This is a genomic window from Pseudomonas sp. Tn43 (assembly GCF_014192635.1).
GTDB lineage: Bacteria > Pseudomonadota > Gammaproteobacteria > Pseudomonadales > Pseudomonadaceae > Aquipseudomonas.
On sequence record NZ_JACHYG010000003.1, the window covers coordinates 572250 to 629920 of the forward strand.

51 protein-coding genes (2 of these 51 cut by a window edge) are annotated in these 57671 nt (G+C 59.8%); 24 read left to right on the plus strand and 27 right to left on the minus strand.

Annotated features, from left to right (window positions below; all coding sequences use genetic code 11):
- The 8 genes from FHW68_RS11245 to FHW68_RS11280 all read left to right on the plus strand — a co-directional run.
- Positions 1 to 2100: the 3' portion of a [protein-PII] uridylyltransferase gene (locus tag FHW68_RS11245; RefSeq protein ID WP_095631675.1), read on the plus strand. The gene continues 603 nt to the left of window position 1, outside the view; 2100 of the gene's 2703 nt are visible here — the last part of the coding sequence; its start codon lies beyond the left edge, outside the window; it ends in the stop codon at positions 2098 to 2100.
- Positions 2101 to 2225: 125 nt separating this feature from the next.
- The gene (dapC, locus tag FHW68_RS11250; RefSeq protein ID WP_095631676.1) at positions 2226 to 3425 is read left to right on the plus strand and encodes a succinyldiaminopimelate transaminase; all 1200 of its coding nucleotides are present in this window, start codon (positions 2226 to 2228) and stop codon (positions 3423 to 3425) included.
- 167 nt (positions 3426 to 3592) lie between these two features.
- On the plus strand, positions 3593 to 4324 hold the full coding sequence (locus FHW68_RS11255; RefSeq protein WP_183680412.1) for a M12 family metallopeptidase: 732 nt from the start codon (positions 3593 to 3595) through the stop codon (positions 4322 to 4324).
- 106 nt (positions 4325 to 4430) lie between these two features.
- A complete protein-coding gene (locus FHW68_RS11260) occupies positions 4431 to 5156 on the plus strand; it encodes a M12 family metallopeptidase (RefSeq protein ID WP_183680414.1) in 726 nt (241 codons plus the stop codon).
- Between the two features lie 361 nt (positions 5157 to 5517).
- Positions 5518 to 5880, plus strand: a complete 363-nt coding sequence (locus tag FHW68_RS11265) for an ArsC family reductase (protein ID WP_095631678.1) — start codon at positions 5518 to 5520, stop codon at positions 5878 to 5880.
- A 33-nt stretch (positions 5881 to 5913) separates the two neighbouring features.
- Positions 5914 to 6948 (plus strand): 2,3,4,5-tetrahydropyridine-2,6-dicarboxylate N-succinyltransferase, encoded by a 1035-nt coding sequence (gene dapD, locus FHW68_RS11270; RefSeq protein ID WP_095631679.1) that lies wholly within the window; start codon positions 5914 to 5916, stop codon positions 6946 to 6948.
- 170 nt (positions 6949 to 7118) lie between these two features.
- On the plus strand, positions 7119 to 8324 hold the full coding sequence (locus tag FHW68_RS11275; protein WP_095631680.1) for an aminotransferase class V-fold PLP-dependent enzyme: 1206 nt from the start codon (positions 7119 to 7121) through the stop codon (positions 8322 to 8324).
- Positions 8321 to 8731 carry a SufE family protein gene (locus FHW68_RS11280; protein WP_183680416.1) on the plus strand — a complete coding sequence of 137 codons (411 nt, stop codon included), beginning with the start codon at positions 8321 to 8323 and terminating at the stop codon, positions 8729 to 8731. The genes FHW68_RS11275 and FHW68_RS11280 overlap by 4 nt, the downstream gene beginning before the upstream one ends.
- Positions 8732 to 8850: 119 nt before the next feature.
- Here FHW68_RS11280 and tcdA read toward each other — a convergent pair whose 3' ends face one another.
- A complete protein-coding gene (gene tcdA, locus FHW68_RS11285) occupies positions 8851 to 9660 on the minus strand; it encodes a tRNA cyclic N6-threonylcarbamoyladenosine(37) synthase TcdA (protein ID WP_371916203.1) in 810 nt (269 codons plus the stop codon).
- A gap of 288 nt (positions 9661 to 9948) precedes the next feature.
- On the opposite strand from tcdA, the gene FHW68_RS11290 reads away from it, so the two are divergent.
- The 4 genes from FHW68_RS11290 (at position 9949) to FHW68_RS11305 (ending at position 15151) form a co-directional block, all read left to right on the plus strand.
- Positions 9949 to 12540 (plus strand): glycosyltransferase, encoded by a 2592-nt coding sequence (locus tag FHW68_RS11290; RefSeq protein WP_183680418.1) that lies wholly within the window; start codon positions 9949 to 9951, stop codon positions 12538 to 12540.
- A gap of 197 nt (positions 12541 to 12737) precedes the next feature.
- On the plus strand, positions 12738 to 13889 hold the full coding sequence (dapE, locus tag FHW68_RS11295) for a succinyl-diaminopimelate desuccinylase (protein ID WP_095631684.1): 1152 nt from the start codon (positions 12738 to 12740) through the stop codon (positions 13887 to 13889).
- Entirely contained in the window at positions 13889 to 14698 is an 810-nt protein-coding gene (locus FHW68_RS11300) for a putative RNA methyltransferase (RefSeq protein WP_183680420.1), read from the plus strand. The genes dapE and FHW68_RS11300 overlap by 1 nt, the downstream gene beginning before the upstream one ends.
- Positions 14699 to 14773: 75 nt before the next feature.
- The gene (locus tag FHW68_RS11305) at positions 14774 to 15151 is read left to right on the plus strand and encodes a hypothetical protein (protein ID WP_095631686.1); all 378 of its coding nucleotides are present in this window, start codon (positions 14774 to 14776) and stop codon (positions 15149 to 15151) included.
- Positions 15152 to 15267: 116 nt separating this feature from the next.
- On the opposite strand, the gene FHW68_RS11310 is transcribed toward FHW68_RS11305, so the two are convergent.
- On the minus strand, positions 15268 to 15477 hold the full coding sequence (locus FHW68_RS11310; RefSeq protein WP_007964248.1) for a cold-shock protein: 210 nt from the start codon (positions 15475 to 15477) through the stop codon (positions 15268 to 15270).
- Between the two features lie 163 nt (positions 15478 to 15640).
- Here FHW68_RS11310 and plsB point away from each other — a divergent pair, with 163 nt between their 5' ends.
- Both plsB and FHW68_RS11320 read left to right on the plus strand, forming a co-directional pair.
- Positions 15641 to 18145: a glycerol-3-phosphate 1-O-acyltransferase PlsB gene (gene plsB / locus FHW68_RS11315; protein ID WP_183680422.1), complete on the plus strand. Its 2505-nt coding sequence runs from the start codon at positions 15641 to 15643 to the stop codon at positions 18143 to 18145.
- Positions 18146 to 18210: 65 nt separating this feature from the next.
- Positions 18211 to 18900: a DUF4197 domain-containing protein gene (locus tag FHW68_RS11320; RefSeq protein WP_183680425.1), complete on the plus strand. Its 690-nt coding sequence runs from the start codon at positions 18211 to 18213 to the stop codon at positions 18898 to 18900.
- 628 nt (positions 18901 to 19528) lie between these two features.
- Here FHW68_RS11320 and FHW68_RS11325 read toward each other — a convergent pair.
- Together FHW68_RS11325 and FHW68_RS11330 are read right to left on the minus strand one after the other, a co-directional pair.
- On the minus strand, positions 19529 to 22600 hold the full coding sequence (locus FHW68_RS11325) for an efflux RND transporter permease subunit (protein WP_183680427.1): 3072 nt from the start codon (positions 22598 to 22600) through the stop codon (positions 19529 to 19531).
- A 6-nt stretch (positions 22601 to 22606) separates the two neighbouring features.
- Positions 22607 to 23707, minus strand: a complete 1101-nt coding sequence (locus FHW68_RS11330) for an efflux RND transporter periplasmic adaptor subunit (protein WP_095631690.1) — start codon at positions 23705 to 23707, stop codon at positions 22607 to 22609.
- A 93-nt stretch (positions 23708 to 23800) separates the two neighbouring features.
- On the opposite strand from FHW68_RS11330, the gene FHW68_RS11335 reads away from it, so the two are divergent.
- Entirely contained in the window at positions 23801 to 24445 is a 645-nt protein-coding gene (locus FHW68_RS11335) for a TetR/AcrR family transcriptional regulator (RefSeq protein WP_095631691.1), read from the plus strand.
- A gap of 120 nt (positions 24446 to 24565) precedes the next feature.
- Here the strand turns inward: FHW68_RS11335 and FHW68_RS11340 are convergent, their stop codons facing one another.
- The gene (locus FHW68_RS11340) at positions 24566 to 25348 is read right to left on the minus strand and encodes a class I SAM-dependent methyltransferase (protein ID WP_095631693.1); all 783 of its coding nucleotides are present in this window, start codon (positions 25346 to 25348) and stop codon (positions 24566 to 24568) included.
- A 93-nt stretch (positions 25349 to 25441) separates the two neighbouring features.
- On the opposite strand from FHW68_RS11340, the gene FHW68_RS11345 reads away from it, so the two are divergent.
- Entirely contained in the window at positions 25442 to 26062 is a 621-nt protein-coding gene (locus tag FHW68_RS11345) for an energy transducer TonB (RefSeq protein WP_183680429.1), read from the plus strand.
- 3 nt (positions 26063 to 26065) lie between these two features.
- On the opposite strand, the gene FHW68_RS11350 is transcribed toward FHW68_RS11345, so the two are convergent.
- The 7 genes from FHW68_RS11350 to ppc all read right to left on the minus strand — a co-directional run bounded on the left by FHW68_RS11350 (position 26066) and on the right by ppc (position 33366).
- Positions 26066 to 26761 (minus strand): extensin family protein, encoded by a 696-nt coding sequence (locus FHW68_RS11350; RefSeq protein WP_183680431.1) that lies wholly within the window; start codon positions 26759 to 26761, stop codon positions 26066 to 26068.
- A 2-nt stretch (positions 26762 to 26763) separates the two neighbouring features.
- Positions 26764 to 27585: an oxaloacetate decarboxylase gene (locus tag FHW68_RS11355; protein WP_183680433.1), complete on the minus strand. Its 822-nt coding sequence runs from the start codon at positions 27583 to 27585 to the stop codon at positions 26764 to 26766.
- A 32-nt stretch (positions 27586 to 27617) separates the two neighbouring features.
- Entirely contained in the window at positions 27618 to 28478 is an 861-nt protein-coding gene (locus FHW68_RS11360; protein WP_183680493.1) for a DUF72 domain-containing protein, read from the minus strand.
- The gene (locus FHW68_RS11365) at positions 28475 to 28777 is read right to left on the minus strand and encodes a hypothetical protein (protein WP_095631697.1); all 303 of its coding nucleotides are present in this window, start codon (positions 28775 to 28777) and stop codon (positions 28475 to 28477) included. The genes FHW68_RS11360 and FHW68_RS11365 overlap by 4 nt, the downstream gene beginning before the upstream one ends.
- 252 nt (positions 28778 to 29029) lie before the next feature.
- Positions 29030 to 29704 (minus strand): tRNA (adenosine(37)-N6)-threonylcarbamoyltransferase complex dimerization subunit type 1 TsaB, encoded by a 675-nt coding sequence (gene tsaB / locus FHW68_RS11370; protein ID WP_095631698.1) that lies wholly within the window; start codon positions 29702 to 29704, stop codon positions 29030 to 29032.
- Positions 29705 to 29797: 93 nt separating this feature from the next.
- On the minus strand, positions 29798 to 30445 hold the full coding sequence (gene adk / locus FHW68_RS11375) for an adenylate kinase (RefSeq protein ID WP_095631699.1): 648 nt from the start codon (positions 30443 to 30445) through the stop codon (positions 29798 to 29800).
- A gap of 290 nt (positions 30446 to 30735) precedes the next feature.
- Positions 30736 to 33366: a phosphoenolpyruvate carboxylase gene (gene ppc / locus FHW68_RS11380; protein WP_095631700.1), complete on the minus strand. Its 2631-nt coding sequence runs from the start codon at positions 33364 to 33366 to the stop codon at positions 30736 to 30738.
- A gap of 221 nt (positions 33367 to 33587) precedes the next feature.
- Here ppc and FHW68_RS11385 point away from each other — a divergent pair, with 221 nt between their 5' ends.
- From FHW68_RS11385 to FHW68_RS11395, 3 genes are all read left to right on the plus strand, one after another.
- Positions 33588 to 33932, plus strand: a complete 345-nt coding sequence (locus FHW68_RS11385; RefSeq protein WP_095631701.1) for a pilin assembly protein — start codon at positions 33588 to 33590, stop codon at positions 33930 to 33932.
- A 365-nt stretch (positions 33933 to 34297) separates the two neighbouring features.
- Positions 34298 to 34711, plus strand: a complete 414-nt coding sequence (locus tag FHW68_RS11390) for a DUF4398 domain-containing protein (RefSeq protein ID WP_183680435.1) — start codon at positions 34298 to 34300, stop codon at positions 34709 to 34711.
- Between the two features lie 56 nt (positions 34712 to 34767).
- On the plus strand, positions 34768 to 35556 hold the full coding sequence (locus tag FHW68_RS11395) for an OmpA family protein (protein WP_095631703.1): 789 nt from the start codon (positions 34768 to 34770) through the stop codon (positions 35554 to 35556).
- A gap of 124 nt (positions 35557 to 35680) precedes the next feature.
- On the opposite strand, the gene FHW68_RS11400 is transcribed toward FHW68_RS11395, so the two are convergent.
- From FHW68_RS11400 to FHW68_RS11470, 15 genes are all read right to left on the minus strand, one after another.
- Positions 35681 to 36010, minus strand: a complete 330-nt coding sequence (locus FHW68_RS11400; RefSeq protein ID WP_095631704.1) for a hypothetical protein — start codon at positions 36008 to 36010, stop codon at positions 35681 to 35683.
- Positions 36007 to 36921, minus strand: coding sequence for an alpha/beta hydrolase (locus tag FHW68_RS11405; RefSeq protein WP_183680436.1), 915 nt, complete (start codon positions 36919 to 36921; stop codon positions 36007 to 36009). Before FHW68_RS11405 ends, FHW68_RS11400 begins: the two co-directional genes overlap by 4 nt.
- A 140-nt stretch (positions 36922 to 37061) precedes the next feature.
- Positions 37062 to 38339: a flavohemoglobin expression-modulating QEGLA motif protein gene (locus FHW68_RS11410; protein WP_183680438.1), complete on the minus strand. Its 1278-nt coding sequence runs from the start codon at positions 38337 to 38339 to the stop codon at positions 37062 to 37064.
- A 36-nt stretch (positions 38340 to 38375) separates the two neighbouring features.
- Positions 38376 to 38930: a hypothetical protein gene (locus FHW68_RS11415; RefSeq protein ID WP_183680440.1), complete on the minus strand. Its 555-nt coding sequence runs from the start codon at positions 38928 to 38930 to the stop codon at positions 38376 to 38378.
- Between the two features lie 157 nt (positions 38931 to 39087).
- The gene (locus tag FHW68_RS11420) at positions 39088 to 39804 is read right to left on the minus strand and encodes a TetR/AcrR family transcriptional regulator (RefSeq protein ID WP_168185068.1); all 717 of its coding nucleotides are present in this window, start codon (positions 39802 to 39804) and stop codon (positions 39088 to 39090) included.
- Positions 39805 to 39907: 103 nt separating this feature from the next.
- A complete protein-coding gene (gene lysS / locus FHW68_RS11425) occupies positions 39908 to 41410 on the minus strand; it encodes a lysine--tRNA ligase (protein ID WP_007897652.1) in 1503 nt (500 codons plus the stop codon).
- Between the two features lie 102 nt (positions 41411 to 41512).
- A protein-coding gene (prfB, locus tag FHW68_RS11430; protein WP_183680442.1) for a peptide chain release factor 2 occupies positions 41513 to 42608 on the minus strand; the annotation gives its coding sequence in 2 pieces (ribosomal slippage) (positions 41513 to 42535 and positions 42537 to 42608; 1095 coding nt in all).
- Positions 42609 to 42887: 279 nt separating this feature from the next.
- On the minus strand, positions 42888 to 43889 hold the full coding sequence (locus tag FHW68_RS11435) for a PleD family two-component system response regulator (RefSeq protein WP_095631709.1): 1002 nt from the start codon (positions 43887 to 43889) through the stop codon (positions 42888 to 42890).
- 48 nt (positions 43890 to 43937) lie between these two features.
- Complete coding sequence (locus FHW68_RS11440) at positions 43938 to 44948, minus strand: chemotaxis response regulator protein-glutamate methylesterase (protein WP_183680444.1); 1011 nt, start codon at positions 44946 to 44948, stop codon at positions 43938 to 43940.
- The gene (locus tag FHW68_RS11445; RefSeq protein ID WP_095631711.1) at positions 44945 to 47233 is read right to left on the minus strand and encodes a hybrid sensor histidine kinase/response regulator; all 2289 of its coding nucleotides are present in this window, start codon (positions 47231 to 47233) and stop codon (positions 44945 to 44947) included. The genes FHW68_RS11440 and FHW68_RS11445 overlap by 4 nt, the downstream gene beginning before the upstream one ends.
- On the minus strand, positions 47230 to 47913 hold the full coding sequence (locus tag FHW68_RS11450) for a chemotaxis protein CheW (protein ID WP_095631712.1): 684 nt from the start codon (positions 47911 to 47913) through the stop codon (positions 47230 to 47232). Before FHW68_RS11450 ends, FHW68_RS11445 begins: the two co-directional genes overlap by 4 nt.
- A complete protein-coding gene (locus tag FHW68_RS11455) occupies positions 47910 to 49193 on the minus strand; it encodes a protein-glutamate O-methyltransferase CheR (protein ID WP_183680446.1) in 1284 nt (427 codons plus the stop codon). Before FHW68_RS11455 ends, FHW68_RS11450 begins: the two co-directional genes overlap by 4 nt.
- Complete coding sequence (locus tag FHW68_RS11460) at positions 49190 to 49726, minus strand: chemotaxis protein CheW (protein WP_095631714.1); 537 nt, start codon at positions 49724 to 49726, stop codon at positions 49190 to 49192. The genes FHW68_RS11455 and FHW68_RS11460 overlap by 4 nt, the downstream gene beginning before the upstream one ends.
- The gene (locus FHW68_RS11465; protein WP_183680448.1) at positions 49726 to 51348 is read right to left on the minus strand and encodes a methyl-accepting chemotaxis protein; all 1623 of its coding nucleotides are present in this window, start codon (positions 51346 to 51348) and stop codon (positions 49726 to 49728) included. Before FHW68_RS11465 ends, FHW68_RS11460 begins: the two co-directional genes overlap by 1 nt.
- A gap of 270 nt (positions 51349 to 51618) precedes the next feature.
- On the minus strand, positions 51619 to 52341 hold the full coding sequence (locus FHW68_RS11470) for a tellurite resistance TerB family protein (protein WP_183680450.1): 723 nt from the start codon (positions 52339 to 52341) through the stop codon (positions 51619 to 51621).
- Positions 52342 to 52664: 323 nt separating this feature from the next.
- Here FHW68_RS11470 and ydcS point away from each other — a divergent pair, with 323 nt between their 5' ends.
- The 5 genes from ydcS to FHW68_RS11495 all read left to right on the plus strand — a co-directional run.
- Entirely contained in the window at positions 52665 to 53816 is a 1152-nt protein-coding gene (ydcS, locus tag FHW68_RS11475; protein ID WP_183680452.1) for a putative ABC transporter substrate-binding protein YdcS, read from the plus strand.
- A 164-nt stretch (positions 53817 to 53980) separates the two neighbouring features.
- Positions 53981 to 55018 (plus strand): ABC transporter ATP-binding protein, encoded by a 1038-nt coding sequence (locus tag FHW68_RS11480; RefSeq protein ID WP_095631718.1) that lies wholly within the window; start codon positions 53981 to 53983, stop codon positions 55016 to 55018.
- 1 nt (position 55019) lies between these two features.
- Entirely contained in the window at positions 55020 to 55967 is a 948-nt protein-coding gene (locus FHW68_RS11485; RefSeq protein ID WP_095631719.1) for an ABC transporter permease, read from the plus strand.
- A complete protein-coding gene (locus FHW68_RS11490; protein WP_183680454.1) occupies positions 55957 to 56781 on the plus strand; it encodes an ABC transporter permease in 825 nt (274 codons plus the stop codon). Before FHW68_RS11485 ends, FHW68_RS11490 begins: the two co-directional genes overlap by 11 nt.
- Before the next feature lie 173 nt (positions 56782 to 56954).
- Positions 56955 to 57671, plus strand: the 5' portion of a protein-coding gene (locus tag FHW68_RS11495; RefSeq protein ID WP_095631721.1) for a gamma-aminobutyraldehyde dehydrogenase. 708 nt of this gene lie beyond the right edge of the window; 717 of the gene's 1425 nt are visible here — the first part of the coding sequence; the start codon lies at positions 56955 to 56957; the stop codon falls past the right edge of the window.

The window sequence follows — 57671 nt, forward strand, 5'->3', positions numbered from 1 at the left end:
GACACCGAATACAACCTGGAACCCAACGTCAAAGGCTCGCCAGGCGGACTGCGGGATATTCAGACGATTCTCTGGGTCGCCCGGCGTCAATACGGCACCCTGAACCTGCGGGCCCTGGCGGGCGAAGGCTTCCTGGTGGAGAGCGAAAACGCCCTGCTGGCCTCCTCCCAGGAGTTTTTGTGGAAGGTACGGTACGCGCTGCACATGCTCGCCGGCCGTTCCGAAGACCGCCTGCTATTCGACCACCAGCGCTCCATCGCCGGGCTATTGGGGTTCGAAGGCAACGACGCCAAGCAAGCCATCGAAAACTTCATGCAGCAGTATTACCGGGTGGTCATGAGCATTGCCCAGCTCAGCGACTTGATCATCCAGCACTTTGAAGAAGTGATCCTGGCCCCCGAAGACGAAGCACCACCGCAGCCGATCAACTCGCGGTTCCAGCTGCATGACGGCTATATCGAGGCGCGTAGCGACAACGTGTTCCGCCGTACGCCATTCGCCATGCTCGAGATCTTTGTGCTGATGGCACAGCAACCGGAAATCAAAGGTGTACGTGCCGACACCATCCGCCTGCTGCGCGAGAATCGTCATCTGATCGATGACGACTTCCGCAACGATATTCGCAATACCAGCCTGTTCATCGAGCTGTTCAAATGCAAGATCGGCATCCACCGCAATCTGCGGCGGATGAACCGTTACGGCATCCTCGGGCGCTATCTGCCGGAGTTCGGCTTCATTGTCGGGCAGATGCAGCATGACCTGTTTCACATTTATACGGTCGATGCGCACACCCTGAACCTGATCAAGCACTTGCGTAAGTTGCAGTACACCCAGGTGTCGGAAAAATTCCCGTTGGCCAGCAAACTCATGGCCAAACTGCCCAAACCCGAACTGATTTACCTGGCCGGTCTTTATCACGACATCGGCAAGGGCCGGCATGGTGATCATTCGGAAATCGGCGCGGTGGATGCCGAAGCTTTTTGCCAGCGCCACCAGTTGCCGATCTGGGACAGCCGCCTGATCGTTTGGCTGGTGCAGAACCATCTGATGATGTCGACCACGGCCCAGCGCAAGGACCTGTCCGACCCGCACGTGATCCACGATTTCGCGCAAACCGTCGGCGATGAAACCCGTCTCGATTATCTGTATGTGTTGACCGTTGCCGACATCAACGCCACCAACCCGACGCTGTGGAACTCCTGGCGCGCAAGCCTGTTGCGCCAGCTCTACACCGAGACCAAGCGCGCCTTGCGTCGTGGCCTGGAAAACCCGGTGGATCGCGAAGAGCAGATCCGCCAGACCCAGAGCGCGGCGCTGGACATTCTCGTACGCGGCGGCAACGATCCGGACGATGTCGAACAGCTCTGGGCGCAATTGGGCGATGACTATTTCCTGCGGCATACCGCCGGCGATGTGGCCTGGCACACTGACGCGATTCTGCAGCAGCCGGCCGACGGCGGCCCGCTGGTGCTGATCAAGGAAACCACCCAGCGCGAATTCGAGGGCGGCACGCAGATTTTCATCTATGCACCGGACCAGCACGACTTCTTCGCCGTGACCGTAGCGGCGATGGACCAGCTCAACCTGAACATTCACGACGCCCGGGTCATCACCTCCAGCAGCCAGTTCACCCTCGACACCTATATCGTGCTCGACACCGATGGCGACTCGATTGGCGATAATCCGGCGCGGGTCAAGCAGATCCGCGAAGGCCTGACCGAAGCCCTGCGCAACCCGGACAACTACCCGACCATCATCCAGCGTCGGGTGCCGCGCCAGCTCAAGCATTTCGCGTTTGCACCACAGGTGACGATCCACAACGATGCCCAGCGCCCGGTGACTGTGCTGGAGCTCAGCGCGCCCGACCGTCCTGGGTTACTGGCGCGGATCGGCACGATTTTCCTGGAATTCGACCTGTCGCTGCAGAACGCCAAGATCGCCACCTTGGGCGAGCGCGTGGAAGACGTGTTTTTCATTACCGACGCAAACAATCAGCCGCTGTCCGACCCGCTGCTGTGCAGCCGTTTGCAGGATGCCATCGTCAAACAGCTGAGCGTCAGCCAGGAACCCGATATCAAACTGTCGCGCATCAGTATCTGAACCAACAATTTCCCCCTGTGGGAATGGACTTCCTGTGGATGGGAGGGTTGTTGTGGTGAGGGGGCTGCCTCCTCACCACAACAAGCCCCATCCACACTGGCCCTCCCACATTGAACGAGGCCCCCATGAATAACGCTCTGAACCAGTTGCAGCCCTACCCGTTCGAAAAGCTCCGCGCCCTGCTCGGCAGCGTTACGCCCAACCCGCAAAAGCGCGCCATCGCACTGTCCATCGGCGAACCGAAACACCGTTCGCCAAGCTTTGTCGCTGAAGCGTTGGCAAGCAATCTGGATCAGATGGCCGTGTACCCGACTACCCTCGGCATTCCTGCCCTGCGTGAAGCCATTGCCGCCTGGTGCGAACGTCGCTTCAGCGTCCCGAACGGCTGGCTCGACCCGGCGCGCAATGTGCTGCCGGTCAACGGCACGCGCGAAGCGCTGTTCGCGTTCACCCAGACCGTGGTCAACCGTGGTGACGACGCGTTGGTGGTCAGCCCGAACCCGTTCTATCAAATCTACGAAGGCGCGGCATTTCTCGCCGGTGCCAAGCCGCATTACCTGCCGTGCCTGGATGAAAACGGCTTCAACCCGGATTTCGACGCCGTTTCACCAGACATCTGGAAACGCTGCCAGATTCTGTTCCTGTGCTCGCCCGGCAACCCGACCGGCGCGCTGATTCCGGTCGACACGCTGAAGAAGCTGATCGCCCTGGCGGACGAATACGATTTCGTGATCGCCGCAGACGAATGCTACAGCGAACTGTATTTCGACGAGCAAACCCCACCGGCCGGCCTGCTCAGCGCATGCGTGGAGCTGGGACGCAAGGACTTCAAGCGTTGCGTGGTATTTCACAGCCTGTCCAAGCGCTCCAACTTGCCTGGCCTGCGTTCTGGCTTCGTGGCCGGTGATGCGGACATTCTCAAAGGCTTCCTGCTGTACCGCACTTACCACGGCTGTGCGATGCCGGTTCAAACACAGTTGGCCAGCGTTGCCGCATGGAATGACGAAGTGCACGTGCGCGCCAACCGTGCGCTATACCGCGAGAAATATGATGCTGTGCTGGAAATTCTCGGCCCGGTGATGGACGTGCAGCGCCCGGACGGCGGTTTCTACCTCTGGCCGAACGTCGCTGGCGATGACGCAGCATTCTGCCGTGACCTGTTCGAACAGGAACACGTGACCGTGGTACCGGGCTCCTACTTGTCGCGGGACGTCGATGGCGTCAACCCGGGCGCTGGACGTGTGCGCATGGCGTTGGTCGCACCGCTGGCCGAATGCGTAGAAGCGGCAACGAGAATTCGCGAGTTTATTATCCGCAACAAATAAAATATACCTGCCTGCACTGTGCAACGCAGTGCGGGCCCGCTTATTAGCAAGTTACATTTCGTCCACAATTAAATTTCACTACCTTGCAGAGTTCAACTTACTCTCAGCCAGCACATAACGGTGCGCACTAATAAACCTTTACATTCACTTCATGGAAGAAGTAATCAATGAGCTGCCTTGAAAACTGTTCTCTTATCCAATGGCCTGATGACCAGCAATCCTACACTGCTGCAGTCAACGAAAACCCCGCAAACGCAAATTCGTCCAGCCGTACCCGTCGCAAGCGTTCTCTGATCAATTACTCAAAGCTGTGGGCTAACGGGCGAACACTCAAAATCGCCTTTATCGATGGCCCCGATGATGAACACAAACAGAAAATCATCGACGCCGCCAGTCAATGGCTGCCCTATATCAATCTGCACTTCGAATTTGTCGATGGGCTTGAAGGTGATATCCGGATCGCGACAAAAAACAACGTCAACAGCTCAATGCTTGGCACCGATGCGCTGTTAATTCATCCCGATTGGCAAACCATGGATCTGGGTGTCAAACCTGAAGATGCAGACTTCGACGTGATTGTGATTCATGAGTTTGGACATGCCTTGGGCGCCATGCATGAACACCAACATCCTGAAGCCAATATCCCTTGGGATAAACCGAAAGTGTATGCGTTCTATCAGAATCGGGCATTCAATCCGCTGACCAAAGAACAAGTCGATATGAATCTGTTTCAGCCCTTCGATACGATCGAAGCGATTTATACGCCATACGACAGAAAGTCGATCATGCATCATCCAGTGGCGAACAGCCTCACATTGGGCGATTGGGAAATCTCAATCAATCGCAAGATCAGTAAAAAAGACAAGCAACAGATGAAACTGCTCTATCCCAAGCGCTAAACCTTATTCGTTGTAACAACCCTGATAGCGGCATCGTCATTCAAGTTGAATCGACGAGCACTGTCGTTGCCAAACAATTGAAAAACACACTTTAAGCAAACCAATGATGACTATTAATACTCCATGTAAAATGATCCGCCCAATTGATGAACTCGCCTCTTATGACGCAGCCATCCTGGAAAACCCCAACAACGCCCAACGTTCTTCCACAGGCCGACGTTCCAAACGTGCCATTGGCACCTGGAGCAAATTCTGGGGTAATGGCCGCACGTTAAGAATCGCGTTCGTGGATTCGCCAACTCCAACGAAAAGGCTTGCCATCGAAAGTTTGATCAAGCAATGGCTACCTTCCGTGAATTTACAGTTCGAATTCATTGACCAAGGCGAAAGCGAGATCAGGATTTCAACATCCAGCGCAACAAACAATTCCGCAGTAGGGACTGATGCGTTGTTATATGAACAACATCAACCGACGCTGAATTTGAATATTGAAATGGACCACCCGGAATTCGAAGCAACCGTACTGCATGAGTTCGGTCATGCGTTGGGTCTGCTGCACGAGCAACAGCATCCAAAAGCCAACATTCCCTGGGACAAACCCAAGGTTTACGAATTTTATAACACCCACTATGGGTGGACCGAGGAAGACACAGACCTTAACGTCCTGACGCCGCTTGGTGGCAGCGACCATCTTTGGGGCCGTTATGACAAGGATTCGATCATGCACTACCCAATCCCGAACGAGCTGACGACAGAGGATTGGGAAGTGGGCATCAACACCAGAATCAGCATGCTGGACAGGCGAGTCATGCGCAAAGCCTACCCAAAATAATGACCGAACGACGCTGACTCCGGCGAACGCACAGGCTGAACACTGCCTGGTGCCGTCGCCATTCACCCGAAAGGCCTCACTCAAATCCTGTTTTCGCAAGACGTCATCACCCAATCTGTGATGACGGCTGAGGTCATACCACTCCTGGCGCTGCGCCCGCAGCGCCTTCAACCGCAGGCGCCGCTCCAGCCAGTCCATCTGAAATGCCAGCGCCTCGGCCTTTACCCAGACCACCGATGCCGCCTGCAATCGCTGATCGCCATGAGCTACAGACAAACCCGACCACAGCCGACGCGAAACCGTCCGGTCATGGCATAATCCGTCACCTTTAATTTTCAGCACCTGCAAAGGGGGCAATTCCTTGACCGTTTCAAGCAAAACGTTGCACCTTTTCGGCATCAAAGCCTGCGACACCATGAAAAAGGCGCGCACCTGGCTCGATGAACACGCAGTCAGCTATGACTTTCATGATTACAAAACGGCCGGAATCGATCGTGAACACCTGAGCCAATGGTGCGACGAGCACGGCTGGCAAGTCGTGTTAAACCGTGCAGGTACGACCTTTCGCAAGCTCGACGACGAACGCAAAGCCGATCTCGACCAGCGCAAGGCCATCGAACTGATGCTCGCGCAACCCTCGATGATCAAGCGCCCGGTGCTTGATCTCGGTGACCGAACCCTGATTGGCTTCAAGCCAGATATCTACGCGGCCGCACTCAAGTAAGGCAGCCCGTTCCATTTTGTTAGAGGTATCAACATGTCTACTACCCTGTTCAGCCTGGCCTTTGGTGTCGGCACTCAAAACCGTCAAGGCGCATGGCTGGAAGTGTTTTACGCACAGCCACTGCTCAACCCGTCGGCCGAACTGGTCGCTGCCATTGCGCCGGTCCTGGGCTACACCGACGGCAATCAGGCCATCGCCTTCAGCACCGCTCAGGCGTCCCAACTGGCCGAAGCGCTGAAAAGCATCGACGCTGCACAAGCGGCACTGCTGACCCGTCTGGCCGAGAGCCACAAGCCGCTGGTCGCCACTATTTTGGCCGAAGACGCTCAGCTGACTTCCACGCCTGAGGCTTACCTCAAGCTGCACTTGCTGTCCCATCGTCTGGTCAAGCCGCACGGCCTGAACCTGGCCGGGATCTTCCCGCTGCTGCCGAACGTGGCCTGGACCAGCCAGGGCGCGATCGACCTGGCCGAACTGGCCGAGCATCAACTGGAAGCCCGTCTGCGCGGCGAGTTGCTGGAAGTGTTCTCGGTGGACAAGTTCCCGAAAATGACCGACTACGTGGTACCGGCCGGCGTGCGTATCGCTGATGCGGCACGTATTCGTCTGGGCGCTTACGTGGGCGAAGGCACCACGGTGATGCACGAAGGTTTCGTCAACTTCAACGCCGGCACCGAAGGCCCGGGCATGATCGAAGGTCGTGTATCGGCGGGCGTGTTTGTCGGCAAGGGTTCGGATCTGGGCGGCGGTTGCTCGACCATGGGCACCCTGTCGGGTGGCGGCAACATCGTGATCAAGGTTGGCGAAGGTTGCCTGATTGGCGCCAACGCCGGTATCGGTATCCCGTTGGGCGACCGCAACACCGTTGAATCGGGCCTGTACGTGACTGCCGGTACTAAAGTGGCGTTGCTGGACGAGCACAACAAACTGGTCAAAGTCGTTAAGGCTCGCGAATTGGCCGGTCAGCCTGATCTGCTGTTCCGCCGCAACTCGGAGACCGGCGCAGTGGAGTGCAAAACCCACAAATCGGCCATCGAACTGAACGAAGCGCTGCACGCTCACAACTAAGCAGAGCGTCAAATGATCACCTGAACTTGTAGGAGCGAGGCTTGCCCGCGAAGCTTTTGGCGCCAGTAATGACGCCTTCGCGAGCAAGCTTCGCTCCTACACAGGTCCGGCGTAGACCCGACCATCAGGTCAGGCGTTCCATCCGCCCATGTTCACCAGGGCCCGATAACATGCTGATTCCCTCTCCCTGGCGCGGTGATTTCCCGGCCATCGCTGCCCTGCAACGGCAAGACCAGACATATCTGGACAACGCCGCCACTACGCAGAAACCTCAAGCCCTGCTCGATGCCCTGGCGCATTACTACGCCAACGGCGCGGCCAACGTGCACCGGGCGCAACACTTGCCCGGCGCCCACGCCACCCAGGCCTTCGAAGACAGCCGCAGCAAAGTCGCGCAATGGCTCAATGCCGGCGATTGCGGGCAGATCATTTTTACCCACGGCGCGACGTCCGCGCTGAACCTGCTGGCCTATGGCCTGGAGCACGTATTCAATCCGGGCGATGAAATTGTCATCAGTGCTGTGGAGCATCACGCCAACCTGCTGCCATGGCAGCAACTGGCCCACCGTCGCGATTTAAAACTGGTGATTCTGCCACTGGATGCCGACGGTTTGATTGACCTTCAAGCCGCCGCTCGCCTGATCGGCCCGCGTACCCGTTTACTGGCGGTCAGTCAGTTGTCCAACGTGCTCGGCGCCTGGCAGCCGTTGCCCGCGTTACTGGAGCTGGCCAAGGCCCATAGCGCAATGACCGTGGTCGACGGCGCCCAAGGCGTGGTGCATGGCCGGCATGACGTGCAGGCGCTGGGTTGCGACTTCTATGTGTTTTCCAGCCACAAGCTCTACGGCCCGGATGGGCTGGGTGCGCTGTTCGGTCGTCATGCAGCGCTCGAGCAACTGCGCCCCTGGCAGTTCGGCGGCGAAATGGTGCTGGATGCCAACTACCACGATGCCCGTTTTCGTCCCGCACCGCTGGGGTTCGAGGCCGGTACGCCGCCGATTTCCAGCGTAATAGGCCTAGGGGCAACCCTGGATTATCTGGCCGGCCTGGATCAGGACGCCGTCTCTGCCCATGAAGCGGCGCTGCATGACTATTTGCTCAAAGGCCTTGAGGCGCGCAACGGCATTCGTCTGCTGGGCAAGCCACAACTGGCACTGGCCAGTTTTGTCGTCGAGGGTGTGCATAACTCCGATCTGGCGCATTTGCTGACCGAACAGGGAATCGCCGTACGCGCCGGTCATCATTGCGCCATGCCGCTGCTCAAAAGCTTTGAACTGGCCGGAGCGATTCGGGTGTCGTTGGCGTTGTACAACGACTCCGAAGACCTTGAGCGCTTTTTTGCAGCGCTGGATCAGGCCCTGGAGTTGTTGCGATGACCTTGCCCGTCGATGCCGTCCTCGCACTGGATACTTTTCAGCAGGCTGCAGGTTGGGAACAGCGGGCGCGCTTGCTGATGCAATGGGGCGACCGCCTGCCGCCGTTGAGCGATGCGGATAAAGTCGAGGCCAACCGCGTGCATGGCTGTGAAAGTCAGGTGTGGCTGGTCGGTGCGCTGGATGACGGGCACTGGCAGTTTGCCGCGAGCAGCGATGCGCGGTTGATTCGCGGGTTGGTGGCGTTACTGCTGGCGCGGGTCAACGGGTTGTCCGCCGTTGAGTTGCAGCAGGTGGATTTGGCGGACTGGTTTAATCAGTTAGGGCTGGGTCGCCAGTTGTCCCAGTCCCGCAGTAATGGCTTGAATGCCGTGTTACAGCGGATGCGGGAGTTATCTACGCCCCTGTGACCGATCGTTCCCACGCTCTGCGTGGGAATGCCTCAAGGGACGCTCCGCGTTCCAGCTCTAGAAAGGGACGCGAAGCGTCCCGGGCTGCATTCCCACGCTCTGCGTGGGAACGATCAGTATCACGCAGGCTTGATACGATCGGCGGGGCGCCGTACACCCGCCACGATCTTATCCACAGCCTTGGTCGCCGCGACCATGCCGAATGTCGCCGTCACCATCATCACCGCGCCAAAGCCCCCGGCGCAGTCGAGCTTCACGCCATCACCGACAAAACTCTTCTGCAAGCAAATGCTGCCGTCCGGTTTCGGGTAGCGCAGTTGCTCGGTGGAAAACACACACGGCACGCTGTAATGACGGGTTACGGTGCGGGAGAAGCCGTAATCGCGGCGCAGCGTGGAGCGCACTTTCGACGCCAGCGGATCGTTGAACGTGCGGTTCAAGTCGCAGACCTGGATCAGCGTCGGGTCGATCTGCCCGCCCGCGCCGCCGGTGGTGATGATCTGGATCTTGCGTCGCTTGCACCAGGCGATCAGTGCCGCTTTGGCGTTGACGCTGTCGATGCAGTCAATCACGCAGTCGATGTTCGGCGTGATGTATTCGGCCATGGTTTCGCGGGTGACGAAGTCCGCCACCGTATGCACCGTGCAGTCCGGGTTGATCCCGCGCAAGCGCTCGGCCATCACCTCGACCTTGGGTTTGCCGACGGTGCTGTCCAGCGCATGCAGTTGACGGTTGACGTTGCTGACGCAAACGTCGTCCAGGTCGAACAGCGAAATCTCGCCCACGCCACAGCGGGCAACAGCTTCCGCCGCCCAGGAGCCGACGCCACCGACGCCGACGATCGCCACATGGGCCGCGCGCAGACGCTCAAGGCCTTCGATGCCATACAAGCGGGCGATGCCAGCAAACCGCGGATCTTCTGTACTCATGACCATTACCCCAAAAACCGGCGCGCATTATAGGGCCGTCGGCGGCCAAGAACATCTTCGGGCCTATAAACGGCGGTCTTGATTGCCTGAATTGCCTACAAATTTATTGGAATTGGGCTATAGCGCCCCGGTCAAAGAACTTAAGTCGACTTGGATTGCCCAACGTCCGGCATTTCCCTGTCCGCTGTACGGTCAGTGAACGCCCGGTGTAGGATGCGCGCCCCCGCCCCTTGGCAGCCGGCCGCCGACCGTTCCTTCGTTCAGTAGCCCCTGGAACCTGAAATAGCTATGTCATCGCGTAAATTTGGACTCAACCTGGTCGTGGTTCTTGCAATCGCCGCCTTGTTCACCGGTTTCTGGGCGCTGGTCAATCGCCCCGTCACCGCCCCCAACTGGCCTGAACAGATCTCCGGCTTTTCGTACTCGCCGTTTCAACAAGGCCAGTACCCGCAAAAAGCCCAGTACCCGACCGACGATGAAATGCGTCGTGACCTGGAGATCATGAGCAAGCTGACGGACAACATCCGGACTTACTCGGTCGACGGCACGCTGGAGAACATTCCCAAACTGGCGGAAGAATTCGGCCTGCGGGTGACCCTGGGGATCTGGATCAGCCCGGATGAAGAGCGCAATGAGCGCGAGATCACCCGCGCCATCGAAATCGCCAACACCTCGCGCAGCGTGGTTCGCGTGATTGTCGGTAACGAGGCGATCTTCCGTAAGGAAATCACTGCAGCAGAGCTGAGCCTGATCCTGGATCGCGTCCGCGCGGCCGTAAAGGTTCCGGTCACCACCTCCGAACAGTGGCACATATGGGAAGAAAACCCGAGCCTGGCCAAGCACGTCGACCTGATCGCGGCTCACGTACTGCCCTACTGGGAATTCGTTCCGGTGGACAAGGCCGGTCAATTCGTTCTCGACCGCGCCCGTGACCTGAAAAAAATGTTCCCGAAAAAACCGCTGCTGCTCTCTGAGGTCGGCTGGCCGAGCAACGGCCGCATGCGCGGTGGCGCCGATGCGTCACCGGCGGATCAGGCGATTTACCTGCGCACGCTGGTCAACAAGCTCAACCGCCAAGGTTTCAACTACTTCGTGATCGAAGCGTTTGACCAACCGTGGAAAGCCAGTGACGAAGGTTCGGTGGGCGCGTACTGGGGCGTGTTCAACGCCGCACGCCAGCAGAAATTCAACTTCGAAGGCCCGGTCGTTGCGATCCCGCAATGGCGCGTGCTGGCTATCGGCTCGGTAGTATTGGCGTTGCTGTCGTTGACCCTGCTGATGATCGATGGCTCGGCTCTGCGTCAACGTGGCCGCACCTTTCTGACCTTTATCGCGTTCCTGTGCGGTTCGGTGCTGGTATGGATCGGCTATGACTATAGTCAGCAATACAGCACCTGGTTCAGTCTGACGGTGGGGTTCCTGCTCGCTCTCGGCGCACTCGGGGTGTTTATCGTTCTGTTGACCGAGGCCCATGAACTGGCCGAAGCGGTCTGGACCCACAAACGTCGGCGTGAATTCCTGCCGGTGGTGGGCGATTCAGGCTATCGGCCAAAAGTGTCGATTCACGTACCGTGCTACAACGAGCCGCCGGAGATGGTCAAACAGACCCTCAACGCCCTGGCCAACCTCGACTATCCGGACTTCGAAGTCCTGATCATCGATAACAACACCAAAGACCCGGCGGTCTGGGAACCGGTGCGCGATTATTGCGAAACCCTCGGCCCGCGCTTCAAGTTCTTCCACGTGGCGCCATTGGCCGGTTTCAAGGGCGGCGCGCTGAACTACCTGATTCCGCACACCGCCAAAGATGCCGAAGTGATTGCGGTGATCGACTCGGACTACTGCGTCGACCCGAACTGGCTCAAGCACATGGTGCCGCACTTCGCCGACCCGAAAATCGCCGTGGTGCAGTCACCACAGGATTATCGCGACCAGAACGAAAGCACCTTCAAGAAACTCTGCTACGCAGAATACAAAGGCTTCTTCCACATTGGCATGGTTACCCGTAACGACCGTGACGCGATCATCCAGCACGGCACCATGACCATGACCCGGCGCTCGGTGCTCGAGGAACTGGGCTGGGCCGACTGGTGCATCTGTGAAGACGCCGAGTTGGGTCTGCGCGTGTTCGAAAAAGGTCTGTCGGCGGCGTATTACCACGACAGCTACGGCAAAGGCCTGATGCCCGATACCTTCATCGACTTCAAAAAACAGCGTTTCCGCTGGGCCTACGGCGCGATTCAGATCATCAAGCGTCACACCGCCAGCCTGCTGCGCGGCAAAGACACCGAACTGACCCGTGGCCAGCGTTACCACTTCCTCGCGGGCTGGTTGCCGTGGGTGGCGGACGGCATGAACATCTTCTTCACCGTCGGCGCATTGTTGTGGTCGGCGGCGATGATCATCGTGCCGCAACGGGTCGATCCGCCGTTGTTGATTTTCGCGATCCCGCCGTTGGCGCTGTTCGTGTTCAAGGTCGGCAAGATCATCTTCCTGTATCGCCGTGCCGTTGGGGTCAACCTCAAGGATGCATTCTGTGCGGCATTGGCAGGCCTTGCGTTGTCGCACACCATCGCCAAAGCGGTGCTGTACGGTTTCTTCACCAGCAGCATTCCGTTTTTCCGCACGCCGAAAAACGCCGATAACCACGGCTTTTGGGTAGCGATTTCGGAGGCTCGCGAAGAGGTGTTCATCATGCTGCTGCTGTGGGGCGCGGCGCTGGGGATCTTCCTGGTGCAGGGCCTGCCGAGCAACGACATGCGCTTCTGGGTAACCATGTTGCTGGTGCAGTCGCTGCCGTACCTGGCGGCGCTGATCATGGCGTTCCTGTCGTCGCTGCCAAAACCTTCGGCCCAAGCCGCGACCGCACCGGCTGTCTAAATCAGTACAGATGCACTAAACGGCGGCCAATGGCCGCCGTTTTGCTTTAAGATAACCGCCATTTTGCAGGCCTTGCCCCAATCCCTGCAGGAGCGAGGCTTGCCCGCGAAGAACGATGATGATGTGTATCTGTTGTACCGAGTCGCGTTCTTCGCGGGCAAGCCTCGCTCCTGCAAATAAAAGCTCCGGAGTTTTCCATGACGGCCCACGCCGACCTTTCGCCGACCCTCCAACTCGCAATCGATCTGATCCGCCGTCCGTCCGTGACGCCGGTCGACGCCGATTGCCAGAAGCAGATGATGCAGCGCCTGGGCGATGCCGGCTTCAAACTCGAACCGATGCGCATCGAAGAGGTGGATAACTTCTGGGCCACTCACGGTAAACACGAAGGCCCGGTGCTGTGCTTCGCCGGCCACACCGACGTGGTTCCGACCGGTCCGGTCACCGCCTGGCAGATCGATCCGTTCAACGCGGTGATCGACGAACACGGCATGCTCTGTGGCCGTGGCGCGGCGGACATGAAAGGCAGCCTGGCCTCCATGACCGTGGCAGCCGAGCGTTTCGTCGCCGATTACCCGGACCACAAAGGCAAGGTCGCGTTCCTGATCACCAGCGATGAAGAAGGCCCGGCGCATCACGGCACCAAAGCTGTGATCGAACGCCTCGCCGCCCGTAAGGAACGTCTGGACTGGTGCATCGTCGGCGAACCGTCGAGCACGACCCTGGTGGGTGACGTGGTCAAGAATGGCCGTCGCGGCTCCCTCGGCGCCAAATTGACCGTGCGCGGTGTGCAGGGTCACGTGGCGTATCCGCACCTGGCGAAGAACCCGATCCACCTCGCCGCCCCGGCGCTGGCCGAACTGGCCGCCGAGCACTGGGACCACGGTAACGATTTCTTCCCGCCGACCAGTTTCCAGATTTCCAACGTCAATTCCGGCACCGGCGCGACCAACGTGATCCCGGGTGATCTGGTGGCGGTGTTCAACTTCCGCTTCTCCACCGAATCCACCGTCGAAGGCCTGCAAAAGCGCGTTGCCGATATTCTCGACAAGCATGGCCTGGACTGGCACATCGACTGGGCGCTGTCCGGCCTGCCGTTCCTCACCGAACCGGGCGCCCTGCTCGACGCGGTATCGGCGAGCATCAAAGACATCACCGGTCGCGAGACCGAGGCGTCCACCAGCGGCGGCACTTCCGACGGGCGCTTCATCGCGACCATGGGCACACAGGTTGTCGAACTGGGCCCGGTCAACGCGACGATCCACCAGGTCAATGAGCGCGTGCTGGCGGCCGATCTCGATGTACTGACCGAAATCTACTACCAGACCCTGATCAAGTTGCTCGCCTGATGCTTGCGTGTCCGATCTGCAGCGAACCGCTGAACGCGGTGGACAACGGCGTGGCTTGCCCCGCCGGGCATCGTTTCGACCGTGCGCGGCAGGGTTACCTGAACCTGTTGCCGGTGCAGCATAAAAACAGCCGCGACCCTGGGGATAACCTGGCGATGGTCGAAGCCCGTCGCGACTTCTTGAACGCCGGCCATTACGCGCCAGTGGCCAAGCGTCTGGCCGAACTGGCGGCGCAATACGCGCCCCAGCGCTGGCTGGACATCGGTTGTGGCGAGGGTTACTACACCGCGCAAATCGCCGAAGCGTTGCCCAATGCCGATGGCTATGCGCTGGACATTTCCCGGGAAGCGGTCAAACGCGCCTGCAAACGCAACCCTGCCCTGACCTGGTTGATCGCCAGCATGGCGCGGGTGCCGCTGGCGTCAGGCAGCTGCCAGTTTCTCGCCAGCGTGTTCAGCCCGCTGGACTGGCAAGAAGCCAAACGCCTGCTCAGCCCCGGTGGCGGGCTGATGAAAGTCGGGCCGACCAGCGGCCATCTGATGGAACTGCGCGAGCGGCTGTACGACGAAGTGCGCGAGTACACCGATGACAAGCATTTGGCGTTGGTGCCGCAAGGCATGGCGCTGCAGCACAGCGAAACCCTGGAATTCAAACTGACGTTGATCAGTGGTCAGGATCGGGCGAACCTGTTGGCCATGACACCCCACGGCTGGCGCGCCAGCGCCGAACGCCGGGCGGCGGTTATCGAACAGGCCGAGCCGTTCGAGGTCACTGTTTCGATGCGCTACGATTACTTCGTACTTCAATAATTTTTGGTCCCGAGCAACAGCTTGAGGCCGGCTAAATCCGCGAATGGATTTTTCAAGACCGCAATGAGGACATCCATGCGCCAACCCGATATCGAGATTTACCTGAAAGACGCCGACGTCGACCACAAGGCCATCGCCGCCTGGCTCGGCGCCGCTTTAGGGCCGTGCACCGACTGGGTTCAGAAAGGTCAGACCTACAAGTGCAAGGCCGGCAACGTGCCGGTCACCTGGCTGCCCAAAGCCGTCGGCAAATGGAATAGCCTGTACCTGGAAAGCGACCAGACCCCATGGGAAGACGACATCGCCTGCGCCCGCGCAGCCTTTGCCGCGCTGAACGTCGAAGTGCGTTGCGCACCGGGCAGCTGGGTCGAGGAAGAAGGCGAAGAAACGGCCGATCGCTGGATACGCATCAGCGCCGATGGTGAAGAAGAGATCACCTGGAAAACCGCCTGACATTGATCGTTCCCGCGCTCTGCGTGGGAATGCCTCAACGGATGCTCCGCGTTCGGCTTTTGATGGGACGCGGAGCGTCCCGGGCTGCATTCCCACGCAGAGCGTGGGAACGATCTTCAGAGGCCTACAACGTCTTCAGCCTGCAAGCCCTTCTCGCCGGTCACTACTGCGTACTCAACCTGCTGACCTTCAGTCAGCGAGCGATGCCCTTCGCCGCGGATCGCGCGGTAGTGCACGAACACGTCCACCCCGTCCTCGCGCTGAATGAAGCCATAACCCTTGGCGTCGTTGAACCACTTCACATTGCCGGTTTCGCGCGTAGCCATTTCAGTACCCCTTGTTTTTATTTTGAACGGCCGAGTATATGACAGTCGTCAAAACTCTCAACTCAACTTTACTTAGCTGCTTTTTTGCCGATTTTCGACGAATACGGCACACTATCGGTCGCCCAAGCAATTGCTTGGTTTTGTCCACTCACGCAGAAGCCGTATGACCCGTTCCCCGCTCCGCCGTCTTGTGTTTGGTACCCTGCGCCGATTGCTGTACCTCTGGGTTCGCTCGGAGACGATCAACCAGTCGTCGTTCCCCCTTAACCTCGACCGCAGCCGGCCGGTGTTCTACGTCCTGCAAAATCCTTCACTGACCGACCTCGCCGTGGTCGATACCGAATGCAGCAAGGCCGGCCTGCCCCGCCCGGTGTTGCCAGTATCGGTGGGCGCGTTGATAGAACCCGCTGCATTCTTTTACCTGACGCCGGACCCGGACTGGCTTGGCCGCCAGGACAAACGCGGCGCGCCACCGACCCTGACCCGCCTGGTCAGCGCCCTGAGCCAGAACGCCGCCGAAGACGCGCAGATCATTCCGGTCAGCGTGTTCTGGGGCCAGTCGCCGGACAGCGAATCGAGCCCGTGGAAACTGTTGTTCGCCGACAGCTGGGCGGTCACCGGGCGTTTGCGTCGACTGCTGAGCATCATCGTGCTGGGGCGCAAGACCCGGGTGCAGTTCTCGGCGCCGATTCATTTGCGTGAATTGATCGAGCACAACAAAGGCCACGAGCGCACCGTGCGCATGGCCCAGCGGATTCTGCGGGTGCATTTTCGCAACCTGAAAGCCGCGGTGATCGGCCCGGACATTTCCCATCGCCGTAACCTGGTCAAAGGCCTGCTCAATCAGCCGTCGGTCAAACAGGCGATCCTCGACGAAGCCGAGCGCGAGAACATCTCGCCGGAAAAAGCCAAGGCCCAGGCCTTGCGTTATGGCAACGAGATCGCCTCGGACTATACCTACACCGCGATCCGTTTTCTGGAAGTGGTGCTGAGCTGGTTCTGGAACAAGATCTACGACGGCATCAAGGTCAACCACCTCGAAGGTGTGCAAAAGGTCGCCCAAGGTCACGAAGTGATCTACGTGCCGTGCCACCGCAGCCACATCGACTATTTGCTGCTCTCTTATCTTCTATTTCGCAACGGCCTGACCCCGCCGCACATTGCTGCCGGGATCAACCTCAACATGCCGGTGATTGGTAGTTTGCTACGGCGTGGCGGCGCGTTCTTCATGCGCCGCACCTTCAAGGGCAACCCGCTCTACACCTCGGTATTCAACGAGTACCTGCATACCTTGTTCACCAAGGGTTTCCCGGTCGAGTACTTCGTCGAGGGCGGCCGTTCGCGCACCGGGCGCATGCTGCAACCGAAAACCGGAATGCTCGCGATCACCCTGCGCAGCTTCCTGCGTTCGTCACGCATGCCGATCGTCTTCGTGCCGGTGTACATCGGCTATGAGCGCGTGCTGGAAGGCCGCACCTACCTCGGCGAATTGCGTGGCGCGAGCAAAAAGAAAGAATCGATCTTCGACATTTTCAAAGTCATCGGCGCGCTCAAACAACGCTTCGGTCAGGTCGCAGTCAACTTCGGCGAGCCGATCAAACTGGCGGAATTCCTCGACAGCGAACAGCCAGACTGGCGCCAACAGGCGCTTGGCCCGCAATTCAAACCGGCCTGGCTCAACGAAACCACCAACCGCCTCGGCGAGAAAGTCGCCCAGCATTTGAATGAAGCGGCGGCGATCAACCCGGTGAATCTGGTGGCACTGGCGTTGCTGTCCACCAGCCGTCTGGCCCTGGACGATCGCGCCATGGCGCGGGTACTCGATCTGTATCTGGCGCTGTTGCGCAAGGTGCCTTATTCCTCGCACACCACCCTGCCGGACGGTGACGGCCGGGCGTTGATCGAGCACGTGAAGGACATGGACCTGCTGTCCGAGCAGAGCGATGCGCTGGGCAAGATTCTGTACCTGGACGAACAGAACGCCGTCCTGATGACCTACTACCGCAACAACGTTTTGCACATCTTCGCGTTGCCGTCGTTGCTGGCAAGTTTCTTCCAGAGCACCTCGCGCATGAGCCGCGAGCAGATCCTGCGCTACACCCGCGCGCTGTATCCGTACCTGCAATCGGAGCTGTTCATTCGCTGGTCGCTGGACGAACTCGACGGCGTGGTCGATCAATGGCTCGAAGCCTTCGTCGAGCAAGGCGTGCTGCGTTTCGAGAACGACGTGTACCTGCGTCCGGCACCGAGCTCACGGCATTTCGTGCTGCTGACTCTGCTATCAAAAAGCATCGCCCAGACCTTGCAGCGCTTCTACATGACCGTTTCCTTGCTGCTCAACAGCGGTCAGAACAGCATCAGCGCCGAAGAACTCGAAGACCTGTGCACGGTCATGGCCCAGCGCCTGTCGATCCTCCATGGCCTGAACGCCCCGGAATTCTTCGACAAGAGCCTGTTCCGTCACTTCATCCAGACAATGCTGGACCTGGACGTGCTGCGCCGCGGCGAAGCCGGCAAGCTGAGCTATCACACACTGCTCGGCGAACTGGCTGAAGGCGCGGCCAAACGGGTATTGCCGGCGGAGATTCGCTTGTCGATCCGTCAGGTGGCGCTGCATCGCAATGAAGATGCAGCCGATCAAGTCGCCGCTCCAGTGCAGACCGTCTAAATTCCTACAGGCGCCAGGCTTCTTCTGGCGCCGCAGCCACTGAAAATCCGAACAAGGAAGCCGCCATGCTCCGCCCTACTCTTCGCTTCACCAGCCTGTGCGCAGGTTTGATGATCTGCGCCAACGCCCTGGCCCTGTCGCTCAATGACCTGTCGCAACAAGACGCCACCGGCGGCCTCAAGGACGCCCTGACTCAAGGTGCGCAACTGGCCGTTAAACAACTTGGCGCACCTGGTGGCTTCAGCAACAATCCGGAGGTGAAAATCGAGCTGCCGGGCAAGCTGGGCAAGGTCGCCAAGAAAATGAAACAGTTCGGCATGGGCGATCAGGTCGATCAACTGGAAATCAGCATGAACAAAGCGGCTGAAGCGGCGGTGACACAGGCTCAACCGATTCTGGTGGATGCGGTGAAGAAGATGACCGTGGAGGATGCCAAGGGGATTCTCGGCGGCGGCAAGGACTCGGCGACTCAATACCTGAGCAAAACCAGCCGCGAGCAGATCCGCATCAAATTCCTGCCAATCGTCAAACAGGCTACCGACCAGGTCGGCCTGGCCCAGCAATACAACTCGTTCGCCGGGCAAGCGGCGACTCTGGGCGTGCTGGATGCGAAAAACGCCAACATCGAAGGCTACGTCACCGAGCAGGCGTTGAACGGTTTGTTCGAGATGATTAGCAAGCAGGAAGAAACCATTCGCCAAAACCCTGCGGCGGCGGCGACCAGTCTGGCGAAGAAGGTGTTTGGTACGTTGTAATTTTCCAAGTGCAACTCATCACGAAAAGCCCGCTGACCTTTGAAGGTTCAGCGGGCTTTTTTTGCGCTACTGTTACGGATCCAGATTATCCAGCACGCGATTTACCGGGCTGCGAAACCCGGTCGCTGCTTTTTGCAGCGAAGGCTAGAGGGCGCACTTCCGACGGACAACCTGAAAATCAGGTGGGAAGGTTCTGATGATTTGATTGCCCAATAAACATCGTCGACTTTCAGGACGCCACATCGCGAGCAGGCTCGCTCCCACAATTGAACCGTGTGGATCTGCGAAGTATTGGTTGGTTGTCAGGCCGCCAAGATCAAAAGATCGCAGCCTTCGGCAGCTCCTACGTGGGGTTGTGTACACCCGCGATAGATTGATCGGCTGTCAGGCCGCCTTCGCGGGCAAGCCTCGCTCCTACAAAAAGCCATCGGCGTACACCCGCCCCTCACCACTCAACAGGCCGAGCGTTAGCTCGCCTGCAGCTTTTGATCTGGCTTTTGATCTTGATCCACCCGCCCCTTCGGGAGGCTGAGCGCAGGTGTTCATCTGGCCGCCGTTACCGCAGCAACGGATATGTACCGCACCAACCAAGAGCATGGTCGGCCCGAAGGCCGCCAAGACCAAACAATCACACAGACTCTTTACGGACCCTGAACCAAGCCGCATACAACGCCGGCAAAAACAGCAACGTCAACGCCGTCGCCACAATCAGCCCGCCCATGATCGCCACCGCCATCGGCCCGAAAAACACACTGCGTGACAATGGAATCATCGCCAGCACCGCCGCCAACGCCGTCAGCACAATCGGTCGGAACCGCCGCACTGTCGCCTCGATAATCGCTTGCCAAGGCTTAAGCCCGGCAGCGATGTCCTGCTCGATCTGATCCACCAGAATCACTGAGTTACGCATGATCATCCCGGACAAGGCGATGGTCCCGAGCATTGCCACAAAACCAAACGGTTGACGGAACACCAGCAGAAAAAGGGTCACACCGATCAGCCCCAGTGGCGCCGTCAGAAACACCATCACCGTGCGTGAGAAACTGCGCAGTTGCAGCATCAGCAACGTCAGCACCACCACAATGAACAACGGCACGCCAGCATTCACCGAGCTCTGCCCACGGGCCGAGTCTTCCACCGTACCGCCGACGTCCAGCAAATAGCCGTCCGGCAGTTCGGCGCGAATCGGATCCAGGGTCGGCATGATTTGCTGCACCAGTGTCACCGGTTGTTCCTTGCCGTAGATGTCGGCGCGAACCGTCACGTTGGGCAGGCGGTTACGGTGCCAGATGATGCCTTCCTCGAAGCCGTATTCCAGCGTCGCGATCTGCGACAGCGCCACGCTGCGACCATTGTCGGTCGGCACGGCCAGGCTTGGCAGCAACGCCAGTTCGGTGCGCTCATGTACCGTGCCGCGCAGCAAGATCTCGATCAACTCGTTGTCTTCGCGGTACTGGCTGACGCTGGCACCGGTCAGCGAGCTGCGCAGGAAAGCCGAGAGGTTCGCCGTGCTCACACCCAGCGCTCGCGCGCGGTCCTGGTCGACGTTCAGGTAAACGACTTTGCTCGGCTCTTCCCAGTCCAGATGCACGTTGACCACGTGAGGATTCTCACGAACCTTGGCCGCGACTTTACGGGCCAATGCGCGGACTTCCTCGATGTGCTCACCGGTGACCCGGAACTGCACCGGATAACCAACAGGCGGGCCATTCTCCAGCCGCGTGACCCGCGTGCGCAGGGCCGGGAATTGTTCATTGAGGGTTCCAATCAACCAGGTGCGCAGGGTTTCACGGTCTTCAATGGTTTTGGCCAGCACGACAAATTGCGCAAAGCTCGCCGCCGGAAGTTGCTGATCCAGCGGCAGGTAGAAACGCGGCGAACCGGTGCCGACGTAAGCCACGTAATTGTCGATCCCGGGCTGATCCTTGAGCAGGTTTTCGAGGCGTTTGACCTCTTCGGCGGTGTTGCTCAAAGACGCCCCTTCGGCCAGTTTCAGATCGACCATCAACTCCAGCCGCCCCGAAGCCGGGAAGAACTGTTGCGGCACGAAACGGAACAACACCAGTGAGGCGACGAACATCAAGACCGTCAGCATGATCACCGTTTTGCGCCGACGCACGCACCACTCCACCAGCCGCCTGACGCGCTGATAGAACGGCGTGCCATAAGGGTCGGGTTGACCGTCGCCGGTGCCATGTTTGGCGGCGTGAATTTTCGCCAGGTCCGGCAGGAGTTTTTCCCCCAGATAAGGCACAAAGACCACGGCGGCAACCCACGACGCCACCAGCGCGATGGTCACCACCTGGAAGATCGAGCGGGTGTATTCACCGGTGCCCGATTGCGCAGTGGCAATCGGCAGGAAACCGGCAGCGGTGATCAACGTACCGGTGAGCATCGGGAACGCAGTGCTGGTCCAGGCGTAGCTGGCGGCTTTGACCCGGTCGAAGCCCTGCTCCATTTTGATCGCCATCATTTCCACGGCGATGATCGCGTCGTCCACCAGCAATCCCAGCGCCAGCACCAGCGCGCCCAGGGAAATCTTGTGCAGGCCGATGCCAAGGTAATACATGCAAGCGAAGGTCATCGCCAACACCAGCGGAATCGCCAGCGCCACCACCATGCCGGTGCGCACACCGAGGGAGAAGAAGCTCACCAGCAATACAATCGCCAGCGCCTCCACCAGCACCTGAACAAACTCGCCGACACCGGTTTTCACCGCGGCCGGTTGATCGGAGACCTTGCGCAGTTGCATGCCGGCCGGAAGATTCTTCTGGATCCGGGCGAATTCGGCTTCCAGCGCCTTGCCCAGAATCAGAATGTCGCCACCGCTCTTCATGGCCACCGCCAGGCCGATGGCGTCTTCAGCCATGAAGCGCATGCGCGGCGCCGGTGGATCGTTGAAGCCACGACGAACGTTCGCCACATCGCCGATGCGGAACGTGCGATCACCGACGCGGATCGGGAAGTTGCTGATCTCGTCGACCGTCTGAAAATTCCCCGAAACCCGTAGCTGCAAACGCTCGCTGGTGGTTTCGAAGAAACCTGCGTTGGACATCGCGTTCTGCTCTTCAAGCGCCTGCTGCACCGTCGCCAACGGCAATCCGAGGGTGGCCAGTTTGACGTTGGAGAGCTCGATCCAGATCTTTTCGTCCTGCAGCCCGAGCAAGTCGACCTTGCCCACATCCTTGACCCGTTGCAGCTGAATCTGGACGCGGTCGGCGTAGTCCTTGAGCACCGCGTAATCAAAACCTTCGCCGGTCAGGGCGTAGATATTGCCGAAGGTGGTGCCGAACTCATCATTGAAGAAAGGCCCCTGGATGCCCGGCGGCAACGTGTGGCGAATGTCGCTGATCTTTTTGCGAGCCTGATACCAGAGCTCCGGGATCTCCACCGAGTGCATCGAATCTCGAGCAATGAACGTGACCTGGGACTCGCCCGGGCGGGAGAACGAAGCGATCCGGTCGTACTCGCCGGTTTCCATCAGTTTCTTTTCAATACGCTCGGTCACCTGGCGCGACACTTCCTCGGCCGTAGCTCCCGGCCAGTTGGTGCGAATCACCATGGCCTTGAAGGTGAACGGCGGGTCTTCGCTTTGGCCCAGCTTGGTGTAGGACAACGCGCCGACGAGGGCCAGCAAAAGCATCAGGAACAGTACGATCTGGCGGTTGCGCAGCGCCCATTCGGAAAGATTGAAACCCATCGGGGATTACTCCTTGTGCGCCAGATTGACCACGCGATTGGAGCGATCCACCGGGCGTACTTGCTGCCCGTCGTGAAGCACATGAACCCCGGCCGCCACCACCCAGTCACTGGCGTTCAGGCCTTCAAGCACCGGCACGGTTTTCTCGCCGAATGCACCGACCCGCACCGGGGCTTTTTTCAAGGTGTTGTTGGCGCCGACCACCCATACATAAGTGGCCCCGTTTTCCGCCGTGACTGCCGACAGCGGCACTGACAACGACACCACATCGGCGGTCTGGATGAACACCCGGGCGCTCTGGCCCAGTTCGGCGGGAACCTTGCCGGCGGAAAAAGCGATACGGGCGGCAAAGGTGCGGGATTTCGGATCGGCGGCCGGCGACAACTCACGAATGCGTCCCGGGAAACGTTGATCGGGTTGGGTCCAGAGTTCCACCGAGACCGGCTGGCCGACCTTGAAGCGACCAAAACTCTGCTCCGGCAGGCTGATCAACACTTCGCGTTCGCCGTCGGTGGCAAGGGTAAACACCGTTTGCCCGGCCGCCACCACTTGCCCGACTTCAACCGCACGCTTGGCCACCACGCCATCCTGCGGTGCACGCAGCACCGCGTAACTGGCCTGGTTGGTCGATACGTTGAATTCGGCTTTGATTTGCTTGAGACGTGCTTCACCGGAGCGGTAGAGGTTTTCCGCATTGTCGTACTGCGAACGGCTGACCATTTGCCGCTCCATCAGGGTCTTGTAGCGATCGCGCTCGGCGCGCACCAGGTTCAGATTGGCTTCGGCGGCGGCGACCTGGGCGCGGGTGGCTTCCAGTTGCAGGCGCACATCCTGAGGATCGAGTTCCGCCAGAGGCTGGTCGGCCTTGACCCGCTGGCCTTCCTCGACCAGTCGTCGGCTGACTTTACCGCCAATGCGGAAGGCCAGATCTGGCTCATAGCGCGCACGGACTTCACCGGGATAACTTTCCATGGCCTGGGCCGAAGGCTCTGGCTGAACGACCATGGCCGGGCGGACAGTGACTTGAGGCGTCTCTTCATGGCCACACGCAGACAGTAAAAAAGCCAGGCTGACCGGCAATGCGAGGGGCAGGGCATAGCGGAACATGGTGAAGGACCTTTCGCTAATAGTGCTTTGAATAATTATACTGACCAGTATGTTATTAATAGCAAACTCACCAGTCCAGTATTAAAGCGAAGAATGTCTGACAATCTTTCAACCTCCAGCGGTCCGGGCCGTCCCAAAGATCTGGCCAAGCGCCAGGCCATCCTCGATGCGGCGAAAATCCTGTTTCTGAGCAAGGGCTATGCGAACACCAGCATGGATGCCGTGGCGGCCGAGGCCGGCGTGTCGAAGCTGACGGTCTACAGCCATTTCAACGACAAGGAAACGCTGTTCTCCGCCGCAGTGATGGCCAAGTGCGAAGAGCAATTGCCGCCACTTTTCTTCGAATTGCCGGAGGGCATTGCGGTGGAAACCGTGCTGCTGAACATCGCACGCGGCTTTCATCAGCTGATCAACAGCGATGAATCGGTGAACCTGCATCGGCTGATGATGACGCTGGGTAGCCAGGACCCGAAGCTCTCGCTGATTTTCTTCCAGGCCGGGCCAGAACGCGTGCTCCACGGAATGGAGGGGTTGCTGAACAAGGTCAATCAGAGCGGTGCATTGAGTATCGATAAACCGCGCAATGCCGCCGAGCATTTCTTTTGCCTGCTCAAGGGCGCGGGCAATTTCCGGTTGCTGTATGGCTGCGGCGAGCCGGTGACCGGGGATGCGGCCGAAGCCCATGTGCAGGACGTGGTGGGGTTGTTTATGCGGGCTTATCGGCCGCAGTCGGCCTGATGATCGTTCCCACGCTGTGCGTGGGAATGCAGCCCGGGACGCTCCGCGTCCCTTTCGAAGCGGACGCAGAGCGTCCATTGAGACATTCCCACGCAGAGCGTGGGAACGATCAGTATCGAATCAGGGTTTGAGCGCTTTCTTCGGATAAATGTCGTATCGGCTGGATTTGCCATCCAGCGCATGGCTCGGTTTCGGCCCCTCGATGCACGGCGCCTTGCGCGGGCGCTTGACCACCACCCGGTGGCTGGCCAGGGCCAACGCCGCTTCGAGCAATGCAGGCGCATCCGGGTCATCGCCGACCAGCGGCCGGAACAGGCGCATTTCCTTCTTCACCAACGCCGTTTTCTCGCGATGGGGGAACATCGGATCGAGGTAGATCACCTGCGGTGGCTCGCCTTCCCAGTTGCGCATCACCTCGATCGAATTGCCCTTGAGCAAACGCATCCGCGCCACGATCGGCGCCACGTCGAAATCTTCCGCGCCGCGCGCCAGGCCATCTTCAAGCAATGCGCCGATCAGCGGCTGGCGCTCGATCAGGCTCATCTCACAGCCCAGGCTGGCCAGCACGAACGCGTCCTTGCCCAACCCTGCCGTTGCGTCTAGCACACGCGGGCGCACGCCTTGGGCGATGCCGACCGCTTTGGCGATCATCTGACCGCTGCCGCCGCCGTACAACCGACGATGAGCCGCGCCGCCTTCGACAAAATCCACCCGAACCGGTCCCGGAGCATCGGGCCCCAATTGTTGCAGCTGCAACCCCTGCTCGCCCACCTGCAAGGCGAACTCGCCATCATCCACCTGTAACGGCAACCCCAGGCGCTCGGCCCATTGCTCGGCCTGTGGCTGAAAGGTCGTGCCCAAGGCCTCGACATGGATGCGGCAGGCCGCAGGTTGCTCAATCATGGGAAAACACGCTCAAAAAATTAATGATCGGCAAAAATGGCCGATAACCAAACTATCGAGCATTTTGCCAGAGCTGAGCGTCGACCGAGAGAAATGTCAGACATTCAACGCACATCGATAGGTTATATCTCGCCCCACGGCGATTTTGGCCTGCGAAACTCCCAAGCACTGAGCGGCGTCAGTCACCTGTGGCAGGATTTTTTTGCCCAGGCGCTGGCCGATCAGTCGGGCGATGTCGTGCCGGAGTCTCTCAACTTTCCGCCGGTGGATCTCGACAGCCCGGTCGAACCGACCGTTGGCAGTGAGTTGCTGGCGCACATCATTTCCCAGCGCGAATGTGATGTGATCGAAACACCCGTTCGCCCGCCAGAGCCGCTGTTTCTGCCGATTGCCGAATTCGAAATGGACCTGGCCGACAAACCCTTCCCGCCATTCCCGCCGGAAGAAATCGTCGCGCAACAGAAACAGCAGGACTTCGACAGCGGCTGGGTACGCCCTATCGTGCTCACCGCCGGCCAAGCGTTGCGACAGCCAGGCGCCGCACCGCAACCGCGCCCGCTGCACTTGCCGATCGCCGAGTTCGAACTTGAGCTGCTGGACAAACCGTTCCCGCCGTTCTCGCCCGAAGAGCTGGTGGAACAACAGAAACAACTGGATTTCGATAACGGCTGGGCACGCCCGATCGTTCTGCAGAACCTGCGTATCGCCGCCTGACCCTCAGCGGCAGCGCCACCACGGCCCGACATCCACATGAAAGTGGTTGCGATGGGCGGCGTTGTAATCCGGGCTCAATACCACACTGAACATATCGCAGGCACCATCGCGCACCTGACGCAGAAATCGCGCGTCCTGGTTATCCTTCGGCCAATCCCTGAGCACGCTGATCGATCGGCCACCCGCCAGGCGGAATCCGCTGATATCCAGCGCATCGGCCGTGGCATGCTGGCTGCGTCTGCCGTTTTCGCGGTTGTAGACGTTGCGACAGGCGAAGCTGCCAAGATGGTCGACCCGTTTCACCGCTTGCCCGTAGACAGCCTGAGCCGCAGGTTGCAGGGCGTGGCGTTCAAACAAGGCGAACGCCACTGCCAAGCGGCAACTAGCGAGAAAACTGCTGCTCAGTGCCACCTCGCCACCTTGCACACGCAAGGCGTCGGTCAATGGGCAAGTCGCGTCCGGGCTGTCGGCCTGACGGGTCACCCGCAAACCTGAGCCGCTCAGGACCTGGTCGCATAACTGCGGATCATTGCGCAGACGCATCAGTTTGTAGCGGGTCAGCAGGTTCGGTTCGGCCTTCACGTCCAGCGGCGCCCAGGGGTTCCATTGCGGGGGAATGGACACCCAGCCGCGCCAGACACTTAACCCGGCAGCGCCGATGATCAACAGCACCAGCAACAGCCCCCACCGAAACCGCATCGTCAGCCTTTGAACAATTGATTGGCCTTCTGGAATGGCATCGAGCGGGAGGTAAAGCCGAAGGTCCCGTGTTGCTGGATTTCCTCGGCGGCGCGGAAGAACTCGCCATACGCCGCCAGGGCCAGGGCTGAACCAACGCTGATGCGTCTGACGCCCATTTCACTCAACTGCTCGACCGTCAGCTTGAGCCCGCCGGACATCAATACATTGACCGGCTTGGGCGCCACGGCACGGACCACCGCCAAAACCTCTTCAGCACTGCGCAAGCCTGGTGCGTAAAGCACGTCAGCTCCCGCTTCGGCGAATGCCTGCAAACGGCGAACGGTATCGTCGAGGTCAGGATTGCCGTGCAGATAGTTTTCGGCACGCGCCGTCAGCACGAAGGGAAAAGACAAACTGCGAGCCGCCGCGACAGCCGCTTCGATACGCGCCACCGCATGTTCGAAGCAGTAGATCGGACCGTCCTCACGCCCGGTGGCATCTTCGATCGAACCGCCAACGGCACCGGCCTTGGCTGCCCGCAGAATACTTTGGGCGCAATCAGCGGGGGCGTCGGCAAAACCGTTTTCGAGATCCACCGCCACCGGCAGATCGGTGGCCGCGACAATCGCTTCAACGTTCGCCAGGGTTTCATCGAGCGTCAACCCACCATCGGGACGGCCTCGGGAAAAGGCGTAACCGGCACTGGTGGTTGCCAGTGCCTCGAAACCAAGGCTGGCGAGCATTTTCGCCGAGCCGGCGTCCCAAGGGTTGGGAATGACAAAAGCGCCCTCGCGTTCATGCAGTGCTTTGAACGCCTGGGCTCGAAGGATTTGCGCATCCATTGGCAGGCTCCTGAAAAGGGAAAGAAACCGCTTCAGAGCAAGCCAAATTGCTCGGCAGCGGGCTCTCTGTATAGCTCAGGCAGCGGCGGCAAGCCAGGCAAACGCAGCATCAGCTGTGCGTGAAAACGTTGGGCGAGTTTTGCCGCCAACAGATTATCGGCGGTGTGCAGGAAGATATACGGCGCGCGGCCCTCTTCGATCCAGGCAGCGATTTTTTCGACCCACGGCACCAGGAATGAATCGTTGGCTTCAAGCACAGGATGGCCGATGAAACGCACCTGTGGGCATTGAGTAAACGCCGCAGGACGAGGCGGTACCCGGGGTTTTTTCGATTGGGCGTGAAGCACCGAAGGTTCAGTCGAGGTGCAGCTGAACAGCGCTCGCGGATCGAGGCAGATACGCTCGACACCGCGCTCGAGCAACAGGCGATTGAGCATTCGCTCGGCATCGCCCTTGGCAAAGAACTCATCGTGTCGCACTTCAACCGCCAGGGGCCGGTCGATCGCATCGATAAAACCGGCCAGCTCGGACAAGCGTTGCGGGGTGAAGCTTTTGGATAATTGCAACCACAGGGGAGAAACCCGCTCACCCAGGGGGCTGAGCAATTGCAGGAAGGTTTCGGCGGCGGTCAATTGTTCGCGCAGATCGCCGCTGTGACTGATGTCGCCAGGAAACTTGGCGGTGAAGCGAAAGTGTTCGGGCATGATCTGGGCCCAGCGCTGCACCGTGGCGGCAGACGGGCTGGCGTAGAAGGTCGTATTGCCTTCCACGGCGTTGAACACTTGAGCATAAAGACTGAGAAACTCGGCAGGCCTGGCGTCTTGCGGATACAAATAATCGCGCCAGGCATTTTCACTCCAGGACGGGCAACCGAGATAGTAAGGCAGCATCAGATGTAAAGGTCGAGACCCAGAACATCCGCATCCCAATCGACAAAAGTGGCGGTGCTCAGGTAACTGGCCAAAGCCATTGCCACGCTTTTGCTCATGGCGCGGTGATAAATCATGTCTTGTTGACGAGCGGGCAGATTGCTCAGGCGTTGCGCCGAGGCTTTGGCACGGGCGGCCAATTGCTCTTCGGTAGGGAATTCCAGCTCGCCGTCGATATCGACGGAGTCACCCTCGTAGACATGGCCTTTGCGAGGCTTGCGCTTGATGGGGTAGGACTGAGAGGAAACGCCGTCTATACGCATAAGGGCATGCTCGGTATCGATGATGGCAGTTTAGTGGCGCATATCCCACTTCGCAAACCGCCGAGTGATAACTAGAACACAGAAAAGCGAAAAGGTTTAAAAGCGGCGGGTAGAAATTGATGATTTGGCTATAACCGGAAAGATTGCCTTCGCGGGCAAGCCTCGCTCCTACAGGTATCGCCGATATTTCGACGGCTACAAAACTTGTAGGAGCGAGGCTTGCCCGCGAAGGGATCAACCCGAGAACAAGGATTAACGCGCTTTCGGGGTCGCGACTTTATCGCGCAGATACACCGGTTGCGCCTGATCGGCCACGATCGCTTCACCGCGCTCCCAGGCAAAACGTGCCAGGGTCAGCAGGTCTTCGGCGTGGGGCAGCATGCCCGCGTCCTGCCCGCTCAGGTTGACGGCAATGCGCTCGGCATACCCCCAACCGGTGCCAGCACCAAACCACTCGCCGCTGGCATCGGCTGGCAACGCAGCGGCTTGCGGTGGCAGTACCGCTTCATTGCCCACCAGCCGCATCTCCCCCGCCGTTTCGCGGTAGCAACCCCAATACACCTCATCCATGCGCGCATCGATGGCCGCCGCGACCTGGCTGACGCCGTGCTCGCGATAGGCCCGCTGGGCGAGTACGGCGAGATTGGAGACCGGCAATACCGGACGATCCAGCGCAAACGCCAGCCCCTGCACCACGCCGATGGCGATGCGCACACCGGTGAACGCGCCCGGCCCACGGCCGAACGCAATGGCATCGACCGCTTGCAGGGTAGTCCCGGCATCGGCCAGCAGTTGCTGAATCATCGGCAGCAGCTTTTGCGCATGCAGGCGCGGGATCACCTCGTAATGGCTCGTGACTTTGCCGTCATGCAGCAAGGCAACGGAGCAAGCTTCAGTCGCGGTGTCCAGGGCCAGCAAGGTGCTCATCGATGTTTCCGTAAGAGAAGTCAAAAAAAGTGCGCCAGTATAAACAACTACGGCCCGCAAGCGGGCCGTAGAAGATGAAGCCGATCAGACTTTTCAGCTCAGTGCTTCAAGCACCTTGCCGGTGATCGATTCAACCGAGCCAACACCTTCGATGTGGCTGTACTTCGGCTTGCCCTGATCAGCGGCCAGGTTCTGGTAGAACTCTATCAGTGGCTTGGTCTGGGAGTGGTAGACCGACAGGCGATGACGCACGGTTTCTTCGGTGTCGTCCTTGCGCTGTACCAGTTCTTCGCCAGTGATGTCGTCTTTGCCGGCGATTTTCGGCGGGTTGTAAACGGTGTGGTACACGCGGCCGCTGGCCTCGTGAACGCGACGACCGGCAATCCGCTGCACGATTTCTTCGTCATCGACGGCGATTTCGACCACGTGGTCCAGCTCCACGTCAGCCTCTACCAGCGCTTCAGCTTGCGGAATGGTGCGCGGGAAACCGTCGAACAGGAAACCTTTGGCACAGTCAGGCTGCGCGATACGGTCCTTGACCAGGGCGATGATCAGGTCGTCGGAAACCAGGCCACCGGCATCCATGATGCTTTTGGCTTTAACGCCCAGCTCGGTGCCGGCTTTTACCGCAGCACGCAGCATGTCGCCGGTAGAAATTTGCGGAATACCGAATTTCTCGGTGATGAACTTAGCCTGAGTACCTTTACCGGCCCCGGGAGCTCCCAGCAGAATGACGCGCATTAGATGTGCTCCTCAATTTTTTATATAGATAACGTCAGATTCGCCTCTTGGGGCCAATCTCAAAAATAGGATCGCGACCGCCCAAACGGCCAAAGGCTGATCAAGATACACAGCAGGCCCTGCCCACACAAGCCGCCGAAAGTCGGAGAAACCCGCCCCTTGCGAGACCCTGCGAAGGGGTAACCCAAGTCGCAACCCCATCATTAACTGTCGCGTGGCAGACCTTTTTGACCGCTCGCCAGCAGGCACTCGACGCTCGCGCCGGGTGCCTGTTCCCCACGACGAAAACCTTAGCCGGTATTTCGCAAACCGGCGGCAATCCCCGCCACAGACACCAGTAACGCCTGTTCTACCGGGCTGCCCTGGGCCACATCCTGTTGCCGCGAACGTGCCAACAGTTCGGCTTGCAATAGATGCAGCGGGTCGAGGTAAGTGTTGCGCAGACGGATGAATTCAAGGGTGGCTGGGCTATGTGCCAGTAGCTGCGACTGACCGGTCAACCCCAGGACCACCGCACACGCCTGCGACAATAGGTCGCGTAAATGCGCGCCCAAAGGGAGCAGATCCGGCTCGACCAGACGCTCATCGTAAGACTGGGCGATATCGGCGTCGGCCTTGGCCAGCACCATTTCCAGCATATCGATGCGGGTACGGAAGAATGGCCACTGCTCGCGCATCTGCCCTAACAGCTCACCTTCGCCGCGCTCCAGCGCCTTGCTCAGCGCCGCTTCCCAGCCGAGCCAGGCCGGCAGCATCAGACGCGTCTGGGTCCAGCCGAAGATCCACGGAATGGCACGCAGGCTTTCAATGCCGCCAGCACGGCGTTTGGCCGGGCGGCTGCCCAACGGCAAACGCCCCAACTCCTGCTCCGGGGTCGATTGGCGGAAGTACTCGACGAACTGCGGGTTCTCCCGTACCACGGCGCGGTAGGCCTTGACGCCATCGGCGGCCAATTCGTCCATCAAATGGCGCCAGGCAGGCTCAGGCGGTGGTGGCGGCAACAAGGTGGCTTCCAGCACCGCCGCCAGGTACAGATTGAGGTTTTGCTCGGCGATGTCCGGCAGGCCGAATTTGAAACGAATCATTTCCCCCTGCTCGGTGGTGCGGAAACGCCCCGCCACCGACCCCGGCGGCTGCGACAGAATCGCCGCGTGTGCCGGACCACCTCCACGGCCCACGGTGCCACCGCGACCGTGGAACAACAACAGCTCAACTTGCTGCTCGCGGCAAATATCCACCAGCCGCTCCTGAGCCCGATACTGCGCCCAGGCGGCTGCAGTGGTGCCAGCGTCCTTGGCTGAGTCGGAATAACCGATCATCACTTCCTGCGGCCCTTGCAGGCGCGAGCGATAGCCCGGCAACAGCAACAGTTTTTCGATCACCGGGCCCGCGTTGTCGAGGTCGGCGAGGGTTTCGAACAGCGGCACCACGCGCATCGGCCGCAATACGCCGGATTCTTTGAGCAGCAGTTGCACAGCCAGCACGTCGGAAGCGGCACCGGCCATGGAAATCACATACGAACCAAGGGAGGCCCCTGGTGCCGCGGCGATTTCCCGGCACGTCGCCAGAACCTCGGCGGTGTCGGCAGACGGCTTGAAGTACGCTGGCAGCAACGGGCGACGATTGTTCAGTTCACGCATCAGGAAGGCGATGCGTTCCTCTTCGCTCCAGTCCTCATAACGGCCCAGGCCGAGGTAATCGGTGATTTCGGTCATGGCCGCCGTGTGGCGTGACGAGTCCTGCCGCACATCGAGGCGCACCAGAAACAACCCGAATGTCACCGCGCGACGCAGGCAATCGAGCAACGGACCATCGGCGATGACGCCCATGCCGCATTCATGCAGCGAGTGGTAGCACAGCTCCAGCGGGTCCAGCAGGTCACGATTGTTTTGCAGCACATCGGCCGACGCTGGAGTGGCTGCCGTCAGGGAGGCGTGGGCCCAGTTACGGGTCGCGCGCAGGCGTTCACGCAATTGTTTGAGCACTGCGCGGTAAGGTTCGGCGCTGTCGCCGGCCTTGGCCTTCAGCTCGTCACTGGCCCGCTGCATCGACAACTCGGCGGCGAGATGATCAACGTCGCGCAGGTACAAATCGGCGGCCATCCAGCGCGCCAGCAGCAACACTTCGCGGGTTACGGCGGCAGTGACGTTGGGGTTGCCGTCGCGGTCGCCGCCCATCCAGGAGGCAAAGCGAATCGGTGCCGCTTCCAGTGGCAAGTGCAGGCCGGTGGCGGCATGCAGCGCCTGATCGGCCTTGCGCAAATAATTGGGAATCGCCTGCCACAGCGAATGCTCGATCACCGCAAAGCCCCACTTGGCTTCATCCACCGGTGTGGGACGGGTACGGCGAATTTCTTCGGTGTGCCAGGCTTCGGCGATCAGGCGCTGCAACTTCGTCTTGATCTGCTCGCGCTCGGCGGTGGTCAGGTCGCGATGGTCTTGTGCGGCCAGTTGCGCGGCGATCGCGTCGTACTTCTGGATCAGGGTGCGGCGCGCCACTTCGGTGGGGTGCGCGGTCAATACCAACTCGATTTCCAGACGCCCCAATTGCCGGGCCAGGGACTCGGGGTCATGACCCGCAGTCAGCAGGCGAGCGAGCAGTTCCGGCAACACCCGTGCCTCGAATGGTTCGGGTTGCGACTCTTCGCGGCGGTGAATCAGCTGATATTGCTCAGCGATATTGGCCAGGTTGAGAAACTGGTTGAACGCTCGCGCCACCGGCAGCAGCTCGTCTTCGCTCAACTGGTTGAGGCTGGCACTAAGCTCAGCGTCCATCGAACCGCGACGGTCAGCCTTGGCGCCTTTGCGGATTTGCTCGATCTTGTCGAGAAAGTCATCCCCGTACTGTTCACGAATGGTGTTGCCCAACAGTTCACCCAACAGGTGAACGTCCTCGCGCAAGCGTGCATCAATATCGGTCATCAGCAGTTCTCCAGCGAAAATCCGGGCGGCTATGCTTGGTTATCAGAGGCTCTGCTACAGAGAGTGCCGCCGTAAAGCGCTTCTTACAAGCAGACCACGCCAAGGGCTTCAAACACCGGGCAATGCAGCTAATCTCAACCATGAGCCGTACAACGGCGTATCACCGGCTACCGCCGGACACTCACCCGGCCTGCCACGAGCAGGTGCGCAATGAGGTCATCATGAAAATCCGCGAGCTCGCCAAGCACTGGGAAGAAAACGCCAAGGGTCGCCTGACCGACACGGGCTACACGATTCGTCTGGACGTGGAAGCGGCCGCACGGCTGGCGGCGATTATTGAAATGTACCCCAAGCGGCACCCCGAAGAACTGCTCGGCGAGCTGATCGGCGCCGCCCTTGAAGAACTCGAAGCGAGCTTTCCGTACGTGAAAGGGTCAACGGTGGTGGCCACCGACGAGGAAGGCGATCCACTGTACGAAGACGTCGGCCCTACTCCGCGTTTTCTCGCCTTGTCCCGGCGCCATTTGCATGATTTGTCGGGCGATAACGACAAGCAGAAACACTGATTCCTGTGGGTGCGAGCCTGCTCGCGATAGGGTTTAACAGTCAACGTTGATGTTGAATGATATGGCCCCATCGCGAGCAGGCTCGCTCCCACAATTTGATCGCATTCTTCCTGCTGAACAGTGCACTTGCGGGTCACTTAAAGCCCCGTGGATACCCCTGTGCTGCCTGAAAGTTCCCGATTTAGAGCCCTGTCCGCTCGATCAGTTTTTTCGGTCGATAAGCCATCTTCTCTGAACTTTTGAAAAACGCCACGGGTCACACCCAGTAACCACGCCTGGGACGGCCGTTTCAAAAAGCACTCTGGAAATCGTAGGTTGCGGCTCCTTGCCCAGGATGGATTCAGATGTTTTTCAGGAGTTATCCAATGGAGTTGAAGACTATGAAGGCCAGCACTGCATCCTCCTCGTATTCCCCTCTGCGCGGTCTCAAACTGGCGGCCCTGGCCATTGGCAGCAGCCTGGTTCTGGCCGGTTGCGCCGGTAACCCGCCGAGCGAGCAATACGCCGTGACCCAATCGGCTGTGAACAGTGCCGTCAGCGCCGGCGGAACCGAATTCGCCGCCGTGGAAATGAAGGCCGCTCAGGACAAGCTCAAACAAGCCGAAATCGCCATGCACGACAAAAAGTATGACGAAGCCAGAATGCTGGCCGAGCAAGCCGAGTGGGACGCCCGCGTCGCCGAGCGCAAGGCCCAGGCGATGAAGGCCGAACAATCTGTGAAGGATTCCCAGAAAGGTGTTCAGGAACTGCGTCAGGAAAGTCAGCGCACCGTGCAGTAGGCGCCCCTTCCGATGTTCAGACCTCAAACGCTTATCGATAGAAAGGACGAACTATTATGCGCAATCAATTGATAATCCCCGCCCTCCTGGCCGCAAGTGTTGCACTGGCTGCCTGCTCCACACCGCCCAACGCGAACCTGGAGCAAGCCCGTACCAACTACACCGGCCTGCAAGCCAACCCGCAAGCGAGCAAAGTCGCGGCGCTGGAAACCAAAGACGCCAGCGAATACCTGGACAAGGCCGACAAGGCTTATCTGGACAGGGAAGACCAGGCCACGGTCGACCAACTGGCTTACCTGACCAATCAGCGTGTTGAAGTGGCCAAGCAGACCATCGCTCTGCGCACCGCTGAAAACAACTTGAAAAATGCCGCAGCACAACGGGCCCAGGCTCGTCTGGATGCCCGCGACCAGCAGATCAAACAGCTGCAGGACAGTCTGAACGCCAGACAGACCGATCGTGGCACGCTGGTGACGTTTGGTGATGTGCTGTTCGCCACCAACAAGGCGGACCTGAAGTCCAACGGCTTGGTGAATATCAACAAACTGGCGCAATTCCTTCAGGAAAACCCGGACCGCAAAGTGATTGTCGAAGGTTACACCGACAGCACCGGCTCGGCGTCGTACAACCAATCACTGTCCGAGCGTCGCGCGACCTCGGTGCAAGTGGCCCTGATCAAGATGGGTGTAGACCCGGCGCGCATCGTGGCCCAGGGTTATGGCAAGGAATACCCGGTTGCGGAGAACTCCAGCGTCTCGGGCCGTGCGATGAACCGTCGGGTGGAAGTGACCATTTCCAATGATAACCAGCCCGTCATTCCGCGTTCGGCGATCAGCTCGAACTAGATTGAACCTGCGGTAATGCAAAAGCCCTGTAGGAGCGAGGCTTGCCCGCGAAGAACGATGACTCGGTTTATCTGTTAGACCGCATCATCGTTCTTGGCGGGCAAGCCTCGCCCCTACGGGATGTTTATTGCTCGAGTTTTTGCGGCGTTGCCTCGCCCATGCAGCGCACAGCTTTTTTCTTGCTGTTGACCAGCACACCGGTCAGGCCTTTCTGTTCGGTGTCGAACAGCACCAGCACGCCATCAATGCACTGGGCCACTTGCGGGGCCGGTTGCAGGGAGACTTTATAGTCTTCGCCCGGCACGGTCTTGAGCATGGTGAAGTCGCTGAGCAGCAACGCATCTTCGGGTTTGGCGAAGTGCAGGTAGCCGTACCACCACAGGGCGCCGACAGTGCCGAGGATGCTACAGATACCGGTGATGATCAGCGGGATGGCGTTACGTTCTTCACTCATTGCGGACTCTCTGGTGGTTCATCTTCAGAATTCGGGGGTGCCGGGTAATTCGGGACCTCACCCAGGCGACGCAGGCCGTCGAAATGCTGCGGGTCTTCGAGGTAACGCAGCATGACCTTTCGCCAGACCGGGTCGGCGAAGGTTTGCACATGTCCGCCACGGGTCATTTGCAGCACTCGCGGCGGCGGCGCAGCTTGATACAGTCGGATGCCGTTGGAAAGGGGTACCAGCTGATCATCGATGCTGTGATAGATCAGTTTCGGTACGCCATTGAGCTGCTTCATGGAATGGATCGCACTGTCACCGTCCGGCACCAACCAGGATAACGGCACCTGGAACGGCCAGGTCATCCATGACGTGCTCAGGGCGAAACGCCCGACATCACGGTAACTGGCAGGCACGCCATCGAGCACAAAAGCCTTGAGTTGCCGCTGGCGCTCGGGGTGCCGGGCCAGGAAATGCACGGCCATCGAACCGCCAAGGCTCTGACCGAGAAGGATCAGCGGTTTACCCTTGACCTCCGGGGCCTGGTCGAGCCATTTGAACGCGGCGTCGATGTCTTGATAGATCGCCGGCAACGCTGGTTTACCTTCGGACCAACCGTACCCACGATAGTCCACCAGCAACACTTGATAACCCTGCTCCGGCAACCACCAGCTGCCACCCAAATGCCACGCCAGGTTGCCGCCGTTGCCATGCAGATGCAGCACGGTGCCTTTGACCTCGACATCTTTTTTCGCCGGCAGCCACCAGCCATGCAGTTTGAGGCCGTCAGCGGTGACCAGGGTGACGTCGCGAAATTCGAGTTTGGCTTTTGCCGGAGTGAACGGCTGGCCGGGCTCGGGATAGAACAGCAAAGAGCTGCAACCGCCAAGCACCAGGAGCAGGTAAAAGATGCCGAGGATTCTCATCCGGTGAAGCCTCGCATTAACGATTGATAGCAGGTCCGTAGGAGCGAGGCTTGCCCGCGAAGAACGATGACGCGGTAGATCTGATAAAGCGCGTTATCGTTCTTCGCGGGCAAGCCTCGCTCCTACAGGGTGTGTTGTGCTCACAGGATATTGGAATAATCCGCTTCGATCCGGTCCAGGCTCAGGTGGTTGAGGAAGTTGGAGAAGCACATCCAGGCCGATAGCGCGTTCATGTCGCGAAATTGATCGGGCAGGTACTTGGGCGGCACGATCAGGCCTTCGTCCACCAGTTGGCGCAAGGTCCGCATGTCTTCCAGCGTGGTCTTGCCGCAAAACAATAGCGGTATCTGCTCCAGCTTGCCTTTACGCACGGCCAACTGAATGTAGTTGTAAACCATGATAAAGCCCTTGAGATAGGACAAGTCTTTGGTAAACGGTAGACCGGTCGGCACCGAGCCGCGGAAAACCCGACTGGCGTTGCCGTAGCTTTCGGCCATTTCGAAGCCTTGCTCACAGAAAAATTCGTAAATCTGCAAGAAGTCCGCGCCCTCCTCCACCATATGAATGGCGCGGGTGCGGTTGGTCAGTTTGCGCAGGCGGCTGGGGTAGGAGGCGAAGGTGATGATTTCCATCAGGATCGCCAGGCCTTCCTGGGTCACGGTGGACGACGGCGGGCCTTTGGACAGGAAGGTGCAGATCGGCTGATTCAGGCCGTTGAGCGTTGTGCCCACATGCACCAGCCCTTCGTGGACTTCCAGCGCACGCACGTCGCGGTCGTTGAACATCGCGTCGGCGCGGATCTTGATGTAGTCGGCACCGGCCGCCGCATCGGCGACGATCCCGTCGGACTCGAACACCCGAATGGTTTCTTCGTTTTCGCCAAACACCCGGTTCAGCCGGTGTTGCAGCAAGTTGACGGCTTCCTTGGCCGTGAGGAGTTTCGGTTCGTCCTTGAGGTCGCCACGGCCAGCGATGTTGTTCAGGTAATCGGAGAGCATCAGGCCCAGGTCGGCCAGGGTCGGGTCGCCGGCGTGAAATGCATCGGACGCCGCGCCATACAATTCCTGGGAAATCAGCCCGAAATCCTCGGTGCCGCGCGCTTCAAGCATGCGCACCACCATCCGGTATTCCTTGCACATACGGCGCATGATCTGGCCGACTGGATTGAACTGGCCGAGTTGGCGGGTGATGTCGCGCTCGATGTTCTGGAATTCCAGCTTCACTTTGCTGGAATCGAATGCCAGCGGTCGATTGAAGTAGTAGTCGCGGTCCACGGCCGGCATTTCCTTGCCCTTGCCTTTGAAGAACCCCTTGCGAATGCTGTCGTCCCATTTGACCGCATCCAGAACGCGAATCGGCGTCTGCGCCAGCACTATGCGATCAGACAAAATGCGTATCGTCTGCTGGTATTCGTCCACCCGAAACTCCTGTAGTAAAACCGTTACGTGCTGGGTTTATTTGGTGCTGGCCAGGCGCTGGTAGCGCACTGCTTCGACGAAAACATCGGAATTGGCCGGGTCATCAAGGTAGGCAAACACCTGGTCCAGGCTGTTGTTGATCAACACCCCGTCGCCGTCGTCGGTCTGGAAGCCTTGGCCACTGAGGGCTTCCTGGCCCATGGCCTGCTTGATCTGCTCGAGGTCGAGGTTGTAGACCACCAGTTCGTCTTTATCGTTGAGCTCGAAACCGGTGATGGTAAAGTTGCCGCCGAACTGCGCCGGCACTTTCGCCGACAAGTACCAGCGATTGCCATGGCGCGACACCGTGAAGGGGTAGGCTTCACGCTCATGGGGCTTGGCCTTGAAATAGCTGACTGCCTGATAGCGATTGTCGCCGATGCGCGTCAGTTCCAGGTTCATCGGCTCGCCCCAGGCATTGGTGCTGGTCCATTTGCCGAGCAATCCTTTGGGCGCCGGCTCGCTGGCGGGCAGCGGCTCCTTGAAGGTCACCAGACAGCCACTGAGCAGCAGGATCGACAGGGCGATCACAACGACGCGCCAGGCTTTCATTCAACACTCCCTATGAACACACGGCCCCGAATGGTCACCGAACCTGTGGGAGCGAGGCTTGCCCGCGAAGGCGTTGTGTCAGTCAACACACATTTGAATGTTATACCGCCTTCGCGGGCAAGCCTCGCTCCTACAGGGTCGAGTTGTCCTGCGGGATTTACACCGACGCCAGCACCAGATGCATGTAGCGGTTGAGGATGCCGAGCATTTCCTCTTCGGCAACAGGCTCGGCGTCGTTGAGCAGGCCCTGATATTCCATCCGTCCGATAATCGCCGTCAACACCTTGGCATCCTGTTGTGGCTCACGGGAACCCAATACTTCGAAAAGCTGGCAGGTGCCGTGCAGGAGAATTTGCTGATGGGAGCGTACCAACAACGCCAGGCGCGGGTTAAGCAACGCTTCCTGGCGGAAAGCTTGCTCGGCCATCAAATGCTCTCGGCGATTGATCAATTGCCGGTGCACATAGTCAGCCATCAGCCGGGCGATATCGTCCGCCAGCTGTGAGCGGGACTCGGCGGTGCCATCGCCGCTGACGACCATCTCGCGCAACAAGCCTTCGTTGTTGGCCCACAAACGAGCCATGAACGCCGCGCTGCGTTCCACATATTGGGCGAAGGTATCGGTGAGCAGGTCATCGATGTCTTTGAAATAGTAGGTGGTGGCCGACAGCGGCACACCCGCTTCAGCAGCCACCGCACGGTGGCGTACGGCCCGCACGCCATCGCGCACGACAATGCGCATCGCTGCGTCGAGAATGTCCTGTCGACGCTGTTCGCTGCCCTGTCGGCTGGCCTTGCGGCCCTGGTACTGAACACTTTCAGCGACCGCAGTGGCGATACCCGCTGCACCTTCTTGAGCCATTGCACGATTCACGACAGGTCTTCCTCTCTAAACGTCAAAAGTAACCAATTGATACGTTTGTACCAGACAGGCAATAAAAAGCCGCCTGTTATAGGCGGCTTTTTAATTGAAACACTTACGCTTGTGGCCGCATGTGCGGGAACAGGATCACGTCGCGAATCGACGGTGAGTTGGTCAGCAACATCACCAGACGGTCGATACCGATCCCTTCACCGGCGGTTGGCGGCATGCCGTACTCCAGCGCGCGAACGAAGTCGGCGTCATAGTGCATGGCTTCGTCATCGCCGGCGTCCTTGTCGGCCACCTGCGCCATGAAACGCTCGGCCTGATCTTCGGCGTCGTTCAACTCGGAATAGGCGTTGGCGATTTCGCGGCCGCCGATGAACAGTTCGAAACGGTCAGTGACGTTCGGGTTCTCGTCGTTACGACGGGCCAGCGGCGACACTTCGAATGGGTACTGGGTGATGAAGTGCGGCTGTTCCAGCTTGTGCTCGACCAGTTCTTCGAAAATCATCACCTGCAATTTGCCCAAACCTTCGAAACCCAGCACCTTGGCGCCGGCCTTCTTGGCGATGGTACGGGCTTTGTCGATGTCATTCAGGTCGTCAGCGGTCAGCTCAGGGTTGTACTTGAGGATCGAATCGAACACCGACAGACGCACGAACGGCTCGCCGAAGTGGAACACTTTGTCGCCGTACGGCACATCGGTGCTGCCCAGAACCAGTTGAGCCAGTTCGCGGAACAGTTCCTCGGTCAGGTCCATGTTGTCTTCGTAGTCGGCGTAAGCCTGATAGAACTCCAACATGGTGAATTCAGGGTTGTGGCGCGTCGAAACGCCTTCGTTACGGAAGTTGCGGTTGATCTCGAAGACTTTCTCGAAACCACCGACAACCAGGCGCTTGAGGTACAGCTCAGGCGCGATACGCAGGAACATTTCCATGTCCAGCGCGTTGTGGTGAGTCTCGAACGGTTTGGCCGCCGCGCCGCCTGGAATGGTTTGCAGCATCGGCGTTTCCACTTCCAGGAAGTCACGCTTCATCAGGAAGCTGCGGATGTGCGCAATCACTTGCGAGCGCACGCGGAAGGTCTGGCGCACCTCTTCGTTGACGATCAGGTCAACGTAACGCTGACGGTAGCGCTGTTCGGTGTCGGTCAGGCCGTGGTGCTTGTCCGGCAGCGGGCGCAGGGATTTGGTCAGCAGGCGCACGCTGGTCATTTCAACGTACAGGTCGCCTTTGCCGGAACGCGCCAGGGTGCCTTCGGCTGCAATGATATCGCCCATGTCCCAGGTTTTCACCGCGGCCAGGGTGTCTTCGGACAGGGTTTTACGGTTGACGTAGACCTGGATGCGACCGGTCATGTCCTGAATCACCATGAACGAGCCACGGTTGAGCATGATGCGACCCGCCACCTTGACCGGGATTGCAGCTTCTGCCAGCTCTTCCTTGGTCTTGTCCGCGTACTGTTTCTGCAAATCTTCGCAGTAATTGTCGCGGCGGAAGTCGTTGGGGAAGGCATTGCCCTTGGCGCGCTCGGCAGCAAGCTTTTCCTTGCGCAGGGCGATCAGGGAGTTTTCTTCCTGTTGCAGGGCTTGCGGGTCGAGTTGTAGGTCGCTCATGTCTTTAAATATTCCATCACAGGTTCGTTGCCCCCGGCATTCGCCGGGGTTCGCGGGCAAGCCTCGCTCCTACAGGGTGGTGACAACCCTGCAGCGCGGGCCTTAGAGCCCTTGTTTCAAGCTGGCCACCAGGTATTCGTCGATGTCGCCATCGAGCACCTTGTCGCAGTCGCTGCGTTCGATGTTGGTACGCAGATCCTTGATCCGCGAGGCATCGAGCACGTACGAACGGATCTGATGACCCCAGCCGATATCCGACTTGGTGTCTTCCAGGGCCTGGGAAGCGGCGTTGCGCTTCTGCACTTCCTGTTCGTACAAGCGCGCCCGCAACATTTTCATCGCGGTGTCTTTGTTCGCATGCTGGGAGCGTTCGTTCTGGCAGCTGACCACGGTGTTGGTCGGTACGTGAGTAATCCGTACGGCCGAGTCGGTGGTGTTAACGTGCTGACCACCGGCACCGGAGGAGCGGTAGGTGTCGATGCGCAGGTCCGAGGGGTTGATGTCGATTTCGATGTTGTCATCGATTTCCGGCGACACGAACACGGCCGAGAACGAGGTGTGACGACGGTTACCGGAGTCGAACGGGCTCTTGCGCACCAGACGGTGCACGCCGATTTCGGTACGCAACCAGCCAAAGGCGTATTCGCCCTTGATGTGTACGGTTGCGCCTTTGATACCGGCGACTTCACCGGCCGACAGTTCCATGATGGTCGCGTCGAAACCGCGTTTATCCGCCCAACGCAGGTACATGCGCAGCAGGATGTTGGCCCAGTCCTGAGCCTCGGTACCGCCGGAGCCGGCCTGGATGTCCAGGTAGGCATTGTTGGCGTCCATCTCACCGCTGAACATGCGACGGAATTCAAGTTTTTCCAGGGATTCGCGCAGGCGCTCGACTTCGGCAGCGACGTCATCGACGGCGGCCTGGTCTTCTTCTTCGGCGGACATCAGCAGCAGGTCTTTGGCATCGGCCAGACCGCTGTGCATTTCGTCGAGGGTTTCGACGATCTGAGCCAGCTGCGACCGCTCGCGGCCCAGCTCCTGAGCGTACGACGGGTTATTCCAGACACTCGGATCTTCAAGCTCGCGATTGACTTCAGTCAGACGCTCATGCTTTTGATCGTAGTCAAAGATACCCCCGAATAGTTTCGGAGCGCTCGGACAGGTCCTTGATACTGTTAAGGATCGGGTTGATTTCCATGGCGGGCAGCACTCGTTGGCGAACTTTTGAAAGCCGGCGAGTATAACGTAATCAAGCTGTCACGGCAGCCCGCCCGGCGGCTTTAGCGGCGAATGGTTTTCGAAGAGAAACACAGGATATCGCCTATAGCCCTGTAGCAGCTGCCGAGCCCGCGAGGCTGCGTTCGGCGGCGCAGCCGTCGTAAAACCGGACACCCCGGTATTTCTGGCAAACCGTGTGTGCAGGTTTGGCGAGGACTTCGTCCTCGAACGCAGCCTCGCGGGCTCGGCAGCTGCAGGACTACTCGATCCCCACCTGATTGCGCCCATTGTTCTTCGCCAGGTACAACCCTTTGTCTGCCGCCGAGATCAATTGCCGGCAATCGCTGCCCGGCTGCGGAATCATGGTCGACAGGCCGATGCTGATGGTCAGGCTCGAGCCCTCGGTCGGGAAAATGTGCGGGATCTTCAACCCGGCCACGGTCTGGCGCAGTTTTTCCGCCACCATTCGCGCACCGCCCGGCGAGGTGTTGGGTAAAACCAGCACGAACTCTTCGCCGCCGTAACGGGCCGGCAAGTCCGAAGGTCTGGAGCTGGCGTCGCGAATCGCCGTAGCCACTTTGCGCAAGGCTTCATCGCCTTCGAGGTGGCCAAAGCTGTCGTTGTAGGACTTGAAGTAGTCGACGTCGATCATCAGCAGTGACAATTGAGTCTGGTCCCGTAGCGAGCGCCGCCATTCCAGCTCCAGGTATTCGTCGAAATGCCGGCGGTTCGACAGTCCGGTCAGGCCGTCGGAGTTCATCAGGCGTTGCAGCACCAGGTTGGTGTCGAGCAATTGCTGCTGGCTGACCCGCAGCGCGCGGTACGCCGCATCACGTTGCAGCAAAGTCATGTAGGAACGCGAGTGATAACGGATGCGCGCCACCAGCTCGATGTTGTCCGGCAGTTTGACCAGGTAATCATTGGCGCCGGCGGCAAACGCGGCGCTCTTGATCAGTGGGTCTTCCTTGGTCGACAGAACAATGATCGGAATGTCCCTGGTCGCCGGGTGATTACGGTATTCGCGCACCAGGCTCAGGCCGTCGAGGCCAGGCATCACCAGATCCTGAAGGATCACGGTCGGCTTGATACGGATCGCCTGAGCAATGGCCTGGTGCGGGTCGGCACAGAAATGGAAGTCGATGTTTTCTTCGTTCGACAAACCACGCCGCACCGCCTCGCCGATCATCGCCTGATCGTCCACCAACAACACCATGGCGGCGTTTTCATCGGTTTTGAAGTCGTCGAGCTGTAAATCATTCATGTGCGGTCACCTGAGTACTGCTTTGGCCACGATTGCTGCTAATGATAGTCATTTTGAGAAGATTTCCAGCAATCGTGGCGCTATCTTGTCCAGCGAGCGAACTTCCACTGCCGCCTCAATGTTCGCGGCCGCCTTCGGCATGCCGTACACCGCGCTGCTTTGCTGGTCCTGAGCGATGGTCAGGTAGCCCTGCTGGCGCATGAGTTTAAGTCCTTGCGCGCCATCGCGTCCCATACCGGTCAGCAGAACGCCCACCGCGTCACCGCTCCAGTAACTGGCCACACTCTCGAAAAAAACATCGATCGACGGCCGATAGATCTCGTTGACCGGTTCGGCGGTATAGGCGAGCGTGCCGTTTTTCAACAATCGAATGTGATGATTGGTGCCGGCCAGCAGAACCACGCCGCTTTGCGGCCGTTCACCTTCCCGGGCCAGGCGCACGTCCAGGCCACTGGCGCTGGCAAGCCATTCGGCCATGCCGGCGGCGAATACCTGATCCACATGCTGGACCAGCACGATGGCCGCAGAAAAATCTCGCGGCAGGCCTTTGAGCAGTACTTCCAGCGCCGCCGGCCCGCCGGCGGAAGAACCGATGGCCACCAAATGCTGGCGCGAAGAGGAGTGGCGGTGCGAACTCGGTGCCGATCGCACCCGATTGCTCTTGTCGCCGATCAGCCAGCCAATGTTCATGATCTTGCGCAGCAACGGTGCGGCGGCTTCCTGAGGATTGTCGCCGCCGATAGCCGGGGTATCGACCACATCCAGCGCGCCGTAGCCCATGGCCTCGAACACCCGGTGCACGTTTTGCTCGCGGTCGACGGTAACAATGACAATCGCGCATGGGGTCTGGGCCATGATTCGCCGGGTCGCTTCCACCCCGTCCATCAACGGCATGATCAAATCCATCAGGATCAGATCCGGGGTGTATTCGGCGCAACGTTGCACCGCCTCGCCTCCATTGCCGGCGACCCAGACCACCTCGTGCGCCGGATCGAACGCCAACGCGCGGCGCAAGGCCTCCACCGCCATGGGCATGTCGTTGACGATGGCGATTTTCATGCCCGCGCACCTCCAATAAGTTCAACCACTGCATCCAGCAACGCGTCGTCATGAAAACTGGCTTTGGCCAGATAATAGTCGGCTCCGGCGTCCAGTCCACGGCGACGGTCTTCTTCGCGGTCCTTGTAGGACACCACCATCACTGGCAGGGATTGCAGACGGTTGTCGCGACGCACCAAGGACACCAGTTCGATGCCGTCCATGCGCGGCATGTCGATGTCGGTGATCAGCAGATCGAAGTCCTCTGAACGCAGGGCATTCCAGCCATCCATGCCGTCCACCGCCACCGCGACGTCATAGCCGCGATTGAGCAGCAATTTGCGCTGCAACTCACGAACGGTCAGCGAGTCGTCCACCACCAGAATCCGTTTACGCGCCGCTTCGACGGCCTGATTGGCTTGCCGGGCAATGCGCTCCAGACGCCCGGTATTGAGCAGTTTGTCCACCGAACGCAGCATGTCCTCGACGTCGACGATCAGCACCACCGAGCCGTCGTCGAGCAAGGCCCCGGCGGAAATGTCCTGCACCTTGCCCAGGCGCTCGTCCAGCGGCAGCACCACCAATGTGCGCTCGCCGATAAAGCGCTCGACGGCCACACCGTAGATCGCTTCGCGCTCGCGGATGACCACGACTTTGAGGGTTTGCGCGTTGTTCTGGCTCGCCGGGCGATGCAACAGCTGGCTGGCGGCGACCAGCCCGACATGCCGGCCTTCGTACCAGAAGTGCTGCCGGCCTTCGACCTGCACGATATCTTCCGGCGCCAGGTCGCACATGCGCTCGATGTGCACCAGCGGGAAGGCATACGCCTCGTCACCGACTTCCACCACCAGGCTGCGCACCACCGACAGCGTCAGCGGCACTTCCAGATGAAAACGACTGCCCACGCCTGCCGTCTGCTCCAGCACCACGGCACCGCGCAACTGGCGAACCATGTGCTGAACCGCATCCAGCCCGACGCCGCGCCCGGAAACTTCAGTGACAGAGTCGCGCAGGCTGAACCCCGGCAGAAACAGGAACGTCAGCAGCTCCTCTTCGCTCAACTGAGCGGCGGTCTCGGCTGGGGATAACTGCCGTTCGACGATGTTGCGCCGAAGCTTTTCCAGGTCGACGCCGTTGCCATCATCGCTCAGTTCCAATACCAGCAAACCGGCCTGATGGGACGCTCGCAACCGGATCAGGCCTTCCTCCGGTTTACCGGCCAATAGTCGTTGTTCCCGGGTTTCGATGCCGTGATCGACCGCATTGCGCAGCAGGTGCGTCAACGGCGCTTCAAGTTTTTCCAGTACGTCGCGGTCGACCTGGGTCTTATCGCCCTCAATCTCCAGTCGCACCTGTTTGCCCAGGCTACGGCCGAGGTCGCGGACCATGCGCACTTGCCCGCTCAGCACGTCGGCGAAGGGCCGCATGCGACAGGCCAGCGCGGTGTCGTACAACACCTGCGCACGCTGGCTGGCGTGCCAGGCGAACTCGTCCAGCTCGGCGTTTTTTTCCACCAGCAATTGCTGACACTCGGCCAACAATCGGCGGGCATCGCCCAAGGCTTCCTGGGCTTCGAGACTCAAGGCATGGTCCTTGAGATGGACGTTGAGGTTTTCCAGCGCCCGCAGGCCGTTGCTCTGCATGCGTTTGAGGCGCTGCATGGTGGCCAGGTGCGGCTTGAGCCGCTGGGTTTCCACCAGGGATTTACTCGACAGGTCGAGCAGGCTGTTCAAGCGCTCGGCCGTGACGCGCAATACGCGCTCGCCACTTTCGGTGGTGCGTTTAGTCGTGGGCGCTGGCTCGGCGGGCGCTGCCGGCGAGGCTTGGGCGGCAGCCAGCATGGGTGCCTCAACCTTGGGCGTCGGCGGCTCCATCTGCAGCTCTGCCATCGGCGGCGCGATAGACGCAGTGGCCGCCATGTGATCTAGCAAACGTCCCATCAAGAGGACGTAAGCGTCGATATCCGCAGGTGCCGGAGCGTTGCCCGGCGTCGCAATCCGCATCAGCAGATCGGTGCCTTGCAACAGCGCATCAATGTGTTCAGGCCGCAGGTACAGGCGCCCTTCCTGGGCGCTTACCAGGTAATCTTCCATCACATGGGCAACGCTGACTCCGGCATCGACACCGACGATCCGCGCTGCGCCCTTGAGCGAATGGGCCGCGCGCATGCACGACTCCAGGTAATCGGCTTGGGTCGGATCGCGCTCAAGCGCCAAAAGACCTGCGCTCAGCACCAGGGTCTGGGCCTCGGCTTCGAGGCTGAACAGTTCCAGCAAAGAGGCATCACGCATTTGCTCGGGGGTCATGTGAGGCTCCGGGTCACGGCGGACAGCAGCTGTTCTTCATCCAGCCAACGCAGGCTGCGACCTTTGAATTGCAAGACGCCACGGGTGTATCTGGCGCTGGCCTGAGCGCCGGACCTGGATGCCGCATCGAGAATGCGCTCGTCGATGGCGTGAATCCCGTCCACCTCATCCACCGGCACTACCACCGGCCCGCCGTGAGCAGCGATGATCAGCATCCGCGGCATCACCCGCGCGCCCGACGCCACGCCACTGGTGGCATCAAGCCCCAGCAACTCCACCAGCGACAGGCACGCCACCAAGGCCCCGCGCACATTCGCCACGCCGAGCAACGCCCCGGAGCGCTGGTGCGGCAACGAGTGAATCGCTTGCAGCGGCGCCACTTCGACCAGGCTGCGAGTGGCCAGGCCCAACCATTCTTCGCCGAGACGAAACATCAGCAGCGAGCGGGTTTTCACATCGATCCCGGCCACTGTGCAGACTTGCTCGCGATCGTCCTGCTGCAACGCATAGCGGTCGAGCAAACCTGTGGCGGCAGCCGAATACACCGAGCAATTGCGGCAATGAATGTGCTCGCTCAGCAACGGGCAGGACTTGTCGCCGTGGATACCGATGCGGTTCCAGCAGTCGTCGATGGCCTGGGCATCTTCATGGGTGACGCTCAAGGTGTCGACGACGTTCATCGTTTACGCTCACTGTCAGCGGCGCGCTCGCTGCGGGCGGCGCGGGCCTGTAATCGTCTGGCACCGGCCGTATCGCCCTGGGACTGCAGCAAAGCGGCCAGGTGCATCAGTGCATCGGGGTGTTGCGGCTCGAGGTACAACGCCTTGCGATAAAAACCCTGAGCCTCGAGGGTGCTGCCGGCAACATCGCTGAGCAGCCCCAACCAATAGAACACTTGGGCCACCGGCTCGTGACTGCGCAAAAAACTGTCGCACGCGGCGCGGGCCTCGGCACTTTTCCCCTCGTTGGCCAGCGCGGCGATGTTCGCCAGCAGCGTGGCGGCGTCCGAAGGGGTTTGCGAAGGGATGGTTTTCGAAGGGTTGGCGGCGAACTGAGGCGTCGGCACCACGAAAGGCCGACTGCGCACGGGCGGCGGTGTCACGTTACGCACCGGTTGTTGCACCGGCAGCGGCGTCGGCATGAAGGTCGCGAGCGGTTCGGGCGCACTTTGACGGCTGAAGGCAAACGACTGCGGGATACCAATCGAGCGCATGCCGAAACGGCCCAGCAGACTGCCCTCCGCCGGGCCGATAAACAGCACGCCGTCGACGTGGGTCAGGCGCTTGAGCACTTCGAACACTTGCTGCTGGGTTGGCTGATCGAAATAGATCAGCAAATTGCGGCAGAACACGAAGTCATAAGGTGGCTCATTGACCAGCAAGGCCGGATCCAGCAGATTGCCGACCTGCAAGCGCACCTGTTCAAGCACGCGCCCGCTGAGACGGTAGTTGTCGTTTTCGGCAATGAAGTGCCGCTCGCGGAAGTCGATGTCCTGGCCGCGAAAAGAATTCTTGCCGTACAGCGCGAGCCTGGCCTTTTCCACCGACAACGGGCTGACGTCCATGCCGTCGACCTTGAACTGGTGCGGCGCCAGCCCGGCATCGAGCAATGCCATGGCGATGGAATACGGTTCTTCGCCGGTGGAACACGGCAGGCTGAGAATGCGCAATGCGCGCATATTGTTGATCGCCGCCAGTCGCTTGGTCGCCAGTTTCGCCAGCGTGGCGAAGGATTCCGGGTAACGGAAAAACCAGGTCTCGGGGACGATTACCGCTTCGATCAGTGCCTGTTGTTCGTCGCGCGAGCCGAGCAAGGTGTGCCAATACTCATCGGCCGTCCGCGCCCGAGCCGCCGTGATGCGCTGGCGCACCGCGCGTTCGATGATCGCCGGGCCGACCGACCCCACATCGAGGCCAATACGTTCTTTGAGGAAATCGAAAAACCTTTGATCGCTGCTCATCCCTGCTCCTCAAACTGCGCCAGCTCCAGCGGCGGCGAGGGAAACAACAAGGCGCGGACCTGTTCGTCCAGCAAATCGGCAACCCGCACCCATTGCAACAAACCCTGGGCATCTTCGCGCACCGGCCCCAGGTACGGCGCCTGGCGATTATCCAGGCCATAAGGCTGAAAATCCGCCGGGTTGCAGCGCAACGTGTCGGTGACCTGCTCCAGAATCAGCCCGAGCAATTGCGCAGGCATCGCCTCATCCGGACGATAGTGCACCAGCACCAGCCGCGTGCTGGTGCGCGCCTGCGCCGGTTGGCCGAACGTCAGGGCGCTGAGATCGATCACCGGCACCACCGCGCTGCGATAGGCAAACACTCCCGCCACCCAGTGCGGTGCCTGGGGAATCGCTTTCAATGGCAGCTGCGGCAGCACTTCGGCCACCTCGATGGCCTGCAACGCGTAACGCTCGTTGCCGATGCAGAACACCAGAAACAACGATTGTTTCGCCGGTAGCACCGCGCCGCGCTTGACCGCGAGCTCGCTCATCAGACTTTGAATCGCGAAACGCCGCCACGCAGCCCGACGGCCACCTGACTCAGTTCATCGATGGCAAAACTGGCCTGACGCAGCGATTCGACCGTCTGGCTGCTGGCATCGCCCAACTGCACCAACGCATGGTTGATCTGCTCGGCGCCGGTGGCCTGGGCCTGCATGCCTTCGTTGACCATCAACACCCGTGGCGCCAGTGCCTGAACCTGATGGATGATCTGCGACAGTTGCTCGCCCACCTGCTGCACCTCGGACATGCCACGGCGCACTTCTTCGGAAAACTTGTCCATGCCCATGACCCCGGCCGACACCGCCGACTGAATTTCGCGCACCATCTGCTCGATGTCGTAGGTGGCCACAGCGGTCTGGTCCGCCAGGCGCCGAACTTCGGTGGCGACCACGGCAAACCCGCGACCATATTCACCGGCCTTCTCGGCTTCGATCGCGGCATTCAGGGACAACAGGTTGGTCTGGTCGGCGACTTTGACGATGGTCACTACCACCTGATTGATGTTGCCGGCCTTCTCATTGAGGATCGCCAGTTTGGCGTTGACCAGATCGGCCGCGCCCATTACCGAGTGCATGGTTTCCTCCATGCGGGCCAGGCCTTGCTGACCGGAACCGGCCAGCACTGATGCCTGATCGGCCGCGGTGGAGACTTCGGTCATGGTGCGCACCAGGTCCCGCGAAGTGGCGGCAATTTCCCGCGATGTCGCGCCGATTTCCGTGGTGGTGGCCGCCGTTTCGGTGGCGGTGGCCTGTTGCTGCTTGGACGTCGCGGCGATTTCCGTGACCGACGTGGTGACCTGCACCGATGAGCGTTGTGCCTGGGACACCAGCGAAGTGAGCTCGGTCATCATATCGTTGAAGCCGGTCTCCACCGCGCCGAACTCGTCCTTGCGATCAAGATTCAAACGGCTGCTGAGATCGCCACTGCGCATGATGTCGAGGATATTCACGATGCGACTCATCGGCGCCATGATCGCGCGCATCAGCAATAGACCGCAGAGGCCGGCGACGATGACAGCCACCAGCAGGGAGACGCCCATGGTGATTTTGGCGGCGGTCACCGCGTCGCCGATGGCCAGCGTGGCTCTGTCAGCCGCGTCGTGATTCACCTCGATAAGGGTGTTCAACTGCTTGCGCCCATTGACCCAGGCCGGCGTGAGCTTCTGTTCAAGGGCAAGACGCGCGGGCTCGTACTCTTTACGCTGATAGAGGTCGAGGACGTTGGTCAGCTCTTGATTGAACAGCTGATGACGCGCTTCGAATTCATCGAACGCGGCCTGATCCTGGGGAGTGAAAATGGTCTTGCGGTAATTGACCATCTGCTCGCTCAAGCGCTCTTCAAAGCCCTTGAACATGGCGTGGTCGGCGGGTGTTATTTCGCGACGTCCGGAAAGACCGACAATTTGCTGGGTCAGGTTATAACTGTCGACCCAGGCACCGCGCATCATCGAACTGAAATACACCCCGGGAACCGTATCGGTACGGACCTTTTCTGCACTGGCGTCGATCTTCATCAGCCGAGAAAAGGACACCACAACCATCAACAGCATGATCGCGATAATCACCGCAAAGCTCGCCAAAATGCGTTGGCGCAACGTCCAGTTCTTCACAGTCAGTCCTCGGTGCGGTTCGAATTGCGGAGGAGTATAGCCGAGGCTGGTGTTTCATTTATCAAACGCTGAGCGCAGCTTTTCATGCCGCCGACAAAAAGCCGGGGTTCGGCAGATATGGACTGTGGGTTGGGTCATTGGGAGATGCGGTGTGGCTGAAAATGCCTTCGCGGGCAAGCCTCGCTCCTACAGAGACCGCGTCGAATGACAATTGCATATTCGACCATTCACTGTAGGAGCGAGGCTTGCCCGCGAAGACGGTCTGAAGACTTACACCGAAGCCTGCCGCACCTGCTTCTCCAGCTCTGCCTTCAACCCCGGCTCCAGCTTCAATTGCCGCGCCAGCTCATCGAGATAGGACTTCTCCATGAAGTTCTCCTCATCCACCAGCATCACACTGGCGATGTACATCTCAGCCGCCATTTCCGGGGTGCTGGCGGCGCGGGCGACGTCGGTGGGGTCCAGCGGTTTGTTGAGTTCGGCGTGCAGCCAGTGCTGCAGTTCCTGATCGCTGTCGAGTTTGCGGAACTCGCCTTCGATCAATTCACGTTCACGTTCATCGACATGCCCGTCAGCCTTGGCCGCGGCCACCAGTGCCTTGAGAATCGCCTGACTGTGTTGCTCGACCTGGGCCGCCGGCAAGCGGTCGATCGTTTGCGGCTCCGTTGTGGCTGCGGCGCCCTGCTGGGCCTGCCAGTTGCCATAAGCCTTGTAGGCAATCACGCCCAATGCCGCAAGACCGCCGTAAATAGCCACTTTGCCGCCGACCTTGCGCACCTTCTTGTTGCCGAGCAACAGGCCCATGGCGCCAGCCGCCAGCGCACCGCCGCCGGCGCCGGAGAGCACACTGCCGAGGCCACTCGAACCACTGGAGCCTCCCAGCAAATCGCCCAAACCACCGCTGGACGCTTTGTTCCGGGTACCGCCGGCCTTGTTCTGCAACAGATCCTGACCGGATTTGAGTAGTTGATCGAGCAATCCACGAGTGTTCATTTTGCTGCCTCCACGAATTCGGGTTAACCGGATCTTAAGGCCCTCAGCCTAGATCGAAAGTGCCCGACATCCCTCCATGAGAGTGCTTCCAGATGTTGCTCATATTTAGACGATCCGGCTGCAGCCCCCCTCGCGAAACTATTTCATCGAATGCAGCCGTTGAGATTTGTCGACCGTGGAACCGCGCACTAGGCTGGATAAATCCATAAGAGGGCCTGGCCAATCTGCCTCTCACAAAGCGCACTAAGCTAATAACAGGCCACTGCCGGCCCATCACCCCGTTCAACACTGCCCCGACCATAATTTAAAGAAGAGGGTCCACCATGCTTGTGCACAAGACCGCACTGCTCAGTGCAATCACCACAGCACTGCTGGCCAGCGCCAGCCTGCAGGCCGCCGAACCGCTGAAAGCGGTCGGTGCCGGCGAAGGTCAGTTGGATATCATCGCCTGGCCTGGCTATATCGAACGGGGCGAAACCGACAAGGCCTACGACTGGGTGACCGGTTTCGAGAAAGAAACCGGCTGTAAGGTCAACGTCAAGACGGCCGGCACGTCCGATGAGATGGTCAGCCTGATGGCCAAGGGCGGTTACGACCTGGTGACGGCATCCGGCGACGCGTCCTTGCGCCTGATCGCCGGCAAACGTGTGCAGCCGATCAACACCGCGTTGATTCCCAACTGGAAAAATCTCGATCCGCGCCTCAAGGATGCGCCGTGGTATGTGGTCGACAACCAGACTTACGGCGCTCCCTATCAATGGGGCCCGAACGTGCTGATGTACAACACCAAGGTGTTCACGCAGCCACCTGGCAGTTGGGGGGTACTGTTCGAAGAGCAGACGCTGCCCGATGGCAAAACCAACAAGGGCCGCGTGCAAGCGTATGACGGCCCGATCTACATCGCCGACGCGGCGCTGTACCTGAAAACCGCCAAGCCGGAATTGGGCATCACGGATCCATACCTGCTTGACGAAAAACAGTACAAGGCCGTTCTCGACCTGCTGCGCACCCAGCAAAAGTTGATCCATCGCTATTGGCACGACACCACCGTGCAGATGAGTGACTTCAAGAACGAAGGCGTGGTGGCCTCCAGTTCCTGGCCCTATCAGGTCAATGGCCTGATGAACGAGAAGCAGCCCGTCGCATCGACCGTCCCGAAAGAAGGCGCCACCGGGTGGGCCGACACCACCATGCTGCATGCCGAGGCCAAGCACCCGAACTGCGCGTACAAGTGGATGGACTGGTCGCTCACGCCGAAGGTCCAGGGCGATGTGTCTGCCTGGTTCGGCTCATTGCCGGCGGTTCCGGCGGCGTGCAAGGCCAGTGAACTGCTGGGCGCCGAGGGTTGCAAGACCAACGGTTTTGACCAGTTCGACAAAATCGCCTTCTGGAAAACTCCGCAGGCTGAAGGTGGCAAGTACGTGCCTTATAGCCGCTGGACCCAAGATTACATTGCGATTATGGGGGGTCGCTAACACCAACTGATCATTCCCACGCTCTGCGTGGGAATGCATCAATGGACGCTCCGCGTCCATTCGCGCAGAGCTGACGCAGAGCGTCACGGGCTGCATCCCCATGCGGAGCGTGGGAATGATCATCATCTTTTAACGCAAAGCGCGCCTTCTCGGAGCACCGCACCATGACGCTTGCAGTCCAGTTCACCAACGTTTCCCGGCTGTTCGGCGAGGTGAAGGCCGTTGACCGGGTGTCTATCGATATCCAGGACGGCGAGTTCTTTTCCATGCTGGGCCCCTCCGGCTCGGGCAAAACCACTTGCCTGCGCCTGATCGCCGGTTTCGAGCAGCCGAGCACGGGCTCCATCCGTATTCACGGTGCCGAAGCTGCGGGCTTACCGCCGTATCAGCGTGACGTGAACACTGTGTTCCAGGACTACGCACTGTTCCCGCACATGAACGTGCTCGACAACGTCGCCTACGGTTTGAAAGTCAAAGGTGTCGGCAAGTCCGAACGTCAGAAACGTGCCGAAGAAGCCCTCGACATGGTCGCCCTCGGCGGCTACGGCGAGCGCAAACCGGTGCAACTCTCTGGCGGTCAGCGCCAGCGAGTGGCCCTGGCCCGTGCGTTGGTCAATCGCCCACGGGTGTTGTTGCTCGACGAGCCCTTGGGCGCCCTCGACCTGAAACTGCGCGAGCAAATGCAAGGCGAGCTGAAGAAGCTGCAACGCCAGCTCGGTATCACCTTCATCTTCGTTACCCACGACCAGACCGAAGCGCTGTCGATGTCCGACCGCGTGGCGGTGTTCAACAAGGGCCGCATCGAACAGGTCGACACGCCGCGCCATCTCTACATGAAGCCGGCGACTACCTTTGTCGCCGAATTCGTTGGCACTTCCAATGTGATTCGCGGCGATCTGGCCCGGCAGTTGAGCGGCAATCCACAGCCGTTTTCGATCCGCCCCGAACACGTGCGTTTTGCCGAAGGCCCGCTGGCCAGCCATGAAATCGAAGTCAGTGGCCTGCTGCACGACATCCAGTACCAGGGCAGCGCCACCCGCTATGAACTGAAACTGGAAAACGGCCAGACGTTGAACATCAGCCAGGCCAACGTTCAGTGGCTGGATGTCAGCACGCACCATCAGACCGGGCAACGCATCAGTGCTCGTTGGGCACGCGAGGCGATGATTCCGCTGCACGACCATATTGTGGGCGGGGGGTGAGATGAACAGCGTGGCCGCACCTCAAACCACCGCCAGCGGCTCACCATTGCGCCGGTTTTCGAACGTGTTGTACCGCCGGCCGAACCTGTATCTATCACTGCTGCTGGTGCCGCCGTTGCTGTGGTTCGGCGCGATCTATCTTGGTTCGCTGTTGACGTTGTTGTGGCAAGGCTTCTACACCTTCGATGACTTCACCATGACGGTCACCCCCGACCTGACCCTGGCGAATTTCACCGCACTGTTCCAGCCGTCGAACTTCGACATCATCCTGCGCACCCTGAGCATGGCCATTGTCGTGTCGATCGCCAGTGCAATCGTGGCATTCCCGATTGCCTACTACATGGCGCGTTACACCAGCGGCAAGACCAAGGCGTTTTTTTACATCGCGGTGATGATGCCAATGTGGGCCAGTTACATCGTCAAGGCTTACGCCTGGACCTTGTTGCTGGCCAAGGGCGGTGTGGCCCAGTGGTTCGTTCAGCACCTGGGACTGGAACCGGTCTTGCAATGGGTGCTGGGGATTCCGGGCGTCGGCGGCAGCACCTTGTCAACCTCGCATCTGGGGCGGTTCATGGTGTTTGTCTACATCTGGCTGCCGTTCATGATCTTGCCGATCCAGGCCTCACTGGAACGCCTGCCGCCGTCCTTGCTGCAAGCCTCGGCGGACCTTGGTGCCAAGCCGCGTCAGACGTTCATGCAAGTGATTCTGCCGCTGTCGATTCCGGGGATCGCCGCCGGTTCGATCTTCACGTTTTCATTGACCCTGGGCGACTTCATCGTGCCGCAACTGGTGGGCCCGCCGGGTTACTTCATCGGCAGCATGGTCTACGCCCAGCAAGGAGCGATCGGCAATATGCCGATGGCAGCGGCCTTCACTTTGGTACCGATCGTGCTGATCGCCATTTATCTGTCCATCGTCAAACGCCTGGGGGCTTTCGATGCGCTCTGATGCTTCATCTCAAGACCGGGCATCCCTGGGCCTGCGCATTGCCGCTTGGGGCGGCTTGGTGTTTTTGCACTTCCCGATCCTGATCATCTTCCTCTACGCCTTCAACACCGAAGACGCGGCGTTCAGCTTTCCGCCCAAGGGCTTTACCCTGAAATGGATCGGCGTGGCGTTCTCCCGGCCCGACGTGCTGGAAGCGATCAAGTTGTCATTACAAATCGCCGCCGTCGCCACATTGATTGCGCTGGTCCTGGGCACTCTTGCGTCAGCGGCGTTGTACCGGCGGGATTTCTTCGGCAAGCAAAGCATCTCGCTGATGCTGATCCTGCCGATTGCCCTGCCCGGGATCATCACCGGGATCGCACTGCTGGCGACGTTCAAGACGTTTGGGATCGAGCCGGGGATGTTCACCATTATCGTCGGGCACGCGACTTTCTGCGTAGTGATCGTCTACAACAATGTCATCGCTCGTTTGCGCCGCACTTCATACAGTTTGATTGAGGCCTCGATGGACCTCGGCGCCGATGGCTGGCAGACCTTCCGCTACATCGTCCTGCCGAATCTTGGCTCGGCGATGCTGGCCGGTGGCATGCTGGCGTTTGCGTTGTCGTTCGATGAAATCATTGTCACCACTTTCACCGCCGGCCATGAACGCACCTTGCCGCTGTGGCTGCTCAACCAGCTCAGCCGCCCACGGGATGTGCCGGTCACCAACGTCGTCGCGATGCTGGTGATGATCGTGACCATGTTGCCGATCCTCGGCGCTTATTACCTGACCCGAGGCGGGGAAAGCGTTGCGGGCAGTGGCGGCAAATAAGAGAGAACTCATTCCCAAGGTGGAAGCCAAACCCTGTAGGAGCGAGGCTTGCCCGCGAAGGCGGTGTGTCAGTCGACATTAATGTTGAATGTAAAATCGCCTTCGCGGGCAAGCCTCGCTCCTACAGGGTTCGGTTCCGACAGAAATACAATCGCTTCGATGAGGGCATAGCCATGCAAACCAAACTCTTGATCAACGGCCAACTCGTCAACGGCGACGGCCCTGCCCAAGCCGTGTTCAATCCGGTCCTCGGCCGTGTACTGGTAGAAGTCAATGAAGCCAGCGAAGCCCAGATCGATGCGGCGGTGCGGGCCGCCGACAACGCCTTCCAGGCCTGGTCGCAAACCACGCCGAAAGAACGTTCGTTGCTGCTGCTCAAACTCGCCGACATCATCGAAACCCACGGCGACGAGTTGGCCAGACTGGAGTCGGACAACTGCGGCAAACCTTACAGCGCTGCGCTGAACGATGAGATCCCGGCGATTGCCGACGTGTTCCGTTTCTTCGCTGGCGCCAGTCGTTGCATGAGCGGCGCGCTGGGGGGTGAATATTTGCCCGGCCACACCTCGATGATCCGCCGCGACCCGGTGGGCGTGATTGCCTCCATCGCGCCGTGGAACTACCCGCTGATGATGCTCGCCTGGAAAATCGCCCCGGCCCTGGCCGCCGGTAATACCGTGGTGCTCAAGCCGTCGGAGCAAACCCCGCTGACCGCCCTGCGCCTGGCAGAACTGGCGTTGGACATCTTCCCGGCCGGTGTCCTTAATCTGGTATACGGCCGTGGTTCCGCGGTCGGTACCGCACTGGTCAATCACCCGAAAGTGCGCATGGTGTCGCTGACCGGTTCCATCGCTACCGGCTCGAACATCATTTCCAGCACCGCCGGCAAC

What these genes read in the sequence shown, in the direction of transcription:
- FHW68_RS11280 (WP_183680416.1), top strand. Translation starts at nt 8,321, where the DNA reads ATGACCTTGCCCGTCGATGCCGTCCTCGCACTGGATACTTTTCAGCAG.
- plsB (WP_183680422.1), top strand. Translation starts at nt 15,641, where the DNA reads ATGACCCGTTCCCCGCTCCGCCGTCTTGTGTTTGGTACCCTGCGCCGA.
- FHW68_RS11260 (WP_183680414.1), top strand. Translation starts at nt 4,431, where the DNA reads ATGACTATTAATACTCCATGTAAAATGATCCGCCCAATTGATGAACTC.
- FHW68_RS11365 (WP_095631697.1), bottom strand. Translation starts at nt 28,777, where the DNA reads ATGCGTATAGACGGCGTTTCCTCTCAGTCCTACCCCATCAAGCGCAAG.
- FHW68_RS11300 (WP_183680420.1), top strand. Translation starts at nt 13,889, where the DNA reads ATGCTTGCGTGTCCGATCTGCAGCGAACCGCTGAACGCGGTGGACAAC.
- FHW68_RS11335 (WP_095631691.1), top strand. Translation starts at nt 23,801, where the DNA reads ATGTCTGACAATCTTTCAACCTCCAGCGGTCCGGGCCGTCCCAAAGAT.
- FHW68_RS11330 (WP_095631690.1), bottom strand. Translation starts at nt 23,707, where the DNA reads ATGTTCCGCTATGCCCTGCCCCTCGCATTGCCGGTCAGCCTGGCTTTT.
- FHW68_RS11395 (WP_095631703.1), top strand. Translation starts at nt 34,768, where the DNA reads ATGCGCAATCAATTGATAATCCCCGCCCTCCTGGCCGCAAGTGTTGCA.
- FHW68_RS11415 (WP_183680440.1), bottom strand. Translation starts at nt 38,930, where the DNA reads ATGAAAGCCTGGCGCGTCGTTGTGATCGCCCTGTCGATCCTGCTGCTC.
- dapD (WP_095631679.1), top strand. Translation starts at nt 5,914, where the DNA reads ATGTCTACTACCCTGTTCAGCCTGGCCTTTGGTGTCGGCACTCAAAAC.
- FHW68_RS11340 (WP_095631693.1), bottom strand. Translation starts at nt 25,348, where the DNA reads ATGATTGAGCAACCTGCGGCCTGCCGCATCCATGTCGAGGCCTTGGGC.
- tsaB (WP_095631698.1), bottom strand. Translation starts at nt 29,704, where the DNA reads ATGAGCACCTTGCTGGCCCTGGACACCGCGACTGAAGCTTGCTCCGTT.
- FHW68_RS11390 (WP_183680435.1), top strand. Translation starts at nt 34,298, where the DNA reads ATGGAGTTGAAGACTATGAAGGCCAGCACTGCATCCTCCTCGTATTCC.
- FHW68_RS11325 (WP_183680427.1), bottom strand. Translation starts at nt 22,600, where the DNA reads ATGGGTTTCAATCTTTCCGAATGGGCGCTGCGCAACCGCCAGATCGTA.
- FHW68_RS11355 (WP_183680433.1), bottom strand. Translation starts at nt 27,585, where the DNA reads ATGGATGCGCAAATCCTTCGAGCCCAGGCGTTCAAAGCACTGCATGAA.
- FHW68_RS11305 (WP_095631686.1), top strand. Translation starts at nt 14,774, where the DNA reads ATGCGCCAACCCGATATCGAGATTTACCTGAAAGACGCCGACGTCGAC.
- FHW68_RS11345 (WP_183680429.1), top strand. Translation starts at nt 25,442, where the DNA reads ATGTCAGACATTCAACGCACATCGATAGGTTATATCTCGCCCCACGGC.
- FHW68_RS11275 (WP_095631680.1), top strand. Translation starts at nt 7,119, where the DNA reads ATGCTGATTCCCTCTCCCTGGCGCGGTGATTTCCCGGCCATCGCTGCC.
- FHW68_RS11490 (WP_183680454.1), top strand. Translation starts at nt 55,957, where the DNA reads ATGCGCTCTGATGCTTCATCTCAAGACCGGGCATCCCTGGGCCTGCGC.
- ppc (WP_095631700.1), bottom strand. Translation starts at nt 33,366, where the DNA reads ATGACCGATATTGATGCACGCTTGCGCGAGGACGTTCACCTGTTGGGT.
- FHW68_RS11440 (WP_183680444.1), bottom strand. Translation starts at nt 44,948, where the DNA reads ATGAAAATCGCCATCGTCAACGACATGCCCATGGCGGTGGAGGCCTTG.
- FHW68_RS11450 (WP_095631712.1), bottom strand. Translation starts at nt 47,913, where the DNA reads ATGAACGTCGTCGACACCTTGAGCGTCACCCATGAAGATGCCCAGGCC.
- ydcS (WP_183680452.1), top strand. Translation starts at nt 52,665, where the DNA reads ATGCTTGTGCACAAGACCGCACTGCTCAGTGCAATCACCACAGCACTG.
- FHW68_RS11405 (WP_183680436.1), bottom strand. Translation starts at nt 36,921, where the DNA reads ATGAGAATCCTCGGCATCTTTTACCTGCTCCTGGTGCTTGGCGGTTGC.
- FHW68_RS11455 (WP_183680446.1), bottom strand. Translation starts at nt 49,193, where the DNA reads ATGAGCAGCGATCAAAGGTTTTTCGATTTCCTCAAAGAACGTATTGGC.
- tcdA (WP_371916203.1), bottom strand. Translation starts at nt 9,660, where the DNA reads ATGAGTACAGAAGATCCGCGGTTTGCTGGCATCGCCCGCTTGTATGGC.
- FHW68_RS11290 (WP_183680418.1), top strand. Translation starts at nt 9,949, where the DNA reads ATGTCATCGCGTAAATTTGGACTCAACCTGGTCGTGGTTCTTGCAATC.
- FHW68_RS11350 (WP_183680431.1), bottom strand. Translation starts at nt 26,761, where the DNA reads ATGCGGTTTCGGTGGGGGCTGTTGCTGGTGCTGTTGATCATCGGCGCT.
- FHW68_RS11385 (WP_095631701.1), top strand. Translation starts at nt 33,588, where the DNA reads ATGAAAATCCGCGAGCTCGCCAAGCACTGGGAAGAAAACGCCAAGGGT.
- lysS (WP_007897652.1), bottom strand. Translation starts at nt 41,410, where the DNA reads ATGAGCGACCTACAACTCGACCCGCAAGCCCTGCAACAGGAAGAAAAC.
- adk (WP_095631699.1), bottom strand. Translation starts at nt 30,445, where the DNA reads ATGCGCGTCATTCTGCTGGGAGCTCCCGGGGCCGGTAAAGGTACTCAG.
- FHW68_RS11400 (WP_095631704.1), bottom strand. Translation starts at nt 36,010, where the DNA reads ATGAGTGAAGAACGTAACGCCATCCCGCTGATCATCACCGGTATCTGT.
- FHW68_RS11255 (WP_183680412.1), top strand. Translation starts at nt 3,593, where the DNA reads ATGAGCTGCCTTGAAAACTGTTCTCTTATCCAATGGCCTGATGACCAG.
- FHW68_RS11435 (WP_095631709.1), bottom strand. Translation starts at nt 43,889, where the DNA reads ATGAATGATTTACAGCTCGACGACTTCAAAACCGATGAAAACGCCGCC.
- FHW68_RS11470 (WP_183680450.1), bottom strand. Translation starts at nt 52,341, where the DNA reads ATGAACACTCGTGGATTGCTCGATCAACTACTCAAATCCGGTCAGGAT.
- FHW68_RS11310 (WP_007964248.1), bottom strand. Translation starts at nt 15,477, where the DNA reads ATGGCTACGCGCGAAACCGGCAATGTGAAGTGGTTCAACGACGCCAAG.
- dapE (WP_095631684.1), top strand. Translation starts at nt 12,738, where the DNA reads ATGACGGCCCACGCCGACCTTTCGCCGACCCTCCAACTCGCAATCGAT.
- FHW68_RS11485 (WP_095631719.1), top strand. Translation starts at nt 55,020, where the DNA reads ATGAACAGCGTGGCCGCACCTCAAACCACCGCCAGCGGCTCACCATTG.
- FHW68_RS11480 (WP_095631718.1), top strand. Translation starts at nt 53,981, where the DNA reads ATGACGCTTGCAGTCCAGTTCACCAACGTTTCCCGGCTGTTCGGCGAG.
- dapC (WP_095631676.1), top strand. Translation starts at nt 2,226, where the DNA reads ATGAATAACGCTCTGAACCAGTTGCAGCCCTACCCGTTCGAAAAGCTC.
- FHW68_RS11445 (WP_095631711.1), bottom strand. Translation starts at nt 47,233, where the DNA reads ATGACCCCCGAGCAAATGCGTGATGCCTCTTTGCTGGAACTGTTCAGC.
- FHW68_RS11460 (WP_095631714.1), bottom strand. Translation starts at nt 49,726, where the DNA reads ATGAGCGAGCTCGCGGTCAAGCGCGGCGCGGTGCTACCGGCGAAACAA.
- FHW68_RS11320 (WP_183680425.1), top strand. Translation starts at nt 18,211, where the DNA reads ATGCTCCGCCCTACTCTTCGCTTCACCAGCCTGTGCGCAGGTTTGATG.